This window comes from Glycomyces amatae, assembly GCF_020991375.1.
In the GTDB taxonomy this organism is placed as follows: domain Bacteria; phylum Actinomycetota; class Actinomycetes; order Mycobacteriales; family Micromonosporaceae; genus Glycomyces; species Glycomyces amatae.
Window position 1 is genome coordinate 1 of record NZ_JAJLQZ010000007.1, and the last position, 56,071, is coordinate 56,071.

At 71.7% G+C, this 56,071-nt stretch carries 51 protein-coding genes (1 of these 51 cut by a window edge); 26 read left to right on the forward strand and 25 right to left on the reverse strand.

The features are described from left to right. Positions 1 to 330: 330 nt before the first annotated feature. The 7 genes from LO763_RS12655 (at position 331) to LO763_RS12685 (ending at position 9,505) form a co-directional block, all read left to right on the forward strand. On the forward strand, positions 331 to 1,920 hold the full coding sequence (locus LO763_RS12655; protein WP_230602593.1) for an ABC-F family ATP-binding cassette domain-containing protein: 1,590 nt from the start codon (positions 331 to 333) through the stop codon (positions 1,918 to 1,920). Positions 1,921 to 2,044: 124 nt separating this feature from the next. Then, on the forward strand, positions 2,045 to 2,560 hold the full coding sequence (locus tag LO763_RS12660) for a hypothetical protein (protein WP_230602596.1): 516 nt from the start codon (positions 2,045 to 2,047) through the stop codon (positions 2,558 to 2,560). Between the two features lie 202 nt (positions 2,561 to 2,762). Beyond that, entirely contained in the window at positions 2,763 to 6,764 is a 4,002-nt protein-coding gene (hrpA, locus tag LO763_RS12665) for an ATP-dependent RNA helicase HrpA (protein ID WP_230602598.1), read from the forward strand. A 200-nt stretch (positions 6,765 to 6,964) separates the two neighbouring features. Beyond that, positions 6,965 to 7,942 (forward strand): ATP-binding cassette domain-containing protein, encoded by a 978-nt coding sequence (locus tag LO763_RS12670; protein WP_230602600.1) that lies wholly within the window; start codon positions 6,965 to 6,967, stop codon positions 7,940 to 7,942. After that, positions 7,939 to 8,739: an ABC transporter permease gene (locus tag LO763_RS12675; protein WP_230602602.1), complete on the forward strand. Its 801-nt coding sequence runs from the start codon at positions 7,939 to 7,941 to the stop codon at positions 8,737 to 8,739. The genes LO763_RS12670 and LO763_RS12675 overlap by 4 nt, the downstream gene beginning before the upstream one ends. Before the next feature lie 143 nt (positions 8,740 to 8,882). Then, positions 8,883 to 9,068 carry a hypothetical protein gene (locus tag LO763_RS12680; RefSeq protein ID WP_230602604.1) on the forward strand — a complete coding sequence of 62 codons (186 nt, stop codon included), beginning with the start codon at positions 8,883 to 8,885 and terminating at the stop codon, positions 9,066 to 9,068. A 5-nt stretch (positions 9,069 to 9,073) separates the two neighbouring features. Next, the gene (locus LO763_RS12685; RefSeq protein ID WP_230602606.1) at positions 9,074 to 9,505 is read left to right on the forward strand and encodes a TA system VapC family ribonuclease toxin; all 432 of its coding nucleotides are present in this window, start codon (positions 9,074 to 9,076) and stop codon (positions 9,503 to 9,505) included. Positions 9,506 to 9,534: 29 nt separating this feature from the next. On the opposite strand, the gene LO763_RS12690 is transcribed toward LO763_RS12685, so the two are convergent. Both LO763_RS12690 and LO763_RS12695 read right to left on the reverse strand, forming a co-directional pair. Beyond that, complete coding sequence (locus LO763_RS12690; protein WP_230602608.1) at positions 9,535 to 10,170, reverse strand: NAD(P)-dependent oxidoreductase; 636 nt, start codon at positions 10,168 to 10,170, stop codon at positions 9,535 to 9,537. A gap of 83 nt (positions 10,171 to 10,253) precedes the next feature. Continuing rightward, on the reverse strand, positions 10,254 to 11,162 hold the full coding sequence (locus LO763_RS12695; protein WP_230602610.1) for an EamA family transporter: 909 nt from the start codon (positions 11,160 to 11,162) through the stop codon (positions 10,254 to 10,256). Between the two features lie 132 nt (positions 11,163 to 11,294). On the opposite strand from LO763_RS12695, the gene LO763_RS12700 reads away from it, so the two are divergent. Then, positions 11,295 to 11,798 carry a MarR family winged helix-turn-helix transcriptional regulator gene (locus LO763_RS12700; protein WP_230602612.1) on the forward strand — a complete coding sequence of 168 codons (504 nt, stop codon included), beginning with the start codon at positions 11,295 to 11,297 and terminating at the stop codon, positions 11,796 to 11,798. Between the two features lie 10 nt (positions 11,799 to 11,808). Here the strand turns inward: LO763_RS12700 and LO763_RS12705 are convergent, their stop codons facing one another. After that, positions 11,809 to 12,717, reverse strand: a complete 909-nt coding sequence (locus tag LO763_RS12705; protein WP_230602613.1) for an MBL fold metallo-hydrolase — start codon at positions 12,715 to 12,717, stop codon at positions 11,809 to 11,811. A 321-nt stretch (positions 12,718 to 13,038) separates the two neighbouring features. Between LO763_RS12705 and LO763_RS12710 the strand changes: the two genes are divergently transcribed. Beyond that, positions 13,039 to 14,136: a substrate-binding domain-containing protein gene (locus tag LO763_RS12710; protein ID WP_230602614.1), complete on the forward strand. Its 1,098-nt coding sequence runs from the start codon at positions 13,039 to 13,041 to the stop codon at positions 14,134 to 14,136. Between the two features lie 243 nt (positions 14,137 to 14,379). Further along, on the forward strand, positions 14,380 to 15,474 hold the full coding sequence (locus LO763_RS12715) for an LAVTG motif-containing sortase-dependent surface protein (RefSeq protein WP_230602616.1): 1,095 nt from the start codon (positions 14,380 to 14,382) through the stop codon (positions 15,472 to 15,474). Between the two features lie 77 nt (positions 15,475 to 15,551). On the opposite strand, the gene LO763_RS12720 is transcribed toward LO763_RS12715, so the two are convergent. The 3 genes from LO763_RS12720 to glnA all read right to left on the reverse strand — a co-directional run bounded on the left by LO763_RS12720 (position 15,552) and on the right by glnA (position 18,222). Continuing rightward, entirely contained in the window at positions 15,552 to 15,860 is a 309-nt protein-coding gene (locus LO763_RS12720; RefSeq protein WP_230602618.1) for an AzlD domain-containing protein, read from the reverse strand. Beyond that, the gene (locus tag LO763_RS12725; RefSeq protein ID WP_230602620.1) at positions 15,857 to 16,555 is read right to left on the reverse strand and encodes an AzlC family ABC transporter permease; all 699 of its coding nucleotides are present in this window, start codon (positions 16,553 to 16,555) and stop codon (positions 15,857 to 15,859) included. Before LO763_RS12725 ends, LO763_RS12720 begins: the two co-directional genes overlap by 4 nt. Before the next feature lie 242 nt (positions 16,556 to 16,797). Next, complete coding sequence (gene glnA / locus LO763_RS12730) at positions 16,798 to 18,222, reverse strand: type I glutamate--ammonia ligase (protein ID WP_230602622.1); 1,425 nt, start codon at positions 18,220 to 18,222, stop codon at positions 16,798 to 16,800. A gap of 308 nt (positions 18,223 to 18,530) precedes the next feature. Here glnA and LO763_RS12735 point away from each other — a divergent pair, with 308 nt between their 5' ends. Then, the gene (locus tag LO763_RS12735; protein ID WP_230602624.1) at positions 18,531 to 18,962 is read left to right on the forward strand and encodes an RDD family protein; all 432 of its coding nucleotides are present in this window, start codon (positions 18,531 to 18,533) and stop codon (positions 18,960 to 18,962) included. A gap of 26 nt (positions 18,963 to 18,988) precedes the next feature. On the opposite strand, the gene LO763_RS12740 is transcribed toward LO763_RS12735, so the two are convergent. Beyond that, entirely contained in the window at positions 18,989 to 20,428 is a 1,440-nt protein-coding gene (locus LO763_RS12740; RefSeq protein WP_230602626.1) for an NYN domain-containing protein, read from the reverse strand. 128 nt (positions 20,429 to 20,556) lie between these two features. Between LO763_RS12740 and LO763_RS12745 the strand changes: the two genes are divergently transcribed. Further along, positions 20,557 to 21,693: a glycosyltransferase family 4 protein gene (locus tag LO763_RS12745; RefSeq protein WP_230602628.1), complete on the forward strand. Its 1,137-nt coding sequence runs from the start codon at positions 20,557 to 20,559 to the stop codon at positions 21,691 to 21,693. A gap of 191 nt (positions 21,694 to 21,884) precedes the next feature. Here the strand turns inward: LO763_RS12745 and LO763_RS12750 are convergent, their stop codons facing one another. Genes LO763_RS12750 through LO763_RS12760 form a run of 3 tightly spaced genes read right to left on the reverse strand, consistent with a single transcriptional unit; the run spans position 21,885 to position 26,138 of the window. Continuing rightward, positions 21,885 to 22,556: a response regulator transcription factor gene (locus tag LO763_RS12750; protein ID WP_230602630.1), complete on the reverse strand. Its 672-nt coding sequence runs from the start codon at positions 22,554 to 22,556 to the stop codon at positions 21,885 to 21,887. A 12-nt stretch (positions 22,557 to 22,568) separates the two neighbouring features. Beyond that, positions 22,569 to 24,335 (reverse strand): sensor histidine kinase, encoded by a 1,767-nt coding sequence (locus LO763_RS12755; RefSeq protein ID WP_230602632.1) that lies wholly within the window; start codon positions 24,333 to 24,335, stop codon positions 22,569 to 22,571. A gap of 9 nt (positions 24,336 to 24,344) precedes the next feature. Further along, complete coding sequence (locus tag LO763_RS12760; protein WP_230602633.1) at positions 24,345 to 26,138, reverse strand: AMP-dependent synthetase/ligase; 1,794 nt, start codon at positions 26,136 to 26,138, stop codon at positions 24,345 to 24,347. Positions 26,139 to 26,468: 330 nt separating this feature from the next. Between LO763_RS12760 and LO763_RS12765 the strand changes: the two genes are divergently transcribed. Further along, positions 26,469 to 27,428, forward strand: coding sequence for an ROK family glucokinase (locus LO763_RS12765; RefSeq protein WP_230602635.1), 960 nt, complete (start codon positions 26,469 to 26,471; stop codon positions 27,426 to 27,428). A gap of 81 nt (positions 27,429 to 27,509) precedes the next feature. Here LO763_RS12765 and LO763_RS12770 read toward each other — a convergent pair whose 3' ends face one another. The 4 genes from LO763_RS12770 to LO763_RS12785 all read right to left on the reverse strand — a co-directional run bounded on the left by LO763_RS12770 (position 27,510) and on the right by LO763_RS12785 (position 33,351). Beyond that, positions 27,510 to 28,661, reverse strand: coding sequence for a right-handed parallel beta-helix repeat-containing protein (locus LO763_RS12770; protein WP_230602637.1), 1,152 nt, complete (start codon positions 28,659 to 28,661; stop codon positions 27,510 to 27,512). Positions 28,662 to 28,859: 198 nt separating this feature from the next. Further along, a complete protein-coding gene (locus LO763_RS12775) occupies positions 28,860 to 30,425 on the reverse strand; it encodes an RICIN domain-containing protein (RefSeq protein WP_230602639.1) in 1,566 nt (521 codons plus the stop codon). Positions 30,426 to 30,715: 290 nt separating this feature from the next. Then, entirely contained in the window at positions 30,716 to 31,960 is a 1,245-nt protein-coding gene (locus LO763_RS12780; protein ID WP_230602641.1) for an ornithine cyclodeaminase, nickel-pincer nucleotide-dependent, read from the reverse strand. Between the two features lie 92 nt (positions 31,961 to 32,052). Beyond that, a complete protein-coding gene (locus LO763_RS12785) occupies positions 32,053 to 33,351 on the reverse strand; it encodes an MFS transporter (protein ID WP_230602643.1) in 1,299 nt (432 codons plus the stop codon). 442 nt (positions 33,352 to 33,793) lie between these two features. Here LO763_RS12785 and bioA point away from each other — a divergent pair, with 442 nt between their 5' ends. The 3 genes from bioA to bioD are packed head-to-tail and all read left to right on the forward strand — an operon-like array spanning position 33,794 to position 36,926. Next, entirely contained in the window at positions 33,794 to 35,116 is a 1,323-nt protein-coding gene (gene bioA, locus LO763_RS12790) for an adenosylmethionine--8-amino-7-oxononanoate transaminase (RefSeq protein ID WP_230602645.1), read from the forward strand. Next, positions 35,113 to 36,264 carry an aminotransferase class I/II-fold pyridoxal phosphate-dependent enzyme gene (locus LO763_RS12795; protein ID WP_230602647.1) on the forward strand — a complete coding sequence of 384 codons (1,152 nt, stop codon included), beginning with the start codon at positions 35,113 to 35,115 and terminating at the stop codon, positions 36,262 to 36,264. The genes bioA and LO763_RS12795 overlap by 4 nt, the downstream gene beginning before the upstream one ends. After that, on the forward strand, positions 36,261 to 36,926 hold the full coding sequence (gene bioD / locus LO763_RS12800) for a dethiobiotin synthase (protein ID WP_230602649.1): 666 nt from the start codon (positions 36,261 to 36,263) through the stop codon (positions 36,924 to 36,926). The genes LO763_RS12795 and bioD overlap by 4 nt, the downstream gene beginning before the upstream one ends. Before the next feature lie 793 nt (positions 36,927 to 37,719). On the opposite strand, the gene LO763_RS12805 is transcribed toward bioD, so the two are convergent. After that, complete coding sequence (locus LO763_RS12805; protein WP_230602651.1) at positions 37,720 to 38,841, reverse strand: cytochrome P450; 1,122 nt, start codon at positions 38,839 to 38,841, stop codon at positions 37,720 to 37,722. A 172-nt stretch (positions 38,842 to 39,013) separates the two neighbouring features. On the opposite strand from LO763_RS12805, the gene LO763_RS12810 reads away from it, so the two are divergent. Then, positions 39,014 to 40,369: a flavin-containing monooxygenase gene (locus tag LO763_RS12810; protein ID WP_230602653.1), complete on the forward strand. Its 1,356-nt coding sequence runs from the start codon at positions 39,014 to 39,016 to the stop codon at positions 40,367 to 40,369. Next, positions 40,366 to 40,995: an alpha/beta fold hydrolase gene (locus tag LO763_RS12815; protein ID WP_230602654.1), complete on the forward strand. Its 630-nt coding sequence runs from the start codon at positions 40,366 to 40,368 to the stop codon at positions 40,993 to 40,995. The genes LO763_RS12810 and LO763_RS12815 overlap by 4 nt, the downstream gene beginning before the upstream one ends. 236 nt (positions 40,996 to 41,231) lie before the next feature. On the opposite strand, the gene LO763_RS12820 is transcribed toward LO763_RS12815, so the two are convergent. Together LO763_RS12820 and LO763_RS12825 are read right to left on the reverse strand one after the other, a co-directional pair. Next, on the reverse strand, positions 41,232 to 41,744 hold the full coding sequence (locus tag LO763_RS12820) for a hypothetical protein (protein ID WP_230602656.1): 513 nt from the start codon (positions 41,742 to 41,744) through the stop codon (positions 41,232 to 41,234). Then, on the reverse strand, positions 41,737 to 42,507 hold the full coding sequence (locus LO763_RS12825; protein ID WP_230602658.1) for an alpha/beta hydrolase: 771 nt from the start codon (positions 42,505 to 42,507) through the stop codon (positions 41,737 to 41,739). The genes LO763_RS12820 and LO763_RS12825 overlap by 8 nt, the downstream gene beginning before the upstream one ends. Positions 42,508 to 42,694: 187 nt before the next feature. Between LO763_RS12825 and LO763_RS12830 the strand changes: the two genes are divergently transcribed. Next, on the forward strand, positions 42,695 to 43,375 hold the full coding sequence (locus LO763_RS12830) for a lysophospholipid acyltransferase family protein (protein WP_230602660.1): 681 nt from the start codon (positions 42,695 to 42,697) through the stop codon (positions 43,373 to 43,375). Positions 43,376 to 43,554: 179 nt separating this feature from the next. Here LO763_RS12830 and LO763_RS12835 read toward each other — a convergent pair whose 3' ends face one another. Further along, positions 43,555 to 44,244, reverse strand: a complete 690-nt coding sequence (locus LO763_RS12835; protein ID WP_369431979.1) for a Crp/Fnr family transcriptional regulator — start codon at positions 44,242 to 44,244, stop codon at positions 43,555 to 43,557. Between the two features lie 328 nt (positions 44,245 to 44,572). Between LO763_RS12835 and LO763_RS29825 the strand changes: the two genes are divergently transcribed. From LO763_RS29825 to LO763_RS12850, 3 genes are all read left to right on the forward strand, one after another. After that, positions 44,573 to 45,121: a polyadenylate-specific 3'-exoribonuclease AS gene (locus tag LO763_RS29825; protein ID WP_230602664.1), complete on the forward strand. Its 549-nt coding sequence runs from the start codon at positions 44,573 to 44,575 to the stop codon at positions 45,119 to 45,121. A gap of 122 nt (positions 45,122 to 45,243) precedes the next feature. After that, on the forward strand, positions 45,244 to 46,269 hold the full coding sequence (locus tag LO763_RS12845; protein ID WP_230602666.1) for a 6-phosphofructokinase: 1,026 nt from the start codon (positions 45,244 to 45,246) through the stop codon (positions 46,267 to 46,269). Positions 46,270 to 46,566: 297 nt separating this feature from the next. Continuing rightward, positions 46,567 to 47,088: a hypothetical protein gene (locus LO763_RS12850; protein ID WP_230602668.1), complete on the forward strand. Its 522-nt coding sequence runs from the start codon at positions 46,567 to 46,569 to the stop codon at positions 47,086 to 47,088. Positions 47,089 to 47,487: 399 nt separating this feature from the next. On the opposite strand, the gene LO763_RS12855 is transcribed toward LO763_RS12850, so the two are convergent. After that, positions 47,488 to 48,336 carry a bifunctional 5,10-methylenetetrahydrofolate dehydrogenase/5,10-methenyltetrahydrofolate cyclohydrolase gene (locus LO763_RS12855; RefSeq protein ID WP_230602670.1) on the reverse strand — a complete coding sequence of 283 codons (849 nt, stop codon included), beginning with the start codon at positions 48,334 to 48,336 and terminating at the stop codon, positions 47,488 to 47,490. Further along, the gene (locus tag LO763_RS12860) at positions 48,333 to 48,956 is read right to left on the reverse strand and encodes a cyclodeaminase/cyclohydrolase family protein (protein WP_230602671.1); all 624 of its coding nucleotides are present in this window, start codon (positions 48,954 to 48,956) and stop codon (positions 48,333 to 48,335) included. The genes LO763_RS12855 and LO763_RS12860 overlap by 4 nt, the downstream gene beginning before the upstream one ends. A 215-nt stretch (positions 48,957 to 49,171) precedes the next feature. Here LO763_RS12860 and LO763_RS12865 point away from each other — a divergent pair, with 215 nt between their 5' ends. Continuing rightward, the gene (locus tag LO763_RS12865) at positions 49,172 to 50,554 is read left to right on the forward strand and encodes a class II 3-deoxy-7-phosphoheptulonate synthase (RefSeq protein WP_369431980.1); all 1,383 of its coding nucleotides are present in this window, start codon (positions 49,172 to 49,174) and stop codon (positions 50,552 to 50,554) included. 53 nt (positions 50,555 to 50,607) lie between these two features. After that, positions 50,608 to 51,627, forward strand: a complete 1,020-nt coding sequence (locus LO763_RS12870; protein WP_230602674.1) for an LLM class flavin-dependent oxidoreductase — start codon at positions 50,608 to 50,610, stop codon at positions 51,625 to 51,627. Here the strand turns inward: LO763_RS12870 and LO763_RS12875 are convergent. From LO763_RS12875 to LO763_RS12890, 4 genes are all read right to left on the reverse strand, one after another. Then, positions 51,587 to 52,150 (reverse strand): hypothetical protein, encoded by a 564-nt coding sequence (locus LO763_RS12875; protein WP_230602676.1) that lies wholly within the window; start codon positions 52,148 to 52,150, stop codon positions 51,587 to 51,589. The two genes, LO763_RS12870 and LO763_RS12875, sit on opposite strands and share 41 nt — an antisense overlap. A gap of 129 nt (positions 52,151 to 52,279) precedes the next feature. Then, positions 52,280 to 52,780 (reverse strand): hypothetical protein, encoded by a 501-nt coding sequence (locus tag LO763_RS12880; protein ID WP_230602678.1) that lies wholly within the window; start codon positions 52,778 to 52,780, stop codon positions 52,280 to 52,282. Between the two features lie 128 nt (positions 52,781 to 52,908). Next, positions 52,909 to 53,790, reverse strand: coding sequence for a TIGR01777 family oxidoreductase (locus tag LO763_RS12885; protein WP_230602680.1), 882 nt, complete (start codon positions 53,788 to 53,790; stop codon positions 52,909 to 52,911). Positions 53,791 to 53,799: 9 nt separating this feature from the next. Continuing rightward, positions 53,800 to 54,288 (reverse strand): RrF2 family transcriptional regulator, encoded by a 489-nt coding sequence (locus LO763_RS12890; RefSeq protein ID WP_230602682.1) that lies wholly within the window; start codon positions 54,286 to 54,288, stop codon positions 53,800 to 53,802. A 164-nt stretch (positions 54,289 to 54,452) separates the two neighbouring features. On the opposite strand from LO763_RS12890, the gene LO763_RS12895 reads away from it, so the two are divergent. Continuing rightward, positions 54,453 to 54,944, forward strand: coding sequence for a cupin domain-containing protein (locus LO763_RS12895; protein WP_230602684.1), 492 nt, complete (start codon positions 54,453 to 54,455; stop codon positions 54,942 to 54,944). 45 nt (positions 54,945 to 54,989) lie between these two features. Here the strand turns inward: LO763_RS12895 and LO763_RS12900 are convergent, their stop codons facing one another. Further along, on the reverse strand, positions 54,990 to 55,898 hold the full coding sequence (locus LO763_RS12900) for an acyltransferase domain-containing protein (protein ID WP_230602686.1): 909 nt from the start codon (positions 55,896 to 55,898) through the stop codon (positions 54,990 to 54,992). A gap of 66 nt (positions 55,899 to 55,964) precedes the next feature. Here LO763_RS12900 and LO763_RS12905 point away from each other — a divergent pair, with 66 nt between their 5' ends. Beyond that, a protein-coding gene (locus LO763_RS12905) for a hypothetical protein (RefSeq protein ID WP_230602688.1) crosses the window boundary here: on the forward strand, positions 55,965 to 56,071 show its beginning. The gene runs 238 nt beyond the window's last position; the window shows 107 of its 345 coding nt (coding positions 1-107); it begins with the start codon at positions 55,965 to 55,967; its stop codon lies off the right edge, out of view.

Genomic DNA, 56,071 nt, shown 5'->3' on the forward strand with positions numbered 1-56,071 from the left:
GCCCTAGCCCCACCCGAGACCGCATCGATCCGCGGCGACGCCATCGCGCCGCGGCCGGGCCGCCCCACTCCCCGCGGGGCGGCCCGTGTCGCCCATCTCCCTTGACACGCCGACACGGGCGCGGCTACCGTTGTCCCCGTCCTTGTCCCCGAGGTTAGGCACTCACTTGAAGCTCTAGGTCGCAGACATCGCGCCGCCACGTCTCTGCGCACGTGGACGGTGTGTCTTCGATCAAGAGTGCCTCCTTCCGGGAAGGGCCTCTCCTTCCGCCGCTCCGGCGCGATGTCTCTCATTTCGATCCCGTTCCGCATCGAACCTGAGAGAGGTCTCATGACCACCTACATCAACGTCCAGCGGCTGCGCTTCGCCTGGCCCGACGGCGACCGGGTCTTCGACGGCGTCGACGCCGTCTTCTCCGACGGCCGCACCGCCCTCGTCGGGGACAACGGCACCGGCAAGTCCACCCTCCTGCGGCTCGTCGCGGGACTGCTGAAACCCGAGTCGGGCTCCATCACCGCGTCCGGCCTCATCGCGTACCTGCCGCAGGAGCTGCCGCTGCGCCTGGGCGACACCGTGGCCGACCTCCTCGGCATCGCCGCGCAGCGCCGCGCGCTGGCCGCCATCGAGTCCGGCGACGCCGACGAGGCCCACTTCGGCGTCATCGGCGACGACTGGGACTTCCTCGACCGCTCCCGCCTCGCCCTCGACGAGCTCGGCCTCGACCACGTGGGCTTCGACCGCACGGTCGGCACGCTCTCGGGCGGCGAGTCGATGCTCGTCGGCCTGGCCGGGAAGCTCGTGAGCCGCCCCGACGTGCTGCTGCTCGACGAGCCGTCGAACAACCTCGACGCCTCGGCCCGGACGCGCCTGTACCAGGCGATCCGGCGGTTCAACGGCACCCTCGTGGTCGTCAGCCACGACCGGGCCCTCCTGGAGCACGTCGACGCCGTCGCCGAGCTCTACAAGGGCCGCATCCGCATGTTCGACGGCAACTACAGCGCCTACGAGAAGGTCCTCGCCGCCGAGCAGGAGGCCGCGGCCCGCGCGGTCCGCGACGCCAGGCAGGACCTCACCCGACAGAAGAAGGAGCTGGTCGCCACCCGCATCCAGAACGACAAGGGCTCGGCCGCCTGGAAGCGCGAGCGCGACCGGGGCGGCACCCCGAGGATCCTCCTCAACGGCAAGAAGAACGCCGGCGAGGTCTCGTCCGCGAAGATCCTCGGCGAGAAGCTCGAGGACGTGGCCGAGGCCCGCGAGCGCCTCGACGCCGCCGAGGAGTCCCTGCGCGACGACGGCGCGATCAACGTGGACCTGCCCGAGACGAACGTCTCGACCCACCGCGAGATCGCCGTCCTCAAGGGGTTCAACGTGAACGGCCTCTACGGCGAGGGCCTGGGCCTGCACCTGCGCGGCCCCGAGCGGGTCGCGGTCACCGGGGACAACGGTGCGGGCAAGACCACGCTCCTGCGCGCGATCGCCCGCGAGTCCCGCGTCCCGCACGGGTTCCTCACGCAGCGGCTCGAACTGCTCGACGAGGACGCCAGCGTGCTCGACAACGTGCGCGCCAAGGCGCCCGACGCCGACGAGTCGCTCCTGCGGACCCGCCTGGCCCGCTTCGGGATGCGCGGCGACGCGGTCTTCCAGGCGGTCGGGACGCTCTCGGGCGGCCAGCGGCTGCGGGCCGCCCTCGCCGCGGTGCTCTCGGCGCAGCCGGCGCCGCAGCTGCTCCTGCTGGACGAGCCGACGAACAACCTCGACATGTCCTCGACCCGCCAGCTCCAGCAGGCGCTCGGGGCGTTCGAGGGCGCGCTGGTGGTCGTCAGCCACGACGAGGCGTTCCTCGACGGGCTGGGGCTGACGCGGCGGGTCGCGCTCGAACGCGGGGAGGGGATCGCCGCGGACGTCCCGGTCGACCGCTGACGCCCGCGCCCGCCGGGCGACACGCGGGCGGCGGTCCCCGCCGCGGGGCCCGGCCGGGCCGATACTGGACCGGCCAGGCCCCGCACCGTCCTGTGAACCAGCACCGTCCCGTGAAGGAGCCCCGATGCCGCCGATCCGAGCCGCCGCCGCAGCAGCGGCCGCCGTCCTGACCGCGGCCCTGGCCGGGTGCGGCGGCGACGCCGAGGACGACGCCGGCACCGACGCCGACGAGTCCTGGACCGCCGCGCTGCACGTCACCGCGCCGTGGGCCGGAGACCACCCGGACGGGCACGGGACCGCCGATCTCACCTCGGCCGACGGCACCTCGCTCCAGCTCGCGGTGGGCGGCCTCGGCGAGGAGGTCGAGTACACGGCCCACGTGCACGAGGGGACGTGCGACGAGGACCCGCCCGGCGGCGGCCACTGGCTCGCCGACCCCGCGGGCGAGGACGCCCCCGGCAACATCATCGAGCTGGTGCTCACGACCTCGGCGACCGGCACCGGCGAGACCACCGTCTCGAGCGATCTCACCCCGGACGACCGGGCCCGGAGCGTCGTGGTCCACGCCCCCGACGCGGTCGTGGAGGCCGAGAACCTGGACTCCGACCGGGTCCTGTGCGGGGACCTCGACGCGGACTGACCGCACCGGGCGCGGCACCCGCGGGCGACCGGTCCTCGCGTCCTGTTCGACTCCGCGGGAGTCGGACCCCGCGGGCACCATTGGAACCGGGGGTCCCCGGGTGTCCGATTCGCGAAGACACTCCCAGTTCACCCGGGTCGGGTCACGACGGCGCTTAATGCCTGGCGCGCGGCCGGGCCCTCCGCGTATCCTTCACACCGTCATGCCCAGCAGCGTCTCCAACTCCCGCACCAGTCTGCACGAGCGCGTCTTCGCGCTGCGCACGGCCGATCAGCGCGCCCTCCGGCGGCGCCTCCGCGAGGCCCGCGACCTCGAGGGGCCGGCCCGCACCGAGGCGTTCGCGAAGCTCGAGGCCGAGGTCGAGCGCAAGGAGGCCGCCCTCGCGGCCCGCGCCGCCGCCGTCCCGAAGATCGTCTACCCCGAAGAGCTGCCCGTCTCGCAGCGCAAGGACGACATCCTCGAGGCGATCCGGGACCACCAGGTCGTGATCATCGCCGGCGAGACCGGCTCGGGCAAGACCACGCAGATCCCCAAGATCTGCCTCGAACTCGGCCGCGGCGTGCGCGGCATGATCGGCCACACCCAGCCGCGGCGCATCGCCGCCCGCGCGGTGGCCGAGCGCATCGCCGAGGAGCTCGGCTCCCCCCTCGGGGAGGCCGTCGGCTGGAAGGTCCGCTTCACCGACCAGGTCTCCGACTCCAGCTTCATCAAGCTGATGACCGACGGCATCCTGCTCACCGAGATCCAGCACGACCGGCTCCTGAGCGCCTACGACACGATCATCATCGACGAGGCCCACGAGCGCAGCCTCAACATCGACTTCATCCTCGGGTGCCTGCGCCAGATCCTCCCCAAGCGCCCGGACCTCAAGGTCATCGTCACCTCCGCGACCATCGACCCCGAGCGCTTCGCGGCACACTTCGCCGGAGGCGAAACAAATAAGCAGAGCGCCGGAGGCGAAACAAATAAGCAGGGCGCCGGAGGCGGAGCGAACAAGCAGAGCACCGGAGACGGAACCAACCGGCAGGGCGGCACCGCCGAGACGCCGGCGCCGATCCTCGAGGTCTCCGGCCGCACCTACCCCGTCGAGGTCCGCTACCGGCCCCTGCGCGACGAGGAGGGCGAGCGGGACCGCGACCAGATCGACGGCATCCTCGACGCCGTCGACGAGCTCTCCCGCGAGGGCGACGGCGACATCCTCGTCTTCCTCTCCGGCGAGCAGGAGATCCGCGACACCGCCGACGCCCTCGAGAAGGCGAGGCTCCGCCACACCGAGGTCCTGCCGCTCTTCGCGCGCCTGTCCGCGCAGGAGCAGCACCGCGTCTTCTCCTCCCACACCGGCCGCCGGATCATCCTGTCCACCAACGTCGCCGAGACCTCCCTGACGGTGCCGGGCATCCGCTACGTCGTCGACGCCGGGTACGCGCGCATCTCCCGCTACTCGGCCCGCACGAAGGTCCAGCGCCTCCCCATCGAGGCGATCAGCCAGGCCAGCGCCAACCAGCGCGCCGGGCGCTGCGGCCGCGTCGCCGACGGCATCTGCATCCGCCTCTACTCCGAGGACGACTTCAACGCCCGGCCCGAGTTCACCGACGCCGAGATCCTGCGCACCAACCTCGCCAGCGTCATCCTCCAGATGACCGCCGCGAAGCTCGGCCGCGTCGAGACGTTCCCGTTCGTCGACGCCCCCGACGCGCGCAACATCAAGGACGGCATGGACCTCCTGGTGGAGCTCGGCGCCCTCGAGGACCTCCGCGGCGGCGAGCGGCGCCTGACCAAGGCCGGGCGCGACATCGCGAGGCTCCCGATCGACCCTCGCCTGGCCCGGATGATCCTCCAGGCCCGCGACGAGGGCTGCGTCCGCTCGGTCGCGGTCATCACCGCCGCGATGTCCATCCAGGACCCGAAGGAGCGCCCGGCGGACAAGCGGGCCCAGGCCGACCAGTCCCACGCCCGCTTCAACGACCCCGACTCCGACTTCTCGGCGTACCTGAACCTGTGGCGCTACCTCGAGGACGAGCGGCGCGCCCGCTCCTCGAGCGCGTTCCGGCGCATGTGCAAGCAGGAGTACCTGCACTACCTGCGCATCCGCGAGTGGCAGGACCTGGTGCGCCAGATCCTCAGCGTCCTCAAGAGCCTGAAGATCCCCGTCGAGCCGCCCGAGGCCACCGCCGACCCCCGGCGCGTCCACACCGCGCTCCTCGCCGGGCTCCTCTCGCACATCGGCGTCAAGGAGGCCGACACCCGCGAGTACCTGGGCGGGCGCAACGCCAAGTTCGCGATCTTCCCGGGCTCGGGCCTGGCCAAGAAGCAGCCGCGCTGGGTCGTCGCGGGCGAGCTCGTGGAGACCAGCCGCCTGTGGGGGCGCATCTGCGCCAAGATCGAACCCGAGTGGGTCGAGCCGCTCGCCGAGCACCTCCTCAAGCGCTCCTACTCCGAACCGCACTGGTCGAAGAAGGCCGGGGCGGTGCTCGCGTTCGAGCGCGTCACGCTCTACGGCGTCCCGATCGTGGCCCGCCGCAAGGTCAACTTCGGACGCATCGACGTCCCCCACAGCCGTGAGCTGTTCATCCGCCACGCCCTCGTCCAGGGCGAGTGGGAGACCCACCACAAGTTCCTGTCGCGCAACCTCGCCAAGATCGGCGAGGTCGAGGAGCTGGAGAACCGGGTGCGCCGCCGGGGCCTGCTCGCCGACGAGCAGACCCTCTTCGACTTCTACGACGAGCGGCTCCCCGCCGACATCGTCTCGGGTCGCCACTTCGACTCCTGGTGGAAGAAGGAGCGCGACAAGTCCCTCCTGGACTTCGACGAGGCCCTGCTCCTGGGCGACCGCGCCGACGGCCTCGCCGCCGACGCCTACCCCGAGGTGTGGACCTCCGAAGGCGCCGACCTCGAGCTCGACTACGAGTTCGAGCCCGGCTCGGCCCGCGACGGCGTCACGGTCGCCGTCCCGCTCCCGGCGCTCCAGCAGCTCGACCAGGACGCCTTCACCTGGCAGGTCCCCGGACTGCGCGCCGAGTTCGCCGAAGCGCTCATCAAGAGCCTGCCCAAGACCCTGCGCCGCAGCTTCGTGCCCGCCCCCGACTTCGCCAGGGCCGCCGTCGCGCGCATGGCGCCCGTCGCCGGGCGCCCCATGATGGCCGCGCTCGCCGACACGCTCAAGTCCATGACGAACGTGCACGTCCCCGAGGACGCCTTCGACCTCACCAAGATCCCCGGCCACCTCCTCGTCACCTTCCAGGTGAAGGACGAGGACGGCGCGGTGGTCGCCGAGGGCAAGGAGCTCGGGGCGCTCCAGCGCCAGCTCGCCCCCAAGACGCAGGAGGCCGCCGCCGAGGCGTTCGAGCTCGAGCGCACCGGCCTGAAGACCTGGGACTTCGACGCGCTCCCCAAGCTCCACGAGACCCCGCGCAAGGGCTACACCGCCAAGGCCTACCCCGCCCTGGTCGACGAGGGCGGGTCCGTGGGGGTCAAGGCCTTCCCCGATCCGGGCTCGCAGGCCGCGAACATGTGGGCCGGGACCCGCAGGCTCCTGCGCCTGAACACCCCCGACCCGCACTTGAAAGAGGCGCTGACCCGCAACGAGCAGCTGGCGCTCGCGACCGGGCCGTACCCGAACGTCGACGCGCTGCTGGCCGACTGCGTCCGGACCGTGCTCGACAAGGTCCTCATCGAGGGCGGCGGCCCCGCCTGGGACCGCGAGGGCTTCGAGAAGCTGCTGGGGCGCGCCCGGCCCGAGGTCGCGGGGGAGTCGGCCGCCGTGGCGCGCAAGGCCGCCGCGGTCCTGACCGCGGCGCGGGAGGCCTCCCGCCTCCTCGAGGGCAAGTTCGACTTCGCGATGCTCGCGGCCATGAGCGACATGCGCCGCCAGCTCGAAGGGCTCGTCGGCGCCGAGGGCTTCGTCGGCGCGACCGGCTGGTGGCGCCTGGACGACCTGCACCGCTACGTCAAGGCCATCGCCTACCGGGCGTCGCGCGTCGCCGCCGACGTCGCGGGCGACAAGGGCCGGATGGACGTCGTCCAGTCCCTGGAGGCCGAGCGGGACTCGCTCGCGCGCACCCGCCCGGCCGCGCTGCGCTCCGGCGAGGGCCGCGAGGTCCGCTGGATGCTCGAGGAGCTGCGCGTCAGCCTCTTCGCCCAGCAGCTGGGGACCCGCTACCAGGTGAGCGAGAAGCGCATCAGGAAGCTCCTCCAGTCCCTCTGAGGGCCGTCCGCCCGCAATTCGATCGCGGATGTCGGACCCGGGGTGCATGATCATGGTCCGGACTGCGCCCGGCGCAGTAGACCGCAAAGCCTCCATCGAGGTGATGTCTTTCAGGCATCAATATGACATCATGATCTGAGGCACCCTCGTGCCCGGAAACCAGAACCCTTTTGAACGGCACCGCTCCAAAGGAGGACGACGTGTCGACCGACAACGCCATCGAGATCGAGGGCCTGACCAAACGCTTCGGCGACCTGGTCGCCGTCGACCGCATCGATCTGACCGCCCGCGCCGGCACCGTGCTCGGCGTCCTCGGCCCCAACGGGGCCGGCAAGACCACCATGGTGCGCATGCTCGCCACCCTCTCCCGGCCCACGGCCGGCACCGCCCGCGTCGGCGGGTACGACATCGTGCGCGACGCGCCCGAGGTCCGGTCCCTCATCGGCCTCACCGGCCAGTTCGCGGGGATCGACGAGCTGCTCACCGGCGAGGAGAACCTGCGCTTCATCGGGCGCCTGCTCGGGATGCCCACCCGGGACGCCAAGGCGCGCGCCCGCGAGCTCCTCGCGCAGTTCAACCTCTCCGACGCCGCCGACAAGGCCGCCAAGGCCTACTCCGGCGGCATGCGCCGCCGCCTCGACCTGGCCGCGAGCCTCGTCGGGCGCCCGCGGATCCTCTTCCTCGACGAGCCGACCACCGGCCTCGACCCCAGGGCCCGCGGTGAGCTCTGGGAACTCGTGCGCGGCCTCGTCGCCGACGGCACCACCGTGCTGCTGACCACGCAGTACCTCGAGGAGGCCGACCAGCTCGCCCACGAGATCGTGGTCATCGACCAGGGCAGGACCATCGCCACCGGCACGCCTACCCAGCTCAAGTCCAAGATCGGCGGCCAGACCCTGCGCATCCAGCCCGAGGACCACGGCCAGCTCGACGGACTGCGGGCCCTCGTCGCCGAGCGCTTCCCCGACCTCGACCCGATCGTCGAGGCCGGCGCGATCACCGTCGGCGTCAACGACGACGGCATCATGCCGACCCTCGCGGCCGACCTGCGCGACCGCGGCATCGCGCTGACCGAGTTCCACCTCGGACTCTCCAGCCTGGACGAGGTCTTCCTGACCTTGACCGGGCACCGCACCGAAGCCGACGACGAGGCCCAGCCCGAGGAGGCCGCGAAATGACCGCCGTGATCGAGAGGCCGGTCCTGGGCCGGCCGGGCCCGGCCGACACCGTCCGCCAGACCCTCTCCATGGCCTGGCGCCAGATGGTCCGCATCAAGCACAACCCGTTCGAGCTGGTCGACCTGTCCCTGAGCCCGGTCATGTTCCTGCTGCTGTTCGTCTACGTCTTCGGCGGGCAGATGGCCGGGACCACCGACCAGTACCTCCAGTACGTCCTCGGCGGGCTCATCGCCCAGAACGCGATCTTCCTGACCATGTACACCGGCACCGGCATCAACGCCGACCTGCGCAAGGGCGTGTACGACCGGTTCCGCTCGCTGCCGATCGCGCGCTCGGCGCCCCTGGCCGGGAAGATCTTCGCGGACCTGTTCAAGCAGGTCTGGTCGATCGCGATCATGCTGGGCCTGGGCATCCTCATGGGCTTCGAGCTGCGCAGCTGGGCGGGGGCGCTCATGGCGACCCTGGCGATCGTGGCCTTCGCCCTGGCGATCTCGTGGGTGTCGGTGCTCATGGGGGTGCTGGCCGACTCCGAGGAGAAGGTCCAGATCTACTCCTTCGTGATCATCATGCCGCTGACGTTCACGTCGAGCGCGTTCGTCGACATCAGCACGATGCCGGGCTTCATGGAGGCCTGGGCCAAGGTCAACCCGGTGACGCACCTGGCCGACGCCATGCGGGGCCTCTTGTCGTTCGGGCCGATAGCCGAACCGCTGCTGTGGACCTTCGCCTGGGCCGTGGGCATCTTCGCGGTGACGGCCCCCCTGGCGATGCGCGCCTACCGGCGAAAGATGGTCTGACCCAGGCGTGTCATACCGGCTCATGTTCCTCGAAGTCGTAGCATCAAAGCATCAATTCGTGTAAGGATTGATGCATGAGAACTACGGTGACTATCGAAGACAGCATCGCGGTCCGCATCGAAGGGCTGCGAGCGGAGCGGCACATGACTTTCAAAGAAGCGATCAATGAGATCCTGAGCCTCGGTCTGGACGCCTGGGACAATCCCGGCGTCCAGACCGAGCAGAAGCGCACCTGGACCACTCCGAGGGACCTCGGAGGACAGGTGTTGCCATATCAGGCCAGCACGGCCGAGATGCTCGCTCTCGCAGAGGGTGAGGACTACAAGTAGTGTTCTTGATCGATGTCAACGTGCTCGTGTACGCGGTGGATTCGAACCAGCCGAGGCACGAGGCAGCGAAGGGCTGGCTCGACGAGCAGTTGAACGGTCGGGGCAGGACCATCGGCCTGCCTTGGGAGACACTGGTGGGATTCATGCGGATCCTGACCAATCCGAGAATCTTCCGAACTCCGCTCACTGCGGAGCAAGCGTGGGATCAGGTCGACCAGTGGTTGTCGAGCCCCGCATCGTGGGTGCCGGTCCCCGGACCCGGCCATCGGAACATCCTGGACCGGATCATGCGAGCAGAGCGGCCGACGGCGAAACTGATTCCCGACGCGCACCTCGTGGCGCTGGCAATCGAGTATGGATTGACTGTTGCCAGCGCCGACACTGATTTCGGAGGTTTCGCTGATGTCCGATGGATCGATCCGACGCGCACGAGATGAGCCCACGGCGCCGACGTTCCGATGGGGGCTCAGGCCGCTGCCGCAGTGAACCTGGTTCGGCGGTGCTTCGGGTGTTCGAGTTCGTCGAGCACCGCTATCGCCAGGTCCTCCATGGAGATCCGCGCCGTGCCGTCCTCGGCCACCAGGAGCTCGTCCTTACCCAGGCGGTACCTCCCGGTCCGTTCGCCCGGCTCCAGCACCGCGGGCGGACTCAGGTAGGTCCAGTCCGCCTCGGCCTCCGCTTCGCACAGCCGGTGCTGCGCCGCGCTCGCCTCGGCGACCGCCCGCCACTCCTCGGCTATGTACCGCGGGTCCTCCAGCACCGTCCGGCCGCTGTCCGGGACCCGCAGCGTCGCAGCCCCTCCGACGATCAGGAGCCGCACACCGCTCGCCGCCGCTCCCTTGAGGAGCGCTCCGGTCGCTTCGACCTGCTCCTGTTCGCGCCCGGTCGGCGCCCGGACCGCGCTCACCGCCGCGTCGTGGCCCGCGCTGAGGCGGGCGACCTGATCCGGATCGGCGGCGTCGCCGATGACGACCGCGAGGCCTTGGGGGAGTTCGGAGTCCGGTCGCCGCACCACGGCCGTGACCTCGTGGCCCCGGGCCAGTGCCTCGGCGGCGGTCCGTGATCCGACACCGCCTCCGGCTCCGAAGATGATGACGCGCATGGGTTTCCTCTCTGGTCGCGGCGACCGCCTGAGCATCGGCGGCCGCCGGGGTTCGGCGGCCCGGCCTCGCGCCGGGCCGGAGGTCAGACTCGGGCGAGCCGCGGCCGGGGACCGGCGGTCGGGGGCACCGGGGTCTTCGGCCTCGCCTGGAGCTGCGCGGTCACCGTCGCCGCCAGCGCGACGGCGAAGCCCGCGGTCTGCCAGATCGTGAACGTCTCGCCCAGGACGAGCCAGCCCACGGTCGCCGCCGTCAGCGGCGAGAGCAGTCCCAGGAAGCTCAGCGGCACCACCGAGAGCCGCCCGATGCCCCGGAACCACAGCCAGTAGCCCAGCGCGGTGTTGACCAGGCCGAGGTACGCGTAGCCGAGCAGGTTGTCCGCGGTGAGCGCGGGGATCGCGCCCTCGGTCGCGAACGCGAGGGGGACGAGCAGCAGCCCGCCCGCCGTCAGCTGCCAGCCCGCGAGGGCCGCCGGGCCCGCGCCCTCGGGCATCCCCCACCGCTTGGTCAGCACGACCGCGACCGCCATCGAGACCGCGCCGCCGACGCCCGCGAGCGCGCCGATCAGGTCGAGTTCGGCCTCGGCGGTGAGCACGACCAGCGCGACGCCGCCGACGCCCGCCAGTCCCAGCAGCCAGGTGCGCAGGCGCACCCGCTGGTGCAGGATCAGCAGCGTCGCCCCCGCCGTCGCGAGCGGTCCGACCGCCGCCGCGACCGCCGCGACGCCCCCGGGGAGCCGGTAGGTCGCGATGAACAGCAGCGCGAAGAACGCCGCGATGTTCAGCGTGCCGATCACCGCCGACTTCCACCACCACGCCCCCTTCGGGAGCCTTCGCGACAGGAGGATCAGCAGGAGGCCCGCGGGCAGCGCCCGGAGCATCGCGGTCAGGAACGGCCGGTCCGCCGGGAGGAACTCAGTGGTCACGATGTAGGTCGTGCCCCACATGACCGGGGCCAGGGCCGTCAGGAGGAGGTCTTTGGTGCTGCGGTTCATCGTCGCTCCTTGAAGTATCTTGATGTAAAGTAGCTTACTCACAAGCTAGTTTTAGTCAAGATACTTGGACTTGAGTTGGATCACGCCGAGGTACTTCCTCGCGGGAAGGGCCGGTGGGCCAGAATGACACCCATGACCGACGACGCCGTGGACCGCATCATCGCGCAGTGGCACCGCGAGATGCCCGACCTCGAGCTCGACTCCATGGCGCTCTACGGGCGCATCCACCGCATCTCGCGCAAGCTCGGCGCCCGGCTCCACCGCCTGCGCGCTCAGCAGGGCCTGGGGCGCAACGAGTTCGACGTGCTCGCCGCGATCCGCCGCTCGGGCGAACCGTTCACCTTGTCGCCCAAAGAGATCGGCGCGACCCTCATGCTCAGTTCGGGCGGTCTGACCGGACGGCTCGACAAGCTCGAGGCCGCCGGCTTCGTCGAGCGGCTGCCCGATCCCGCCGACCGCCGCGGCCTGAAGGTGCGCATGACCGCCCGCGGCCGCGAGGTCATCGAGGAGGCCGTGCGCACCGGCATCGACCTCCAGGACGAGTCGCTGTCGGTCCTCACCGCCCGGGAGCGCGAGCAGCTCGGCGCGCTCCTGCGCAAGCTCCACCTCGGCTTCGAGGACGAGCCCTTCGACTGACCGCCGGGCCTCAGTGCTGCGTCAGGTCGACGCTGTAGTCGAAGACGTCGTAGACGACGACCGGAGGCGGCGGCCCGGGGGACGCGGCGGGCGCCGGCGCCGGCTCGGGCGGGGGAGGGGCCAGCTCCCGGCAGCGCGCGAGCGCCGCCGCCGTGGCCTCGGCCCCGAACGGGCCGTGCGCCAGCGCCTCCTCCTCGGTCACGAACCCCTGCGCGACCTCCCGGCACAGCCGGGCCGTCTCGGCGAGGTCCCCCGCCTGGCCCCGCGCCCACCAGTAGTCGGCCGGGTCGCCGTGGCCGGGCACCACGACCGGCGGCCGCCAGCTCAGCAGGTACTCGACCGCCTGCGGCCACTCGTAGGGGTACGCGGATCCGTACGAGGGCGGCGCGCCGTTCTCGAGCAGGTCCCCGGCGAAGAGCACGCCCGCGTCCGGGACCTCCACCACCATGTCGTTGTCGCCGTGCGCGAGCCCGACCTGGCGCAGGACCACCGTCCGCCCGCCCAGGTTCAGGCCGACCGCGCCGCTGACGCGGCAGTTCGGCGGCACCAGCCGGGAGGCGCCGATGCGGCGGGCCTCCTCCTCGCGGCCGTCCTGCCGGTACTTCGCCGCCCAGCGCTTGCGCTGCCCGTCGCCGGACGCCACGTAGTGCGCGCCGTCGGCGACCGCCCAGACCGCCGACTCCCCGAACGCGGAGGTGCCGAACCAGTGGTCGAAGTGGTCGTGCGTGTAGGCCACCTGCCACGGCAGGTCGGTCAGCTCCCGGACCGCGGTGGCGAACGCGTAGCCCGCCTCGGCCGTGATCCCGGTGTCGATCACCAGGCAGCACTCGTCGCCGACGACCAGCCCGAGGGTCTGGTCCAGCTCCTCCAGGCGCCGCGCCCAGACCCTGTCAGCCACTTCGATCCAGCGGTCATTCATGCCGCAATGGTAGGCGACGGCCGCGCGGTCCGTTTTCCCGCGACGCTGCGTCACGGCCCGGCGGCGAGGCCCGTCGCTCCGGGAGGGGCCGCCGGAAAGCGCGATTCCCCCACGTTCTACCTTCGGCCTTGTATCGGTCCGTGCGCCGCTCACGCGGCCGCGGATCGCATCGACGGGCGAGTCGTAATAAGGCTATGATCCTGATTCGCCCCCATGTCAGGACACGGTTGGATCACGGAATGGGCGACTTATCGCTTTTCCGGGCTCGTGTAGGTTTCGGGTTGATGTGAACCCCTCTTGTGTACGAAGGAGTACCTCCCAATGCACCTCAGTCGCCGCGGCCTGCTGTTCGGATCGGCAGGCGCCGCCGCCGTCTCACTGGCCGGATGCGGTGCGGGCGAGGAAACGGCCCAGCTCACCGGCTTCACCGGCATCGCCATGCCCACCGACACCTCCGAGCGCTGGGTGATCGAGGGCAAGTCCCTGGAGGACAACCTCAAGAAGCTCGGCTACGACGTCATCCACCAGAACGCCAAGGACGACATCGACACCCAGATCAAGCAGATCCAGTCGATGGTCGACGAGGGCGTCGAGTTCCTCATCATCGCCGCCATCGACAACAAGTCCCTCGGCGCGGTCCTGGCGGAGGCGAAGAACCAGGGCGTCACGGTCATCTCCTACGACCGGCTCATCCTCGAGACCCCCGACGTCGACTACTACGCCTCGTTCGACAACTACCAGGTCGGCGTCCTCCAGGCCACCCACATCATCGACCGCCTCCAGCTCAACGAGCAGTCGGGCCCGTTCAACATCGAGCTGTTCTCGGGCGACCCCGGCGACAACAACTCGCAGTACTTCTTCATGGGAGGCCTCGACACCCTCGAGAGCTACATCTACGAGGGCAAGCTCGTGATCCTCTCCGGCGAGACCGAGCAGTCGCCGACCTCCACCAAGGCCTGGAGCGGCGACGTCGCGTTCGAGCGCATGGAGGGGCTGCTCAAAGACTTCTACGAGGACGAGGACCTCCACGCGGTGCTCTCGCCCTACGACGGCATCAGCCGCGGCGTGGTCGAGGCGCTCGTCGACAACGGCTACGAGCCGGGCGAGGACGACTTCCCGATCGTGACGGGCCAGGACGCCGAGGCGCAGTCGCTGAAGGCGATCAAGGAGGGCACCGGCCAGACCGAGACGGTCTTCAAGGACACCCGGCAGCTCGCCTCCACCGTCACCGAGATGGTCGAGGCGATCGTCAACGGCGGGGACCCGGAGATCAACGACCGCGGCACCTACGACAACGGCTTCAAGTTCGTGCCCTCGCTGCTGCTCGAGCCGGTCGACGTCACCGCCGAGAACTACCAGGAGGTCGTCGTCGACAGCGGCTACCTCACCGAGGACCAGATCGACGCGGGCCAGGCTTAAGGGTCCGATCACGCAGAGCGACGACGGCCGGGCCTCACCCGGTCGTTTCGCGGCTTTCGCGGCATAAGTCAGACCTCTTGCGCCCCAACTCTTTACAGCGGTCCCGTTACATGATTGTTATGCGACCCTTCGTCGCGTTGCGGCGTGTCTTCTTTGGTACGGTGCCGAGGCCGGTCAGTGCTCACACCCCTGGCCGAGCGGCTCCGAATCCCCCCAATGCAATGTCATTCACTTAGGAGAACCATGAACCGTACCCTCAAGCGGGTGCTGGGCGTGACCGGTAGCGTCATGCTCGGCGTCGCCGGAGCGGTCACCTTCGCCTCCGCCGCCCAGGCCCACCACCCGCAGATCGACGGCGTCGCCGAGTGCACCGATGACGGCGGCTGGACCGTGACCTGGAACGTCTACGACTGGAGCGGCAACACCGACAAGATCGGTGAGATCACCCAGATCGACGGCAGCCTCGACGCCGGCGGCCAGATCGTGGAGGGCGCCACCCTGTCGGACACCGCGCTCGTCGGCACCCAGACCCTCACCGCTGACCAGACCTCGGCCGCGATCACGGTCCACGCCGAGTGGACCAAGAACGGCAAGGTCAAGGCGACGGGCGAGACCGACGGGTATGTGACCATCCCCGCGGGCGGCTGCGAGTCCGAGACGCCCGTCGAGCCGGAGCCCGAGCCCAACTTCTCGGTCTGGAGCGACTGCTTCGGCGTGAGCGTCGTGGCGGCGAACCTGAACGAAGAGGCCCTCTCCGAGTTCACCATCACCCCGAGCGCCGGCGACGAGATCGTCGTCACCCCCGCCTTCGGCGAGGAGTATGCGGCGTACTTCCCGGTCGAGGACGCCGAGGCCGGTCTGAGCGTCGACATCGCCATCGACGGCGAGGTCGTGCAGACCTACGACTGGGCCCCGGACGGCACCTGCGAGTGGGGCTTCATCTACGACACCTGTGACGGCCTCGAGTTCGAGCTGACCATCCCCGAGGACGGCGAAGAGACCACCTTCACCTTCACGCCCAGCAACAGCGACGAGCCGATCGTCGTGGTCGTCGTCCCGGGCACCACGGAGACCGTGACCATTCCCGCCGTGGACAACGAGGAGTTCAGCGTCCACTACCTCATCGAGACGCCCAAGGACGCCTACGAGGGCGAGACCCCGTGGATCCCCTGCGACGAGGAGTCCCCGGCCCCGAGCGAGACCCCGTCCGCTCAGCCGCAGCTGCCCACCACCGGTAGCTCGCTGACGATCATGATCAGCTCGGCCGCCGCGCTGATCCTGGCCGCCGGCATCATCTTCATGGTCATGCGCCGCCGCCGCGCCGCGCAGGACTGGTAGACCGCATCCCCTTGAGGGACACGGTCTCCTGAAGTAAGGAGGGGCCGCACCGTTCGGTGCGGCCCCTTCCTCGTGCCTCAAGCGATCCCGGCGAGCCGCAGCAGCGCGGTCGTTCCGGCCGCCGCGATCACGACGACGAGGATCGGGGCCCGGCGCCAGGCCAGGACTCCGCCGACGAGGACACCCGCGGGGAGCGCCCAGCCCGCGAAGCCCCCGTCCACGACGAACGCCCCGGTCACCACCAAGGCCGCGAGGACCACCATGGCCCCGCGCTTCATCATCGTCTCGGTCCGCTCGGACACCTTGATCCGGCCCCGCACCGCGGGCCCGGCGAACCGCACCAGGTAGACGCCCACCGCCAGGGCCAGCACCGCCGCCATGGTCATGCCCCGGCCTCCTTCTTCTTCCCGCCTCGCGGCCAGGCCGCGAGGAGCCCGACGAGCGCCAGGAGCACCGGCAGGCCCGTGGGCAGGAACGGCGCGGTCGCCACGGCGATCGCCGATCCGGCGATGACCGCCAGCAGCGTGTCGCGGTCCTTCAGGCTCGGCAGCACCAGGGCGAGCAGCAGCGCCGGGAACGCGGCGTCGAGGCCGAGCGCGTCCGGGTCGGCGATGTAGGCGCCGGCGAGCACGCCGACCACCGTCCCGGTGTTCCACGCGATGAACATGATGACGCTGGTGATCCAGAACGCGGCCTTGGCCCGGCGCCGGTCCTTCCCCGCCGCGAGGGCGAACGCGGTGGACTGGTCGATGAGCATGTGGGTGCCCAGCAGCCGCGTCCACCACTTGTCCCAGTACAGGTCGCCCACGGCCAGGCCGTAGGGGATGTGGCGCAGGTGGACGAGGACGCCGGCGACGAGCCCGGCGACGATCCCGCCGCCGGCCGTCACGACCGCGAGCATCGCGAACTGCGAGGTGGCCGCGAACGTCAGGACCGACATGGCCACCGGGATCCACCACGGCAGCCCGGCGGCCGTGGCGAGCGCCCCGAACGAGGCGCCCACGATGGCGATGCCGACCGCCATGGCGGCCGCGTCGCGGTACAGGTCCCGGTCGCGCTCGGGAGGGAAGGGGAAAGGCACGCGGCGAGTATGACTCTCGTCCCCGCGCGGCCCCGCACGCGAGACGGGGCGCGACCGGTGCGTCACACCGGTCGCGCCCCGTCTCAGGCGCATGAGCCGTCGCGCCGCCCGGGCGGCGCTTCGGGCGCTACTCGCTACACCTCGTAGGCAGCGCCCTGTGGTACCACTCGTTACACCTCGTAGGCGGTGCCTTCTGGTACTACTCGTTACACCTCGTAGGCGGTGCCTTCTGGTACTACTCGTTACACTTCGTAGTACAGGTCGAACTCGTGCGGGGTCGGGCGCAGGCGGATCGGGTCGATCTCGTTCTCGCGCTTGTACTGGATCCAGGTCTCGATCAGGTCCGGGGTGAACACGCCGCCCTCGGTGAGGAAGTCGTGGTCGGCCTCGAGGTTGTCGAGCACGCGGTCCAGCGAGCCGGGGACCTGCTGGATGTCGCCGTACTCCTCCGGGCCCAGCTCGTACAGGTCCTTGTCGACCGGCGCCGGCGGCTCGATCTTGTTCCTGACGCCGTCCAGGCCCGCCATGAGCATGGCCGAGAACGCCAGGTACGGGTTGCTCGACGGGTCAGGCACGCGGAACTCGACGCGCTTGGCCTTCGCGTTCGAACCGGTGACCGGGATGCGGGTGCACGCGGAGCGGTTGCGCTGCGAGTAGACCAGGTTCACCGGCGCCTCGAAGCCCGGCACCAGGCGGCGGTAGGAGTTCACCGACGGGTTGGTGAACGCCAGCAGGCTCGGGGCGTGCTTGAGCAGGCCGCCGATGTAGTGGCGGGCGGTGTCCGAGAGGCCGGCGTACCCGGTCTCGTCGTAGAACAGCGGCTCGCCGTTCGCCCACAGCGACTGGTGGGTGTGCATGCCCGAGCCGTTGTCGCCGAACAGCGGCTTGGGCATGAACGTCACCGTCTTGCCGGCCTGGGTGGCGGTGTTCTTGATGATGTACTTGAACTTCTGGACGTCGTCGCCGGAGTGCAGCAGCGTCGAGAAGCGGTAGTTGATCTCGGACTGGCCCGCGGTGCCGACCTCGTGGTGGGCGCGCTCGATGGTCAGGCCGCCCTCGATCAGGTTGGTCACCATCCGGTCGCGCAGGTCCGCGAAGTGGTCGACCGGCCCGACCGGGAAGTACCCGCCCTTGGTGCGCGGCTTGTAGCCGAGGTTGGCGCCGTTCTCCTCGGCACCGGTGTTCCAGGCGCCCTCGACCGAGTCGATCTTGTAGAAGGCCTGGTTGGCGGTCTGGTCGAAGCGGATCGAGTCGAAGATGTAGAACTCGGCCTCGGCGCCGAAGTAGGCGGTGTCGGCGATGCCGGACCCGGCCAGGTACTGCTCGGCCTTCTTCGCGATGTTGCGGGGGTCGCGGCTGTAGGCCTCGCGGGTGAAGGGGTCGTGGATGAAGAAGTTCAGGGCGAGCGTCTTCTGCTCCCGGAAGGGGTCGATGAACGCGGTCGCCACGTCGGGCAGCAGCAGCATGTCCGACTCGTGGATCTGCTGGAAGCCGCGGATCGAGGAGCCGTCGAAGGCGAGGCCCTCTTCGAGGAGGTCGTTGTCGAAGGCCTCGGCCGGGATGTTGAAGTGCTGCATGACGCCGGGGAGGTCGCAGAAGCGGACGTCGATGAACTTCACGTCGTTGTCGCGGACGTAGCCGAGGAGCTCTTCAGGGCTGGAGAACACGAAGGTATTCCTCTCGGTAGGTGAGTTGCCGGGAGGACCGTGGCGCGGTCCCCTGGCGGCTAGCTCGTGCCGGCTCGCGAGCGGCGCCGAGTCGCCGGTTCGGACGCGCGCGCTGCGCCGGTAGTGCCGACCTCGCTGTCGACGCCAAAGCCATATAGCCGAAACGCTAACCGCGATCAATTGCCCCATCGTAAATCAAATGTTTCGTACGTGTTACTTGCGATGTTCAGATCGTGTCCTCTTTGACCGAAACCACTGCTCAGGGCGGTGCACTCGGGGCGATTCGGGCCGAGTCGTAGACTCGCGCCATGACGAGCCAACGCGGTGCGAACACCTCCGAAACCCCCGGCACAGGACAGGACCTCGCCCCGCTCAGCGGGCGGTTCGTCGCGGTGCTCATCGACTGGATCGCCTGCCTGGTCCTCTCCTACCTCATCGACTGGGCCACCGGCGTCCGCATCGAACTGGCCGACGTCAACCAGGTCCCGGCTGGCCTGTTCCTGCTCTACTACGCCTTCAGCCTCGCCGTCGGCACCCAGACCCTCGGCATGGCGCTCATGCGGATCGCGTGCGTCTCGGCCTCCGACGGCGGACGGCTCCCCCTGTGGCGGTCCATCCTGCGGGCGCTCCTGCTCTCCCTGGTGCTCCCGGCCCTGACCGCCCTGTTCCACCCCTACCACCGGGGCCTGCACGACCTGGCCGCCGACTCGGTCATGCTCCGCACCGGCAGCGGCCGCTGAGGCCCGCCGCGACCGGCGGCTCCACGTCAGCTCCGCTGCAACCAGCGGACGAGCAGCGGCGACGGCACCGGATAGGCCCCCTCGCGGCGCACCCGCATCGCGACCTCCTGGTCGGAGGAGACCACCACGACGGGCCGGCCCTCGGGCTCGACCCGCGCCAGCTCGACCACGACGTCGTCCGCGATCTGGCCCTTGGCGCTGAACAGCACCCGCACCCCCCGGGCCGAGGGCTTCGCGCCGAAGATCGGGTCGGCGCCGTCGAACACCACCGTGATCTCCGCGTTCGTCTGCGCCGCGACCGCCCCCAGGCCCTGCACGAGCCGGTTGCGCTGCTGCTCCAGCGTCAGCGTCTCGCCCCACGCCGAGATGGTCACGTTGTAGCCGTCGACGATCAGGTGCGGGTTCGGCAGCGCCAGCAGGTGGTCGAGGCGCTGCGGATCGGTCTGGTCCAGGCCCCGCGACCCCTCCACGGACCGCTCCTGCGGGTCGTCGCAGTACTCGTCGGCGACGTAGTCCGCCGGGCGGTCGGCGGCCGGCTCCAGGCCCAGCTCGCGCCGCAGCCCGGTCGCGGTGCCCGACAGGGTGTCCAGCAGCAGCCACAGCCGGGCCGAGGTCAGTCGCTCGTGCTCGCGCTCGGCCTTGCGGGCCCGCTCCAGCGAGGACCGCAGCGACGCCGCCTCCGCCTCCAGGCGGCGGCGCTCGGAGCGCCGCTCCGCGTCGAGGTGCTTGAGCCGCCCCCGCTCGGCGGCGAGGTCCCCGGCGGTCTTCTGCGCCCGCTCCTCGGCCTCCTTGAGGTCGCGGCGGGCCCGGCGCAGCTCCTCCTGGAGGACCGCGGCGGCCCCGCGCTGGTCGGTCAGGGCCGAGCGCAGCTTGGCGTTCTCCTTCTCCAGCGCCGCCGCCCGCTTCGCGGCCGCCTCGTCGGGCGCCTCCGCCGGAGGCGGCTCCGGCGCCTCCTTGACGGCCGTGGACGCGGTCGCGATGAGCTCGCGCCACCCCTCGGGCCGCAGCAGGTACGCCAGGGCCGCGACCTCGGCGGCGTCGGCCATCGGCGAGACCTCCCCGCCGGACGCGATCGCGGCGACCAGCGGCGAATCGGTCGAGGCCAGCACCTCGGCCAGGCCCTCCCGGAACCCGCCGTCGGCCGACAGCGCGGCCGCGAGCTCGCCCTTGGCGAGCTTGGCGCGCTTGGCCGGACTGAACTTCAGGAAGCGGCGCAGCCGCGCCGGGACCCTCCCCGGCGCCAGCCCCGGCATGGCGACCGCGGCGATCTCGACGGCCCTGCGCCGCACCGGCTCGGCCAGGAACACCGCCGTGCCCGCGTCGGCCGCGTCCCGTTCGGCGGGGTCCCCCTCGCCCGCCTCTCCCGCGCCGGAGCCGTCGCCGCAGGCGGCCTCGGCCGCCGGGTCGGCACCCGCTCGGGCCGCCGGTCCCGGGGCCTCGTCGCCGCTCGCCTGGCCGCTCAACATAGGCACCAGTGTGCCATCGCCGTCACAGCGCGCCGGGGCCGACCGGCGCCCTTCACCGGCCCGTCGTCCCGGATCGCCGCACGAGGCCCGGGAGCGTGTCAGACTGGTGCGGTCATGAAGGGGGCATGATGAGCCGGACGTTGCTGGTCACCAACGATTTCCCGCCCCGCCGCGGCGGCATCCAGACCTTCGTGCACGGCATGGCCCTGCGCCTGCCCTCCGACGACCTCGTCGTGTACACCTCCACGTCCCCCGGCTGGGCCGAGTTCGACGCCGCCCAGCCCTTCACCGTCGTCCGCGACCGCACCGCGATGCTGCTGCCCACCCCCAGGGTCGCCCGCGCCGTCACCGACCTCGCGCGCGAGCACCGCTGCGACCGGGTCTGGTTCGGCGCCGCCGCCCCGCTCGGACTCCTGGCCGCGGGCCTCAAGCGCGACACCGGGATCGAGCGGGCCATCGCCCTGACGCACGGCCACGAGGTCGGATGGGCCGCGATGCCGGGCACGCGGGCCCTGCTCGGCCGCATCGCGGCGTCGCTCGACGTCATGACCTACCTCGGCGACTACACCCACCGGCGCATCGCCCCCGTCGCCGGGCACCTGACGCGGCTGGAGCAGCTCACGTTCGGGATCGACGCCGAGACCTTCCACCCCGGCGTGGACGGCTCCCCGGTGCGCCGCCGCCACGGACTCGAGGGCCTGCCGGTCATCGTGTGCGTCTCGCGGCTGGTGCCGCGCAAGGGCCAGGACATGCTCATCGCGGCGCTCCCGCAGGTGCGCCGGCGCCTCGGGAGGGACGTGCGGCTGCTTGTCGTCGGGCAGGGCCCCTACGGGCACCGGCTGCGCGCCATGGCCCGCGAGCACGGCGTCGCCGACGCCGTGGTCTTCACCGGCGGCGTGCCCGAGCACGAGCTGGCCGCGCACTTCGCGGCCGGCGACGTCTTCGCGATGCCCTGCCGCACGCGGCGGCGCGGCCTCGACGTCGAAGGGCTCGGGGCGGTGTTCCTCGAGGCGGCGGCCTCCGGGCTGCCGGTGATCGCGGGGGACTCGGGCGGCGCGCCGGACACGGTGCTGCACGGCCGGTCCGGCTGGGTCGTCGACGGCCGCGACACCGCGGAGATCGCCCGCCGGCTCGTGCAGGTGCTCGGCGACCCGCCGCTGGCCCGGAGGCTGGGGGCGGCGAGCCGCGAGTGGGCCCTGAGCGAGTGGACCTGGGAGCGCCAGGCCGGGCGCCTCGAGGGGATGCTCTACGGCGAGACGGTCTGAGCGGCCGCGCCCGGCGGCGGCCGGGCGCGAGGGGCCTCCCGCGCCCGCCCGCCGCCTGCTCCTCACCGAAAGGGACCACCCTCTCACGAGGGTGCGACGATTCGGCGTTTCGGCAGGTCGCAGGGCGGGGCGGCGTCCTCGGGTTCGGGCGCGGTCGTGCCGGCGGGCCGCGGGGCCGGTGCTCCCGGGGGTCAGAACTTCGGCTGGTCGGGGGCTTCCAGGAGGCCGAGCTTCAGGGCGGTCATGAGGGCCTGTGCGCGGTTGCCCGCGCCGAGCTTCTCGTACAGCTTCGAGATGTGCGTCTTCGCCGTCGACTCCGAGACGTACAGCTGCTTCGCGATCCCCGCGACCGACAGGCCGTCGGCGAGGAGCTTCAGCACCTGCGACTCGCGGGGGGACAGCTGCGGCCCGGTCGGGGTCAGGCGCCGCTGCATCGCCTCGGCCAGGTCCGCGGCGCTGAACGCCGTCGGGTTCGCGGCCGCGTGGCGCGCCGCCGACACGACGTCGTTGGCGGGGGCCGACTTCGGCACGAACGCCGAGGCGCCCGCGTCGAGCGCCCCGAACAGCTGGTCGTCTCCGGCGTACATGGTGAGCACCACGATCCCCATGTTCGGGTGCGCCTTGCGGAGCTTGCGGGTCGCGTCGAGCCCCGACCCGTCGGGCAGGCGCAGGTCCATGATCACCACGCTGGGCATGAGCGAGGAGGCCTGCCGGAGGGCGTCGGCGGCGGTGTCGGCCTCGCCCACCACCTCGAACTCGGGGTCGCGGTCGAAGGCATGCCGGAGACCCTTGCGGATCAGGTCGTGGTCGTCGACGATCAGGACCGTGGTCTGACCGGTCGTCTCCAGCGCGTCAGCGTTCATGCGTGTCTCTCCTCATTGGCTTCCGCGGCCACCACCGCGGTCGGGCCGTCGGGCCGGCTGTTCAGTTCTGGCAGTGCGGTCGGCGGCCGCCCAGGCCGCGGACCCCGGGCGCGGGGCCTCGGTCCGCGGGGTGGGCCGCGCACCCGCGTTGAGCACGACCGCCACCGTCGTCCCGTGCGGCTGGTGCGGGCGGATCTCCAGGGAACCGCGGATCCGCTCGGCCCGCTCGCTCATGATCGCCAGTCCGTAGCGCCCCTCGGCCGCCTCGCCGGAGAGCCCCTGGCCGTCGTCGGTCACCTCGATCCGCGTGTAAGGCGGGTCCACCTCGCACGTCACCCACAGGTTCTCGGCCCGCGCGTGCTTGCGGGCGTTCGTGATCGCCTCCTGCGCGATCCGCAGCAGCTCGGCCTCGGTGCTCGCGGGGAGCCGCGCACCGCCCTCGTCGAGCGACAGGTGCACCCGCAGGCCCGCGGAGGCGCCCACAGTACGAGCATAGTCCGCGATCGCGGAGGCCAGGCCTCCCTGACGGTCGACGTTCGAGCGCAGCTCGAACAGGGAGAACCGCAGCTCGGTCACCAACCGGGTCACCTCGCTGCGCAGGTCCTCCAGCTCGCCCCTGGCCTCCCCGGCCTCGGGCGGCATGATCGCCATGGCGTTGTCGATGCCGTAGCCGAGCATCGCCAGCTCCTGGGCGATGCCGTCGTGGATCTCGCGGGCCAGGCGCTGGCGCTCCTCGGTGGTCGCCATGGACCGCACGTCCTCGAACAGGAGCGCGGTCTCCAGCCGCAGGGCCGCGCCCTTGGTGCGGTCCTCGGCGGCGCTGACGGTCTCGGGGCCGAACGCGGCGGGGTCGTCGGACTCGATCGCGACGAGCCCGACGGTGCGGCCCTCGGCGACCAGCGGGATGACCAGGGACGCGACCGGCCCCTGCGTCGAGCGCGAGAGCGGGACCTGCCCGGACTGCGGCTTCTGCCCGGCCCAGGCGTCGGCCAGGAGCGAGTTGAGCTGCGGGGAGGTCTCCCAGTCGACGCGCTGGTCGGCGTGCTGGGCGAGCACGACCAGGCGGCGGCCGGAGGCGGCCGAGAGGACGGCGGCGCGGGCGACGCCGGGGACGCGGGCGGCGGCGTCGACGATCTCGGTCGCGATCCCGCCGGGGTCGAGCGTGGAGCCGGGGAGCTGCCGGGCGACCACGCGCAACTGGGTGAGCAGGGCCGCGGCCTCGGCGTACGGCAGCTGCGAGTGGTGCATGTCGGAGGAGCGCGAGCGGCGCAGCCACCAGGCGCCGACGGCCGAGGCGAGGCCGAAGGCGATCGCGACGGCCACGGTCGTGACGTAGGTGTCGCGGTCGAAGGGCGCGATCCGCGGGACCTGGACGACGAGCCCGACGGCCGCGACCGCGACGAGCACGGGCGGCCCCCAGGTCCGCAGGCGGGCGTAGCGGCCCTCCTCGCCGGAGGGCTGCGCGGCCGCGTCGAACGCGGCGGTCGCGAACGGCGCGATCAGGTAGGGGAGCATCCAGGCCGGGAGCCCGCCGGTGGCGAGCGTCCCGAGCACGACGACGACGACCTCGGCGAGCCGCCCGGCGGGGGCCAGGAGGCGGTGGCGGGGGAGGACCACGCCCGGGAGCGCGGCCAGGGCGAGGATGCCGCACCAGGTGGCGGCGTCGGCGAGCCCCGTCGAGGCCCACCAGCCGAAGCCGGCGACGAGCGCGAACAGCACGCCCCGCAGCGCGACGGCGGGCAGTCGCCACTGGCGTTCGAGCACCGCCTCCTCGCCCATGGAACCTCGCTAACCTTTTGCGTCGTACAGCGCGTTGATCTCGCTTGAGTATTTTTCCATGACAACGTGCCGTTTGACCTTGACCGAGGGAGTGATTTCCCCGGCTCCCTCGGACAGTTCGACCGGAATGACCCGGAAACGCTTGATCTGCTCCGCTTTCGACACCGTCGCGTTCGCCTCGTCGACCTTCGCCTGGAGCTCGGCGAGGAGCTCGGGGTCGTCGGTGAGGTCGGCGATCGCGGTCTTGGGGTCCTTGCCGCGGCGCGAGAGCCAGTCGGGGAGCATCTCGCCGTCGACCGAGATGAGCGCCCCGATGTAGGGGCGGCCCTCGCCGACGACCATCGCGTAGGCGATGAGCGGGTGGGCGTCCATGATCTTCTCCATCGGCGCCGGGGCGACGTTCTTGCCCCCGGCGGTGACGATGATGTCCTTCTTGCGGCCGGTGATGGTCACGTAGCCGTCGTCGTCGATCTCGGCGATGTCCCCGGTGGAGAACCAGCCGTCGGCGTCGAGCACCTCGGCGGTGGCGGCGTCGTTGTTCCAGTAGCCGCCGAAGACCTGGAGGCCCTTGGCCTCGAGCTCGCCGTCCTCGGCGACGCGCAGGGCCGTGCCCGGGATCGGGCGCCCGATCGAGCCGACCTTGATGGCGGTCTCGACGTTGAGCGAGAGCACCGGCGAGGTCTCGGTGAGGCCGTACCCCTCGAAGATGGTGATGCCCGCGCCGCGGAAGAAGTGGCCCAGCTCGGGGCCGAGCGCCGCGCCGCCGGAGACCGCGGTCGAGCACTCGCCGCCCACCGCCGTCCGGATCTTGGAGTAGACGAGCACGTCCCACAGCTTGTGCCGCAGCTTCAGCATGAGCGAGGGCCCGCCGGGCTTGTCGAGCGCGCGGCTGTACTCCTTCGCCGTCACCGAGGCCTTCTCGAACAGGTGGCCCTTGCCGCCGTCGACGGCCTTCTGGTACGCCCCGGCGTACACCTTCTCGAACACGCGCGGGATCGCCAGCAGCGTCGTCGGCTTGACCACCGGCATGACCGCGGTCAGCCGGGTGCGGTCGGCGTGGGCGATGGTCGTGCGCGACTCCATCCCGGCGAGCTGGAGGATGCGGGCCAGGACGTGCGCCAGCGACAGGAACAGCAGCATCCGGGCGCCGTCGTAGAGGACCCCGGGCACCTCGGGGACGATGTTGCGGATGTCCGCCAGGAGGTTCCGGTGGGTCAGCATGCAGCCCTTGGGGCGCCCGGTGGTGCCGGAGGTGTAGACGATGGTCGCCAGGTCGTCGGCCCGGCGGGAGGCGCGCCGCTCCTCGATGTCGACCTCGAAGTCCGCGCCGAGCGCGTTCAGGGCCCCGACGCCGCCGCCGTCGATGGACCACACGTCCTTGACGCCGGTGCCCAGGTCCTCGATCATGTTCGCGAGCTCGGGGGTCTCGGCGATCGCGGCCACCGCGCCGGAGTCCTCGAGGATCCACTTGGTCTGGTCGGCGGAGGAGGTCTCGTAGATCGGGACCGTGACCGCGCCGGCGGCCCAGATCGCGTAGTCGAGCAGGGTCCACTCGTAGCGCGTGGCCGACATCAGGGCCACCCGGTCGCCGGGCTGCACGCCCGCGGCGGCCAGGCCCTTCGCCGCGGCGACCACCTCGCCGCGGAACGCCGGGGCCGTGACGTCCTGCCAGGTCGCCCCGTCGTCGTAGGAGCGCATGTAGAGAATGGAGGCGGGGTGGTTGTCGGCCGCGTCCCACAGCGCGGTGAGGGTGTTGTCTTCGTCGGGCACAGTCACCACGGGGGGGACGGCGAACTCGCGCATGGAAATGCTCCGTTCATGACGCCATGTTCACGGCTTTGTAAAGTGGCTCACCATCAGGTTACCGGCGGGTCAACTTCTGTGGGAAGAGGGACTGTGAGACGGACCATGATGCTAACGGCAGCCTAGCGGAGCAGGGGTCTCTATGGCCATCGGCGTCGGCGCGCTCCTGCGATCGGGCCCGATCGGCACCGGTTCCCGGTGATACCTTCGCCAAGGGGGATGGAACAGCCGATTTCCTCGGGAATTAATCGTGCCGTAAAGTCTGTCGGTGGCCCGCAGCGTCGCGTGGCAGCCAACGCCTCAATTCCGTGAACCGCTGGAGGGACAGCAGTGAGTCTGACTATCGGGGTCGACATCGGGGGCACCAAAGTCGGCGGCGGACTCGTCGACGAGAACGGCAACGTCCTCGCCACGACCCGGCGCCCCACTCCGGCGGACGACACGACCGGCGTCATCCAGGCGGTCAAGGAAGTCGTCGAAGAGCTGCGCGAAGGCCGCGAGATCGAGGCCGTCGGCATCGGCGCGGCCGGCTGGATCTCCTCGGACCGCTCCACGGTCATGCTGGCCCCCAACCTGTCCTGGAAGGACGAGCCCCTCCGCGACAAGGTCGCCGCCGTCATCGACCTCCCCGTCGTGGTCGAGAACGACGCGAACGTCGCCATCTGGGGGGAGCACCGCTTCGGCGCCGCCAAGCAGCACCGCTCCTCGGTGCTCTACACGATCGGCACCGGCGTCGGCGGCGGCATCGTCGTCAAGGACAACCTGCTGCGCGGCACCCACGGCGTCGCCGCCGAGATCGGCCACATCCGCTCGGTCATGCCCGACGGGCGCCGATGCGGCTGCGGGCGCACCGGCTGCCTCGAGCAGTACGCCTCCGGCCGGGCCCTGACCCGCGCCGCCCGCGACGGCGCGGCCGAGACCCCCGAGAAGGCCCCCGTCCTCCTCAAGCTCGCCGGCGGCGACCCCGAGTCCATCAGCGGCCGCCAGGTCACCGAGGCCGCCCGCCAGGGCGACGAGGTCGCGCTGGCCGCCTTCGACGCCATCGGCTACTACCTCGGCAACTCCGCCGCGGACATGGTCAACCTCATCGACCCCGGCGTCATCCTCATCGCCGGCGGCGTCGTGGACGCGGGCGACCTCCTGCTCGACCCGATCCGCCGCCACTACAAGGAGGCCCTGGGCAACCGGGCCAAGGTCCCGGTGGCCGAGGTCCGCGCCGCCGAGCTCGGCTCCAAGGCCGGCGTCATCGGCGCGGCCGACCTCGCCCGCCACCGCGAGATCGTCCCCTAAGGCACGTGCAGCGGAAGGGCCGGAGCGTTCCGCTCCGGCCCTTCCGCCTTCCACGGCCGACCGCCGCTCACGCGCGCGGCGTCAGCACACGTTCACCGAGGCGTTGCCGGTGATCTCCCAGTTGACGTTGTCGCCGCACGGCGACTCCCGCACGGAGGTGTTGTTCACCTCCAGGTGGATCCACACGTCCCGCGTGTTGGGGAACTCCGAGCGGGCCGCGACGCGGACCTCGCCGCCGCCGTTGACCGAGCCGTCCCGGATCGAGACGTTGTAGCAGTTCTCGATGAGGATCGCGTTGTTGCCGTTGTTCGCCAGGTCGACGTTCTCGATGACCACGCCGCCGGACTGGGAGACGCAGAAGACGCCGCGGCCGCCGCCGCGGGAGATCACGTTGTCCACCCAGATGTTGGTGTCGTAGCCGCCGTCGGACTCCTGGCCGTTGTTGTTGGCCATGCGGAAGGTCGCGTAGCCCGTCCCGGCGCCGACGTTCTCGCCGTCGACGGTGCCGACCCACCCGTCCGTCGAGTTCTGGATGAGCAGGCCCGACTCGCCGACGTCGCGGGCGGTGACCCGCCCGATGTCGAACCCGTCGATGTTCCAGGTCTCGACGGCGTGGCTGCCGGCGCCTTCGACGTAGATGTCGTCCATCGTGACGTCGGTGCTGCCGGGCAGGTCGCGCTCGAACCGGATGCCGAGGCCGCCGGTGAGGTACATGTTGACGTCGCCGAGGTGCAGGCCGTGGACGTCGGCGAACCGCATCCCGAAGTAGGGGGCGCCCCGCATGTTCATGTACGGGATCGACACGTCGGTCGCGCCGATCGCCTGGATCGCGCCCTTGCCGCCGACGTAGCCGACGTCCATGGTGCCGCAGACCTCGAACGCGGTGTGGCTGGGCAGGTCGATGGCGTTGTCGCCGATCCAGGCGCTGGCCATGACCGAGACCTTCTCCTGGCTGGTGCGGTTCGGGTCGAGCGCGCCGATCGCCTCCCAGATCGCGGTGATGTAGTACTCGCCCTGGTAGACGGTCTGCCCGTGGTAGGTGGCGGTGAAGCCGGAGGACTGGCTGCCGGTCACGACCGCGTCGCCCCCGCCGCACGCCTGCGCCGGTGCCGGGGCGGTGTCGGCGTTCTCGGCCCCGGCCTGGGGGAGTGCGACGGCCGCGACGGCTCCGGCCAGGAGCGCGGCCGCCGTGGCGATTGCGAGGCGGATCCTCCGCCTGGGTGTGAGGGTCATGCTGTGCTCTCCTCGGGAGTAGTGGCGATGAAACGATTCAAATTACATATCGACATAAATCGATATCTTGGATCGTAGATCATGCCCGATGTTTTGGAAAGCGCTACCCCCGGACAAATCATGGTTTTCCCAGCGGTTCGGACGGCGCCGGCCGCGCGACCCGGCGGGGACCGGCGCGCCGGTCCCCGCCGGGCGGGTTCAGCAGACGTTCACGGACGCGTTGCCCGAGATCCGCCAGGTGGAGTTGTCGGCGCACGGCGATTCGCGCACCGAGGTGTTGTTGACGGTGAGGGTGATGTTCGTGTCCCGCGTGTTGGCGAACTCCGAGCGCGCCGCGATGCGCACCTCGCCGCCGCCGTTGACGGTGCCGCTCTGGATCGTGACGTTGTAGCAGTTCTCGATGAGGATCGCGTTGTTGCCGTTGCTCGCCAGGTCCACGTTGCGGATGTTCACGCCGCCGGACTCCGAGACGCAGAAGACGCCGCGGCCGCCGCCGCGCGAGATGACGGTGTCGACGTACACGTTGGTGTTGTACGAGCCGTTCGACAGCCTGCCGTTCCGGTTGGCCATGCGGAAGGTCGCGTACCCGGTCCCGGCGCCGACGTTCTCGCCGTCGACGACGCCGATGTCGGCGTTGGTGGTGTTCTGGATGAGCAGCCCGGACTCGCCGACGTTGCGGGCGGTGACCCGGCCGACGTCGAGGCCGTTGATGTTCCACGTCTCCACGGCGTGGCTGGCGGCGCCCTCCACGTAGATGTCGTCCATCGTGACGTTGGTGCTGCCGGGCTGGTCGCGCTCGAACCGGATGCCCATGCCGCCGCTCAGGTCCATGTCGATGTCCCCGAGGTGGAGGTTGCTGTTGCCGTAGAACCGCATCGCGAAGTAGGCCGAGCCGGTCAGGTTCAGGTGCGGGATCGACACGTTGGAGGTGTTCAGCGACTCGATCGCGCCGCGGCCGCTGCGCCATCCGATGTCGATGGTGCCGCAGCCCTCGAAGGTCTTGCCGCTGCCGATCGAGATGGTGTTGGCCCCGATCGAACCCGAGGCCATGACGGCGACGCGCTGGCCGCTGGAGATGGAGTCCACGGCGGTCTGGACCGCGGCGCGGTAGTCGGATCCGGAGTAGACGGTGCTGGAGCCGTTGGTCGCGGTGTAGTTGCCGCTCGATCCGGTCACCTTGGCGTTCGGTGTCCCGGAGCCGCAGTCGCCCGTGCCGGGGTCGCTGCCGCCGCCGACTTCGACCAGCCGGAACTGCTGGTTGACGCCGCCGGTGGCGTCGTACTGGGAGATGCGGCCCCCGGCGGCGGTGGACCACTCCCACACGTCCATGGCCTTGCCGGAGAAGCGGTTGACGAAGGTGGCGTAGCCGCCGCTCTCCTGCACCTGCCACTGCTGGTTGGTGCCGTTGAGGTCGGTCCACTGGGCGATGGTCGCCCCGTTCTCGGCGTTCCACTCGTAGGTCTCGAGCACGAGGTTCGAGTGCCGGGCCTGGATGCGGTAGTAGCCGCCTCCGGCGTCGATGAACCGGAACTGCTGGTTGGCGGTGCCGGTGTCGTTCCACTGGATGAGCTCGGCGCCCGGCTCGGTGGAGACGTCGAGGACGTCGAGGGCGAGGCCGGAGTGGCGGCTGATGATCTTGTACCAGGTGCCGGTCTCCACCGCGCCGGCGTGGGGGACCGCGAAGAACGCGATCGCGGCGCCGGTGAGGGCGGCGGTGAGTGCGGTGAGGAGGAGGACGAGTCTGCGTTTGAGCGCTCGGGTCATGGCGTGATTCCCTATTCATTGAGGGATTGAAATGAATCGATTTAATGGGATCTTAGTGGACGACCGAGGTTTTGGAAAGCGCTGCGCCGGGCGGATCGGGCGCCGCTCGAGGGCGCGGGGCTGCGCCGGACCGGGGTGCCGGGGGCCGGGGCCCGCGCGGGGGACGCCGGGAGTTAGTTTACCGTCCAAATATATGTGTCCATCGCAGTGATGTCAATCAATGCGTTGAACGCCGGCCCGGCACGCCGAAGGGCGGCCGGGCCGCCCCGACCGCCCCCGCGTCCGGATCGCTAGTCGCGCTTGTAGCCCACGACGAGCTCCCCGGCGAGCTGCTCGCAGAACAGCCCGATGTCGGTGATGACCCCGGTGGCCTGGGCCGAGCCCCGGTCGGCCAGCTTGGTCACCGTCGCGGGGTTGATGTCGACGCTCACCAGCGGCACCTTCGCCGGCAGGATGTTGCCGGTCGCGATCGAGTGCAGCATCGTCGCGACCATGATCGCGAACCCCACCCCCGGCAGCGCCGCCCGCATCGCCCGCTGGCCCTCGATGACGTCCGTGTGCACGTCCGGCAGCGGCCCGTCGTCGCGCACCGACCCCACCAGCACGAACTCCTTGCCGTTCTTGACCATCGCGTGCATGATCCCGCCCTTGAGGACGCCCTGCCCGACCGCCTCGGCGATCGAGCCGCACGCGCGGATCTTGTTGATGGCCCGGATGTGGTGCTCGTGGCCGTGCGGCACGCCGTGCCCCTTGTCGAGGTCGACCCCGAGCGACGTGCCGAAGAGGTTCGACTCGATGTCGTGCGCCGCCAGGGCGTTCCCCGCGAAGATCACGTCCGCGTAGCCCTCGTTGATGAGCGCCTCCAGGGCCTTCCCCGCGCCCGTGTGGACGATGGCCGGCCCCCCGACCCACAGGATCTTCTCGCCGCGGGCCTTGACCTCCCGCATCTTCTCGGCGATCTGCCGCACCTGGAGCGCCTGCGGCCGCTCCGAGGACACCCCCGAGTTCATGAACTCGAAGTTCGACGACTCGGGGTCGGTCCGCTCGGGCTCGGGCAGCGGCAGGACCCGCACGCCCTCGCCGCCGCAGACGACCAGCTGCCCGGCCTTCACGTCCGACACCGGCAGCGTGCGGGCCGCGGCCCGGTCCTCGGCGACGATGATCCCGCAGTCCATCTCGGAGTTCTCGACGTCCATCCAGCTCCCGTTGAGGCGGATCTGGGTGTCGAAGTTCGTGGTGGAGTAGAAGTCCTCGGGGAAGACCCCGTCCCGCGGCGCCGGCTTGAGGGTGGCGACCCCCGGCTCGAGCGGGTTGGCCCCGTGCGTCTGGAGCCGCATGACGATGCGCTCCACCAGCTCGGCCGTCTCCGCCGAGACCGTCAACTGCACGTACGACTCGTCCGTGTGGTGGCGCCCCACATCGAACCGGTCGATCGTGTACGACCCCGAGTACTCCAGGACATCGTCCATGACCCGGGCGAAGATCCCCTGGTCGATGAGGTGTCCGCGCATCTCGACGGTCTTTGCGTGTTCCACGTTGGTGCTCCTGTTGCTTCCCGGGCTCGACGGTCGCCAGGGCGAGCCTAGCCCGCACGGGCCCGCCGCGGCACTCCGCCTGCGGCCCCGGCTCAGGCCCCGACCGGGGGAGCGGCCGCGGTCTTGGCCGCCGCGACCTCCTCGGCCGTGGGCCAGTTGCGGGTCACCAGGTACTGGAAGCCGAAGCCGAGCACGCCCCAGGCGCCCACCACGTACGGCACCGGCACCCCGAACTCGACCACGAGCCCGATCCCCGCGATCGCGACCCCCTGCGACAACTGGAGCCCCGAGTTCGCCGCCGAGACGACGCGGCCCCGCCAGCCCTCGGGGATGCACTGCGCGAGCGTGGCGTTCATGGGCGCCATGATCATCGTCGCGACGCCCGCGGCCGCGGCGATCGCCAGCACCCCCGCCAGCGGCGGGTCCAGGAGCGCGGCGGCCAGCGCCGCCGGGGCCAGGAACGCCAGCGGCCGGATGAGCCGGTCGCGCACCGAAGGCCGCACGAACCGCGTGAACAGCAGCGTCGCGACCACCGCGGCCGCGGCGTCCACGGCCATGATCGCCCCCTGCGTCCGGGAGTCGCCGCCCGCGTGCGCGGCCCACAGCACCGCGACGCCCTCGGGGACGGCGGTGAGCGCGAACAGGCCCCAGATGCCGAGGGAGACCGTGCGCAGGACCTTGCTGTCCCGCAGCATCCGCAGCCCGTCGGCGGTCTCGGCCAGGACATGGCGGCGCTCCTCGCGCCGGTTCACGCTCGGCCGGTGCCGGACCAGGCCCGAGATCGCGACCGCGCTGACGACGAACAGGGCCGCGTTGACCGCCAGGGCCGTGTGCGGATCGATCGCCGCGAGCAGGCCCCCCGCGAGGTAGCCGATGATCTGGGCGGTGGCGGCGGCGCTGAAGGTGAGCGCGATGGCGACCGAGAGCCGGTCGCCGGTGAGGATCTGGGCGAGGGTGGCGACGCGGGCGGCGTGGTAGGCGGGTTGGACGGCGGCGACGCCGAAGACGATCGCGATCATCGCCGGGACCGGCAGGCCCGGCACCAGCAGCAGGGCGACGAGCGCGGCGCGCAGCAGGTCGCACACGATCATGACGCTCCGGTACGCGTACCGGTCCACAATGGCGCCCAGGACCTGGGCCAGGCCCAGGTAGGGCGCGAAGCTGATGGCGAAGGAGGCCGCGGCGAGCGCCGAGGAGCCCGTCCGGTCCCAGACGAGGTAGGTGACCGCCACCCGGTTGAGCATCGCCCCGGCGTTCGAGAGGCAGAACGCCCCGAGGAAGGCCGCGGCCTCCCGGTCGCCGAAGACCTCGGAGAAGCTCGGCTTGCGATCCTCTTGCGGCGCCTCGTCGGCGGCACCGGCCGCCGCCGGTTGAGGGTTCTGGTTCGACACGGGGCCTTCCTTGCCAAGTGGGCGCCACTCCCGGCCCACGGGCATCCGACGCGGGCACCGGGTGCCGGCTCCGCGCACGTCGACCCGCATTCCGGACGCACCGCCGGGGGAGCGATGCCTGAAGGGGCGGTAAGTGACAATCCTCCGCGATTGCCGCAAGTGTCACCAGTCTGCCGCTGACGCAGAAGGTTGTCAAGCATCCCACTGTGTTCAAAGTGCAAAAACCCGGACGGAGGCGGTGGGTCCGGCCCGACCGCACCAAACGGTGCGGCGGCTGCACGAGCCCAGACTATGCCCCCGCCCCGCGGCACCGGCGGCGGCCTCGGATCGATAACGGTGACCGCCCAGTACCGTCCACACTGTCCCAGGGCGGTGCCCGCCGCCACCGGACTGACGATATCCTCCAAGAGTTCTTATAGGAAACCTCTAAGGAGTCGTGCGAATGACCACCAGCGCCGAATGGATCGCCCGCGACGCCGCCGCCGTATGGCACCCGTTCACCCAGCACGCCACCTGGACCGGCGACGACCCCGTCGTCGTCGACCGCGCCGAAGGCCCCTGGCTCATCGACGTCGACGGCCGCCGCCTCCTCGACGGCGTCTCCTCACTGTGGACCACCACCCTCGGCCACGGCCACCCCGACATCAACGCCGCCATCACCGCCCAACTCGCCCGCCTCGACCACTCCACCTTCCTCGGCACCACCCACACCCCCGGCATCGAACTCTCCGAAGCGCTCCTCGACCTCGCCCCCACCGGCCGCGGACCCGCACTCACCAAGGTCTTCTACGCCGGCGACGGCTCCTCCGCCGTCGAAGCCGCACTCAAGATCGCCTACCAGCACTCCACCCAGACCGGCCGCTCCCGCCCCAAATTCGTGCGCCTCGAACACGCCTACCACGGCGACACCCTCGGCGCCGTCGCCGTCGGCGGCCACCGCCTCTTCCACGACGCCTACAAACCCCTCCTGCTCGACACCATCGGCGTCGCCTCACCCGGCGACCGCGCCAACGGCAGGCACCGCGGCGCCGTCGCCCTCGCCGAACTCCAGGCCGCCATGCGCCGCGACGGCGACCAGGTGTGCGCCATCATCGTCGAACCGATGATGCAGGGCGCCGCCGGCATGCTCGACCACGACGCCGAATACCTCACCGCCGCACGCGAACTCGCCGACGCCCACGGCGCCCTCCTCATCTTCGACGAAGTCGCCACCGGCTTCGGCCGCACCGGGAGGATGTGGGCCGCCGAGCACGCCGGCGTCGTCCCCGACCTCCTCACCTGCGGCAAGGGCATCACCGGCGGCTACCTCCCGCTCTCGGCCGTCCTCGCCGCCGAACACGTCTACGACGCCTTCCTCGCCAGACCCGGCGACACCGAACCGCGCACGTTCTTCCACGGCCACACCTACACCGCCAACCCCCTGTGCTGCGCCGCCGCCCTCGCCAACCTCCGCGTCATGGCCGAGCAGGACGTCGTCGGCCAGGCCGCGCGCCTCGGCGACCGGCTCGGGAAACTCCTCGAACCCCTCGCTACCGAACCCGGCGTCGTCGAGATCCGCCGCCTCGGCACCATGACCGGCGTCGAAGTCGCCCCCGCGGGCGAACGCACCGGCTTCGCCGTCTGCCAGGCCGCCCGCGAACGCGGCGTATGGCTGCGCCCCCTGGGCGACACCGTGATCCTCATGCCCCCGCTCACCCTCGGCGACGACGAGACCGACCTCCTCGTGAACGCCCTCGCCGAAGCGATCGACGAGGTCCTGGCATGACCAACCCCACCGCACCAGCGGCCCCCGACCTCTGGAACCGCCTCACCCGCAAGGCCGAACTGCGCGCCCGAGCCGGCCTCACCCGCACCGCCCGCCCCCGCACCGCCGCCGTCGACCTCGCCGGCAACGACTACCTCGGCCTCTCACGCCACCCCGACGTCCTCGCCGCCGCCGCCACCGCGCTCGCCGAACACGGCCTCGGCGCCGCCGGCTCCCGCCTCGTCCGCGGCACCACCGACGTCCACGAAGCCTTCGAGACCGAGTTCGCCGCCCACACCGGCGCCGAGACCGCCGTCCTCTACTCCTCGGGCTACCTCGCCAACCTCGGCGCCGTCACCGCCCTCCCCGGCCCGGTCCTGCTCGACGCCCACGCCCACGCCTCCCTCCACGACGCCGCCCGCCTCGCCGGACACCGACCGGCCACCTTCGCGCACAACGACCTCGACGACCTCGAACGCCAACTCCGGACCCTCCGGCCGGGCCTCGTCGCCGTCGAGTCCGTCTACTCCGTCCTCGGCGACGCCGCCCCCCTCCGCGAGATCCACGCCCGCACCAGCGCCCACGGCGCCCTCCTCCTCGTCGACGAAGCCCACGCCATCGGCACCACCGGCCCCCGCGGCGCCGGCGGCGTCGCCGCCGCCGGACTCGCCGCCGACCCCGGCATCGTCATCACCGCCACCCTCTCCAAAGCCCTCGGCGCCGCCGGCGGCGCCATCGCCGGACCCGCCGCCCTCCGCCGCCACCTCCACGACACCGGCCGCACCTTCATCTTCGACACCGCCCCGCCCCCCGCCGTCATCGCCGGCGCCCGCACCGCCCTCGCCATCGCCCGCGAATCCGACACGGCCCGAACCGAACTGGCCCGCCGCGCCGCCCTCGCCGCCACCGCCCTCGACATGCCTGCCCCCGCCCCCGCCGCCGGCGTCCTCTCCCCGCCCGCCGGCGACGCCCGCGCCGCCACCGCCTGGGCCGAACGCTGCGCCGCGCACGGCGTCGCCGTCGGCTGCTTCCGCCCCCCGTCCACACCCGACCACCGCTCGCGCCTGCGCCTCACGGTCAACACCGGCGTCCCCGCCGACGACTTCGCCCGCGCACTCGACATCGTCGCCGCGACCCGCACCGCCCCGGCCGCTACGGTGGCGCCATGATCGCCTTCGAAGGCCCGGTCCTGGTGACCGGCACCGACACCGGCGTCGGCAAGACCGTCGTCACCGCCGCCCTGGCGGCCTTCCTCATGCGCCAAGGCCGCAGCGTCGAAGTCGTCAAGCTCGCCCAGACCGGCGATGACGACGACGCCGCCGAGGTCACCCGCCTCTCCGGCGCCCCCGCCAGAGCCCTCGCCGCCTACCCCGACCCCCTGGCGCCCTTCAGCGCCGCGCGCCGCAGCGGCCTGCCCCTGCTCGCACTCGCCGACGTCGCCGAGACGATCCTGGATGCCAAAGCCGAAGTCGTGCTCCTCGAAGGCGCCGGCGGCCTTCTCGTCCAACTGGGCCAAGGCGGCTGGACCGCCCGCGACCTCGCCGTCGAACTCGGCTGCCCCGCCGTCGTGGTCGCCCGCGCCGGCCTCGGCACCCTCAACCACACCGCGCTGACCCTGGAGGCCCTGTCGCGCCGCGGCGTGGACGCCGCCGTCGTCCTCGGCGCCTGGCCCTACCGGCCGGGCCTGGCCGAGCACGAGAACCTCAAGGACCTGCCCGGCCCGCGCCTGGGCTGGATCCCCGACGGCGCCGCCGCGCTCCCGCCCGAGGTCTTCCGCCTCAGCGCTGCCGAGTGGTTCGACCTCGAGGGCCGCATCGACGACCCCGAGTGACCGCAGCCGCCCGCACACGCCCGCGACCGGTGGTGGACGGTCTCCGCTACATTGGCACCGATCTGGTCCAATAGGGCCAAATCAGTGCGATGCGGGCGCCCCTACCCCCGGCGCTCGCATCGCCGGGTCTCGAGCCCGCGAGGGCTCGATCGACACTGCGCATTGCAGCGCCCGGCCCGCACGGGCTTGGGCGGCGCTCGCATCGCCAGGCTTCGGCCCGCGGGCTTGAGTCGCAGGCTCGGCCGTTGCGCCGCAACGACCTCTGTGCGGATGCCGGGCCGGCTGCCCGGCATCCGCACAGGCCGAGAGGACGCGCCGCTGCAGGTGCCGCGCGGGGAGCTCCCCGCGCGATCTTTCGGTGGTTCCATGGATCCCACACGCCACCCACCTGCAACGTAAGCCTCATCAGTGGGTTTTTGAATCAATGGTGACTCGGTCATCGCGGCACCCGCAAGGAGAACTTTCGCCCTGTGGATAACTTCCGGCATAGTGGACTTCTCATCGGCCGATGCGTTGCGGGTGAAGCTGCTGCAAGTCATGGATCAACCGTGTCACGCACCGTTGGAAACCGGCAACAACAAGTTACCGGCCTGTGGATAACCGGTGTTTATGCAGCTCATATTGCTCGACCGGCCACCGGCTGCAGCGCGGCCGCGAAGCGTGCCGCCACCTGCGGGAGGAACAGGTCCATGTCCCGGCCGATCCCGGCCGCCTCGCCTGGCGGGGCCGGCGGCCCGCCGGTGGGGACCCCGGGGTTTCGCGCCTTCTCGCAGCCCCGCAGCCGGTTTCGGTCTCAGCGGAAGCGCACCAGCAGCGGGCTCGGCATCCTGAACGACAGGTTCGGGTCGCTCACCGGCGCCGCGACCACCTCGCAGCGGGGGAGCAGCGGCGCCAACTCGGCCACCACCACCTCCGCCTCCAACCGCGACAGCTGGCTGCCCAGGCACCGGTGCGCACCCGCCCCGAACGCCAGGTGCCGCCGCGACCCGCGCTGACCGGGCACCATCCGCATCGGACACTCGGCGACCCCCTCGTCCGCGCCCGCCGCGGCCAACCACACCAGGACCGAGTCGCCCGCCGCCACCGGCACCCCGCCGATTTCGGTGTCCCGCAACGCGACCCGCCGCCACGACGTGATCGGCGGCAGCAGCCGCAACCCCTCCTCCACCACCGCGCCCGGCTCGGCCCGCAGGAGCTCCGGCTCCTCCACGAGCCGATGCAGCAGCAGCGTCAAGAACTGCGAGGTCGTCTCCTGGCCCGCCACCAGCAGGAAGAACAGCGCCGCCGTGGCCGCGTCCTCCCCGTGCGCCTCCAAGAGCTCCCGCCGCACCCCGGTCGCCTCGCGGGTCCAACCGCGCAGCAGCGCATGGAACGGACCCACGATCCGCGCCAGCTCCAGCTGCCGCTCCGGGCCCGGGTCACCCCAGAACAGTTCCAATGCGGCCCTTGAGAACCGCTTGACCTCCGCCGTCGCCGCCACATCCAGTTCGAGGAGCCGCGCCAGCGCCGCGAGGGGGATCTCCGAGGCCACCGCCGCGTCCAGGTCCACCACCTCGCCCGCCCGCAGCCGCCACGCGACCCCGGCGGCGCTCCGGCGGGCGAGCCCGCCCAGCCACGGCCGCAGGGCCTCCACCTTCGCGGGCGCGAACACCTCCCCGAACCGCTCCCGCATCCGCCCGTGCGAGGCCGTGTCGTTGTTGGCGAGCGTCGCGGGGAGCCGGAACCGGTGCCGCGTCAGCTCCCGCAGCGCCGCAGCGGGGATCGGGACGACCGCGTCGAGGGCGTTCGCGGCCGAGAACCGCTCCCGGTCGGCCAGCACCTGCCGGGCGATTCGGTGCGAAGCGACCACCACCTGGCCTTCCCGCCGGAAGACCGGGGCCTCGGGGCGGGGATGTTTCCACAGCTCGAAGAGCACGGGCGCAGCCTACCTCCCCCGAAAGTACGAGGCCCGCTCACGGTAATCTGCTCTCAGTCTTTCGGCGCCTCCGGGCCCACGCACGCACGCGAGTCCATCCCGCCTGCGCGGCGGCCCGCCGCGGAGGCGCCGTCCGGCACCAGAGCGAACGCCCACTGAAGGAGACCGTCCCTTGCAGGAGTACTCCTCCCAAGCCGCCTACGACCGCGGCGAGGCCGTCTGCGTGATCGGCGCCGGAGCGTCCGGCCTCATCGCGGTCAAGAACCTCCGCGAGAACGGCTTCGAAGTGGACTGCTACGAGCGCGACACCGTGCTCGGCGGCCTGTGGAACCCCCAGAACCAGCACAGCCCCCTCTACCCCAACACCCACCTGGTCACCTCCCGGTCCCAGACCGAGATCCCCGACTTCCCCATGCCCGACGACTGGCCCGACTACCCGTCCGCGACCCAGATGCTCACCTACCTGACCTCGTACGCCAAGCACTTCGGCCTGTCCGAGCACATCTGGTACGGCTCGGAGATCGCCGCCGTCGAACCGGTTGAGGGCTCCCGCTTCGAGGTGATCGTCAAACCCGCCGCCGGGAACGCCGCCCGCCGCCTGCGCTACGCCGCCGTCATCATCGCCACCGGCCACCACTGGGCCCCGAACCTGCCCTCCTACCCCGGACAGGACCAGTACCGCGGCACGGTCCTGCACTCCTCGCAGCTCAAGGACGCCTCCCGCCTGCGCGGCAAGCACGTCCTGGTCGTCGGCGGCGGCAACTCAGGGGTGGACCTCGCCTGCGAGGCGGCCGTGAACGCCGCCGGCTGCGTCCACTCCGTGCGCCGCGACACCTGGCACCTGCCGAAGTACCTCGGCGGCGAGCCCGCCGACTACGCCCTCAACCGGCTCGGCGCCCGCCCGAAGTTCCTGCGCCGCTTCCTGACCGACCGGCTCCTCAACGGCCCGGCGAGGCTCGCCGCGCGCATGGGCATCGAGGTGCCCGGCCGCGGCCCCGGCGGCGAGGAGCCCGTCCGCAACGGCCGCTACCTCGAGCATGTGGGCGACGGATCGATCCGGCGCCGCGGCGAGGTCGCCCGCTTCGACGGCTACGACGTGGCCTTCGCCGACGGCACCGAGATGCGCCCCGACCTGGTCGTCTTCGCCACCGGGTACCGCCCCCAGATCACCTGCGTGGCCGCGCCCCTGCTCGGGGTCGAGGGCACCGGGGGGACGCCGCAGCTCATGGCGCGCATGTTCTCGCCCAAGTCGCAGACCCTCGCCGTCGCCGGGCTCGTCGAACCCGGCGTCGGCGTCCTGCCGATCGTCCACTGGCAGACGCACGCGATCGCCCGCTGGCTCCAGGTGCGCAAGAGCGACCCCGAGCGGGCCAAGAACTTCCGCGACCAGGTGCAGAGCGAGACGACCGGCCAGGCCGACGGCCCCGGCGCCGCCTCGCCGCGGCACCGGCTCGCCGTCGACGCCGAGGAGTACCTCGCCAGCCTGGCCCGCATCATCGACACCCTCGAACAGGAGCCCGCCAAATGAGCCTCGCCGCGTGGGTCCGCCGCGCCCGCACCCCAGCCCCGGCCCCCGTCGCTCGCGAAGTGGCCTTCCTCGAGCCCGCCGACCTCTTCGACCTCGAGATCAAGGACGACCCCGAGGCGAGCCCGGTGCTGTGCTGCACCGGCGACCCCGTCGGAGCCGCGGCCTTCAACGCCTTGTGGCTCAAGCGGATCGCCGCCTCAGGCCGGTACGCCGCGGCCGTGAGCGTGCGCGGCCAGGGCGGCACGCCCGCCGCCGCGGGCGGCGTGGAGGCCCGCGCCCACGACGTGGTCCAAGCGGCCGTCGCAGTGCCCCGCCAGACGGTCCTCATCGGACACCGCGAGGGCGCCTCGTGGGCGGCCCTGGCCGCCGGCCGCTACCCGGCGGCGGGCCTGGTGCTGGTGTCCCCGCGGCAGTTCCCGAAGCAGCCGCCGAAACCGGTCGGCGAACCCCCGGTGCTGCTGGTGGTCAGCGAGTCGGAGGCGCAGTCGAAGGAGGCCCAGGCGGTCACGGACGCCTACGGCGTCGCCCCGCTGACCTTCGCCGGCTCCCCGGACGACGTCTTCAAGGGCGCCGCGGCCGAAGGCCTCCTCGACGCGGTCCTCTCCTGGCTGGCCCCCAAGCAGTGACCGGCCCCGGCGCACGCTGAAAGCCTCACAGGGCGCTGGGGAAGGCCCCCGATCGCAAGGCTGCCACGGGGAACCTGAAGGGGAGCTGAAGCGACCGCGCGGCGACGGTGATGGCAGTGCACGCCGATAGTCCTGCGGGGCGTCAGGGAAGGGCCCCCGGTTTCGACGCTAGCGCCGGGAACCTGAAGGGGAGCTGAAGCAGCGCAGCGGATTCACCCGTTCGGGGGAGGCCCGCTTCAGACCACGGCGCCGTCGTCGGTGTCGTCCGCGTCCTTGTCCGGGCGCAGCAGGCTGATGAGCAGCCACACGCCGACGAGGAACCCCACGAACCCGACCAGCCGGCCCGGATTCGTGCCCAGCGGCGCGATCCCCGGGTTCACCACCAGCGCGACGCCCCCGATGACGAGCAGCACCCCGCCCACCGCCTGAAGGCTCGGCCACGGCACCGGCGGCGGCTCGGGCGGCTCGTAGTCGTCCTCGTCGTCATCGGGCAGCTCCGCGTCCCACAGCTCCAGGAGCGTCGGCTCCTCGTCCGGGTTCGACGGCGCGGCCGGCGTCGCCGCCACCGCCTCCGGCGGGGCCTCCTCGGCCGCCTCGTACGGCTTCACCAGGCCCGCACCGGGGTCGCCCAGACCCTTCACCAGCTCGTTGAAACGCCGGTCCACGTCCTCGGGCCGCAGCTCCCCGGCCCCCTCGCCCGGCACGTTCTCCGGTTCGCCGCCGCTCTCCTGCTCGCCGCGCTCAGTCATGGACGCCTCGGGTCTTGGCCGCCTGCCGCTCCATGAACGCCGCGCTCCCCGAGAAGATCGTCTCGGCGTCGTAGTCGAGCGTCGCCACATGGAAGCTGCGCGGCAGTACCGTCGCCTCGACGTCCTTGGACCGCACGCCCGCCCGCACCACCGCGCTGTTGCGCGGATTGACCACATGGTCCTCAGCGCTCGTGAAGATCCGCACCGGCACCGTCACCCGCGCCAGCTCCGACCGCGTCAGCTTCCACAGCCGCCGCAGCGACACGTACGCCGCCACCGGCGTCCGATCCGTCGTCCGCTCCCGCACGTCCGGCTTGTTCAGGTCCGAGCCGATCGCCGCCACGCTCGGCATCACGTACCGCAGCGCCGGCGCCAGGAACCCCTGCGGCTTCGAGTCGTAGATCGCCGGGTTCACCAGCACCAGCCCGGCCAGGTCGCCGCCGCGCTGCTCGGCCAGGCGCAGGCACAGCGACCCGCCCATCGACAGGCCGCCCGCGAACACCGGCCGGCCGAGCGCCAGCGCCTCGTCCAGGGCCTCCTCCAGCCGCGCGTACCACTGCTGCCAGGTCGCCTTCGCGAGCGTCTGCCAGGTGCCGCCGTGGCCGGGGAGCAGCGGCGCGATCACGTTGAAGCCCGCGTCGCGCAGGTGCTCGCCCCACGGGCGCATGCTCGCCGGATCCGAGGTGAACCCGTGGCACAGCACCATGGTCGCCTTCGCGTCGGGACCGAGGTCGAACGTGAACTCCTCGGCATCGATCGTCACGTCGCCTCCCGGATAGATGGTTGACGGGGCGCGGGACTCGCCAGCGGCGGCCCCCTTTCGCGCTGCGTGCCCATTCTCGCACGCGGCCGGCACCGCCCGCCACCGCGAGGGCCGCCCCCGCCGCCCCGCGGCGGCCGCCCCGCGCTCGCTGCGACCTGGATCGACCGGTGCCTATACGCTTGAGCGCGTGATCTACTGGGTGTTGAAGGCGACGTTGGGCTCGCTGCTGTGGGCCGTATGGCGCCCGCAGGTCGAAGGGCTCGAACACGTGCCCGAAGGGGGGCCGGCGATCCTCGCCTCCAACCACCTCGCCGTCACCGACTCCTTCTTCATGCCCCTGGTCGTCAAGCGCCGGGTCACGTTCATCGCGAAAGAGGAGTACTTCACCGGCACCGGCTTCAAAGGCTGGTTCGTGCGCACCTTCATGAACGCCGTCGGCGCCATCCCCGTCGACCGGGCCGGCGGCGACGCCGCCACCGCCTCGCTCGACACCGGCAAACGCGTCCTCGGCGAAGGCCGCCTCTTCGGGATCTACCCCGAGGGCACGCGCTCGCCCGACGGCCGCCTCTACCGCGGCAAGACCGGCGTCGCCCGCCTCGCCCTCCAGACCGGCTCCCCGGTCGTCCCGGTCGCCATGCTCAACACCGGTGAGCTCCAGCCCATCGGCAGGCGCATCCCCCGCATCGGCCGCGTCAAGATCAAGTTCGGGCCCCCGCTGGACTTCAACCGCTACCGCGGCCTCGTGGGCGACCGCTTCATCGAACGCGCCGTCACCGACGAGGTCATGGACGCCCTCCGGGCGCTGTCCGGACAGGACTACGTCGACGAGTACGCCGCCAAGGTCAAAGAACGCGGCCCCGGCAGCTGACGCCGCACCGGGCCCGCTCGGGCATCCGCACCGCCGGTTCGGAGCCGCGCACCGATTACCCGGCTTCGCCGCCGCGCTGTCGCTCCGGCTTCGCCGCGTACTGCTTACTCGGCTCCGCCACCGCGTTGTCCATTCGGCTCCGCCACTGTGCCGTCTATTCGGCTCCGCCACTGCGCTGTCTATTCGGCTCCGCCGAAGCCCGCCCGGCGCCTGAGCGCCGGCAGGTCCACCACCACGATCTTGCGGCCCTCCGTGCGCAGCCAGCCCCGGTTCGCGAAGATCCCGATGGCCTGGTTCACGCTCTGGCGCGACCCCCCGGCCATCTCCGCCAGCTGCGTCTGGTTCAACTCGATCGTCGTCATCGGCGAGGAGTGCTGCTCCGCCAAGCGCACGAGCGTCTTCGCCACCCGGCCCGGCAGGTCCAGGAACACGTGGTCCGAGGACTGCTCGGTCAGCCGCCGCACGATCATGCCCATCGACCGCAGCACCGCGTCGAGCATCTTCGGGTTCCCGTGCACCAGGTCCAGGAACGACGAGCGCGCCAGCGCCAGCGCCGAAGTGTCCTCGAGGGCCTCCGCACTGGCCGACCGGGGCGATCCGTCCAGGAGGGAGACCTCGCCGAGCACCTCGGGCGCGCGCGCGACGTGGAGCATGGCCCGCTCGCCGGTGGCGGCGGTGCGGAAGACGCTCACCGCCCCCGAGCGGATCATGATGAGCGACTCGCCCGGCTCGCCCTCGAAGAACAGCAGGTGCCCGCGCCGGTAGTGGCGCTGTACCGCCACCCCCGCGATCTGCCGCCGCGCCTGCGGGTCCAGGCCGGCGAACATGGCGACGCCTGTGAGCGGGTCCTCAGATGGGCTGACACCCATAGTTCTCCCCCTTCGGTGGGTCCCGGGTCCGCGGGTCCCCTCCGATGATCGCTGTCTTTTCCGTCGTTGTACAGAGCCCGGTGTTGGAAACTTCACGCTCAGTTGGGTCGTGTGTCCGGACGGTGCGGCTGCGGCTCGCCCGAGTGTACGATCGAGTCTACGTGCTTTCGCGTCTATTGTCCGGTATCACACCGCTCATGTGCAGATTGCGAGGTCAGATTCCGGCTGCCCGATCGTATGGCGTAGCGTCGACTCCAGTCCGGCGACATACGGGAGAGGGCCAAGAAAGGCCGAACAGACCGCCCGTGATCATACGAAAGGCCGATGCGTGGCGTACCGATACTTCTACGACTGCGAGTTCATCGAGGACGGCCGCACGATCGACCTGGTCTCGATCGCGGTCGTCGACGAACGCGGCCGCGAATACTACGCCGTGTCGACCGAGTTCGACCCCTCCCGGGCGATCGACTGGGTGCGGCGCAACGTCCTCGACAAGCTCCCCGCCCCGGCCAGCCCCCTGTGGAAGGACCGGGCGACCATCCGCGACGAGCTCTACGAGTTCCTCGTCGCCCCCGTGCGCAGGAAGACCGGGACGCACCCGGGGGAGCGGGTCGAGCTCTGGGCCTGGATCGGCGCCTACGACCACGTGGTCCTCGCGCAGCTGTGGGGCACCATGCCCGAGCTGCCGCGCGCCCTGCCTCGGATGACCAAGGACCTGCGCCAGCGCTGGGAGGACCTGGGCCGCCCCGACCTGCCGGTGACCCCCGACGCCGACATGCACGACGCCCTGACCGACGCGAAGCTCAACCTCGCCCGCTGGAAGGCCCTCGAGGCGGCCCGCGCCGACCGCCTGAGCGCGGCCGAGTCCCGCCACTGACGCCCCGCCGCCGCGGCCCGTCGAACCCCAGCTCGGCGGCCCCGGCCCCCGATATAGGCTGGGCGGTGTTTCGGCAATGAGGCCGCCCAGTTAACAGTCCTCACTCCAGGGAGTAAAGACACATGCGCATTGGCGTGCTCACCGGCGGCGGTGACTGCCCCGGTCTCAACGCGGTCATCCGTGCCGCGGTCCGCAAGGGCAGCAAGGAATACGGCCACGAGTTCGTGGGCTTCCGCTACGGGTGGAGGGGCCCCATCGAGGGCATCACCCAGCCCCTGGACTGGGACTCGGTCGAGAACATCCTCGACCAGGGCGGCACCATCCTCCACTCCTCGCGGACCAACCCCTACAAGATCGAGGGCGGCGTCGAGGCCATCAAGAAGAACATGGCCGACCTGGGCGTCGACGCGCTCATCGCCATCGGCGGCGAGGACACCCTGGGCGTCGCGACGAAGCTGACCGCCGACGGCGTCAACTGCGTCGGCGTGCCGAAGACGATCGACAACGATCTCTCCGGCACCGACTACACGTTCGGCTTCGACACCGCCGTGAACATCGCCACCGAGGCGATCGACCGGCTGTGGACGACCGCCGACTCGCACGACCGCTGCATCGTCGTGGAGATCATGGGCCGCCACGCCGGCTGGATGACCCTCCACGCGGGCATCGCCGGCGGCGCGAACGTCACCCTCATCCCCGAGGTCGCGTTCGACATCGAGAAGGTCGCGAACTTCGTCAAGGAGCGCAAGGACGCGGGCAAGGCCACGATCGTGGCCGTCTCCGAGGGCGCGCACGCCGCCGAGGGCATGGTCCTCAAGGACGGCGAGGTCGACGCGTTCGGGCACGTGAAGCTCGGCGGCGTCGGCGACTGGGTCGCCGCGCAGATCAAGGAGCGCGCCGAGATCGAGACCCGCGCGATCATCCTCGGGCACCTCCAGCGCGGCGGCACCCCGACCGCGTTCGACCGCGTGCTCGCCACCCGCCTGGGCCTGGAGGCCGCGAAGGCCGTCAACGAGGGCGACTTCGGCAAGATGATGGCGCTCCAGGGCACCAACGTCGTGCGCATCCCGATCCACGAGGGCACCGACGAGCTCAAGACCGTCCCCGTCGAGCGCTACGCCGACGCCGAGGTCTTCTTCGGGGTGTAGCGAAGGCCTGCCGCGGCCCGGCGGACCCGGACCGGCGGCGCCGCTCGGCGCACGCCGAAGGCCCGGTGCGCCGCCGGGAAAGGGCCCCCGGTCGCCAACGTAGCCGGGGAAACCTGAAGGCGAGCTGAAGCGGCGGCCGGTTCAGCGCACGGCGAACACTCGCTCGAGCGCTGGGAAAGGGCCCCCGGTTCTCCACGGTAGCGGGGGGAACCTGAAGGGGAGCTGAAGCGGCACCGGCCACAAAGCACTGATACCGCGCAACCACGGGCGCGCCCGGTCGTTAGACCTGGCGTGCCCGTGGCCTTCGCAGCGACCGACCCGTCCGAGACGATCGGCGAGATCCCGCACCTCGCCGACTTCACGTTCCACAAGACCCTGCCGGACATCGACTTCGACGGGGTCCCCGTGGCGGGCCTCGACGCCGACTTCTACCGGCGCCCGGTCGGCGACCGCCTGCTCAGCGTCGGCGTGTACCGCTTCGGCGGGGCCGAGACCCACCGCGCCTGGGGCTGGGTCGGCGAACCGCACTGCTCATGGCACGCCTACCGCGACCCCGCGACCGGCGCGTTCGACGGGCCCTTCCAAGGCTGCCCCGAACTGCGGCTCCTCCTCGACGGCACCCGCGCCCGCGGCTTCGAGCTCGGCTCGGGGAGCCTCGCCCGGCGGTACTCCACCCGGCGGCGCCTACTCGGCCAGGGCCGCCCGCTCGCGGGCGCGCTCCAGCCGGGTCGCCCGGCGGGTGTACCAGATCGCGGCCACGGTGATCGCGAGCCCGAAGAACAGCCCGCTGCCGGCGAACAGCGCCGAAGCGCCCGGTGAGAACCCGAGGATCGCCACCGGGATCTGCACGAAGCCGATCAGGGCCGCGAGGAGCCATTTGCTGCGCCCCCGGCCCCACAGCAGCGCCGTCCAGATGGGCGCGACCACGATGACCAGGACGGCGATGTCGAGCGCCCAGTGCAGCACCGGGTTCTGGACCCGGTCGTGCTGGAACGCCATCGCCGGGCTCGACACCGCGACGATCATGGCGGCGACGGTCGCCGTGAAGGCGAGACGACGTCTCATGCGTGACCTCCTTCAACGAGGGAAGTCCCAACGCTACGGGCGCCCGTCGCCACTGTCTGTCGGGTATCCGCCACTTGGTGGGTGTTTCCGCGGGTACGGGGCCCGGGCACGCGAAAGCCGACCGCCCGAAAGGGGCGGTCGGCCTCGGTCGTCCTAACCGCGGGTCCGCGACAGCTCCGCGGCCTCCACCGTGTGGCGCAGCAGCAGCGCCGTCGTCACCGGCCCCACGCCGCCCGGCACCGGGGTGAGCCTGCCGGCCACCGCGGACACCGCCGCGTAGTCCACGTCGCCCACCAGGCCGCCGTCCTCGGTCGGGTTGGTGCCCACGTCGATCACCGTGGCCCCGGGCTTCACGAAGTCCGCGCCGATCATGCCCGCACGGCCCACCGCCGCCACCAGCACGTCCGCCTCGCGGCACACCGCCGCCAGGTCCTTCGTGCGCGAATGGCACACGGTCACCGTCGCCGACTCGTTCAGCAGCAGCAGCGCCGCCGGCTTGCCCACCACCGTGGACCGCCCGACCACGACCGCCCGCGCGCCCTCCAGCACCAGGTCCTCGCGCTTGAGCAGCTCCAGCACCGCGGCGCTCGTCGCGGGCGCCCACGTCCGCCGCCCCTGTGCCAGGCGCCCCAGGCTCTCCGGGTTCGCCCCGTCGATGTCCTTGAACGGGCTGATGTACCAGCCCAGCTCCGCGAGGGTCACGCCCTCGGGCAGCGGGGTCTGGCAGATGATCCCGTGCACCGCCGGGTCCGCGGACAGCTCCTGGAGCCTCGCGGCGATCTCGTCCCTGCCGGGGGCCTTCAGGTGCTCGATCCGGCAGTCGACGCCCTCCTTCTCGGCGGCCTTCTTGATCGACCGCACGTACCAGGCGGTGCCCTCGTCGTCGGTGGGCACCACGACCGCCAGGGTCGGGACGACGTCCTCGCCGCGCAGCCGGTCCGCCTCCGCGGCGACCTCCGCGCGCAGTGCCTTCGCGACCGCGCGCCCGTCGATGTCGCTCATGCCCGAATCCTCTTCGCCACGGCCTGCATGATCGCCTCGGCCTGCACCTTCGACTGGAGCGCCTCGTTCAGGCTGCTCGCGAGCCGCTCGCGCTCGGCCGGGTCCTTGATGGAGACGAGGTTGATGTCCACGTTCAGCGCCGCCGACTCCAGGGCCGACTTCGCGGCCGAGGCCGCCACGGCCACGTCGGAGAGCACGTTCGGGTTCGACCCCTCCAGGATCCGGCCCGACAGCCGGATCACCCGCGCCGCGACGCCGGCCACCGCCAGCGGCACCGCCGCGGCCTCGACCAGGCCCGCCTGGATCGCGGCGGTCCGGGCCTCCTTCTCCTCGTCCGAGGACTTCGGCAGCTTGTAGGCCGCCACCACGCCCGAGAACGCCTCGGCGTCGTCCTCGGCGAGCTGGAGCGCCTCCAGCCGGAGGCGCTCGGCCTCGGCCAGGGCCTCCCGCATCACGGTCTCGTGGTCGGCGAACTTCGGTTTGCCGATGGTCAGGTTGCACACCATGGACACCAGGGCCGCGCCCATGGCCGCGTTCACGCCCGCCGCCGCCCCGCCGCCGGGCGCCGGGAGCTCGGAGGCCAGGTCGGTCAGCCAGTCTTCAATCGTCGTCTTGCGCACCCGGCCAGCCTAGACGCGGCCCGAAAGGTGGGATGTCCGCGACCGTCCCGGTGTGTCGCGCCGGGCCCGGCCCCGCCGCGGCGTGAGCGACGTGACCTCCGCCCGTGCGGCCCGTGGACCGCGCCGCCCCCGGCCGGTGCGCGTGCGGCGGCTCACCCCTTGAGACGGTGAAATCAGCGTGGTACCCGGCCTGCGCGTCCGCGTACGATATGCGCGTGAACCGCCAATGGCATGATCTGCGCAATCCCGGGCTCGTCCCCGCCGTCGCCGACGCCGAGGAGGCCCGGCAGCACGGGCTCGACGCCTGGCGGGACCTGCCCAGGGAGCAGGTCCCCCCGTGGCCCGACTACGCCGAGGTCGAGGACGTGGCCGGCGTGCTCGCCGCCGTCCCGCCGATCGTCGCCCCCTACGAGGTCGACCACCTGCGCGAGCGCCTCGCCGAGGTCTGCGAGGGCCGCGCGTTCCTCATGCAGGGCGGCGACTGCGCCGAGACGTTCATCGACAACACCGAGCACCACGTGCTCGCCAACATGCGCACGCTCCTCCAGATGGCGGTCGTGCTCACCTACGGCGCCTCGCTCCCGGTCGTCAAGGTCGGCCGCGTCGCGGGCCAGTACTCCAAGCCCCGCTCGGCCGCGCTCGACTCGCTCGGCCTCCCCGTCTACCGCGGCGACATGTTCAACTCGCTCGAGGCGACCGAGGAGGCCCGGGTCTGCGACCCGCAGCGGATGATCCGCGCCTACGCCAACTCGGCCGCGTCCATGAACATGCTCCGCGCCTACCTGCGCGGCGGCCTCGCCGACCTCATGGCCGTCCACGACTGGAACAAGGACTTCGTGCGCAACTCCCCGGCCGGGGAGCGCTACGAGGCCATCGGCCGCGAGATCGACCGCGCCGTGCGCTTCATGGCCGCCTGCGGCGTCGAGTCCGAGAACCTCCACACCGCGGAGGTCTTCGCCTCGCACGAGATGCTCGCCATCGAGTACGACCGGGCGCTCACCCGCATCTTCGACGGCAAGGCCTACGCCCTGTCCGGCCACATGGTGTGGAACGGCGAGCGCACCCGCCAGCTCGGCGGCGCCCACATCGACTTCCTCTCCCGGGTCGCGAACCCGGTCGGGTGCAAGATCGGCCCCACCGCCACGCCCGAGTGGGTCGTGGAGATGTGCCAGAAGCTCAACCCGGAGAACCTCCCCGGGAAGCTCGTGGTCATCACCCGCATGGGCCACAAGAACGTCCGCACCGTCCTGCCGCCGATCGTCGAGAAGGTCCAGGCCGCCGGGTGCAAGGTGGTGTGGCAGTGCGACCCGATGCACGGCAACACCTACGAGTCCGCCTCGGGCTACAAGACCCGCGCGTTCGACCAGGTCGTCGACGAGGTCCTCGGGTTCTTCGAGGTGCACCGCCAGATCGGGACCCACCCGGGCGGCATCCACATCGAGCTCACCGGCGAGGACGTCACCGAGTGCGTCGGCGGCGCCCAGGAGATCCGCGACGACCAACTCTCCGACCGGTACGAGACCGCCTGCGACCCGCGCCTGAACACGCAGCAGTCGCTCGAGCTCGCGTTCCTCGTCGCGGAGATGCTGCGCCACTAGGAAGTCGGAAACCGGACGGTTCCCAAATCCAAGTGAACCACTAGAGTATGTGCATGAGTGCACACGACGTGTTCCTGCTCGGCGGAGTGTTCCCCGGTGCCGCACCGGCGGAGGCGCTCCGCCGCGTCGTCTCCTACGCGCGGCGCGCCGAGGCCGCCGGCCTCGACGGCGCCTGGGTGGCCGAGCACCATTTCATCGACTACGGCGCCAACCCCTCCGCGACGCTCATGGCCGCCCACCTGCTGGCCGCCACGACCCGCATCCAGATCGGCACCGCCGTCGCGGTGCTCTCCAGCCGCCACCCCGTCGCCCTCGGCGAGGAGGCGGCCACCCTGGACGCCCTCGCGCCGGGCCGGTTCCGCCTCGGCGTCGGCCGCGGCGGCCCCTGGATCGACCTCGACGTCTTCGGCTCCGGCCTCGACCGCTACGAGCGCGGCTTCGAGGAGGGCCTGCGGCTGCTGTCCCGCTGGCTCTCCGGCGAGACCGAGGTCGGCCACACCGGCGAGTTCTTCGACGTCCTGCCCGTGCGCGTCATGCCGCCGGGCTCCGGCGCCCCGATCTGGGTGGCCGCCACCAGCCCCGACACGGCCCGCCTCGCGGGCCGGCTCGGGCTGCCGCTGCTGCTGGGCATGCACGCCCCCGACGAGGACCACATCGCGCTCCTGGACGCCTGGCGGCGGGAGGCCGAGGCGGGCGGCTTCGATCCCGGTGCGGCCGAGCACGTCTCGACGCACCTGGCGCAGGTCGCCGACGGCCCCGCGGCGGTCGGCCGGCTGCGCGCCTCCCTCACCGAGCTCCTCACCCGCGGCGTCGGCCAGTACGTGAGCCTCAAACCGGGGCGCGCGCAGCGCGACCACGCGGCCTATGTGGACTGGATGATCGAGCGCCACGCCGTGGGCGCCGCCGGGCACGTCGCCGAGCGGCTCGCCGCCTCCGCCGAGGCCACGGGCGTGGCCAGGCAGCTCTTGCTCGTCGAGGGGCTCGGCGACCCGGAGGCGGTGGGCGACAACATCGCCGCGCTCGGGGAGGCGCTCAGCGGTACGGCGTGTACGACGGCGGAGGCGGCGGCCTGAGGGGGTCGCGCCCCTGCTGCCGGAACCACTGGTTCGCCGAGCCGGTGAACAGGCACAGGAGCGTCACCAGCGGCATCGCCAGGCCCGCGAGGGTCCCGATGAGCCGGGAGCCGTCCACCGGCGCTCCGGCCTGCCCGCTCGCCTGGAACCCGGTGTAGAGGCCGAAGAAGCCGACCACGAAGGCCAGCAGCATGACCACGATGGTGGTCACCTGCGCCCAGCGGCGCCCCGCGCCGATCTTGACCGCGAGGACGCCGAAGAGGATGACGACGGCGACCGTGGCCCCGATGACGGCGGTGACGACCGCGGCGAGGTCCCCGACGCCCTGCGAGAAGTCCCGGCCGAACTCGAAGTCGCTGAAGTCGAGCGCCGAGGACCAGAACAGCGCCGTCAGGCCCCCGCCCGCGCCGCAGCAGATGAGGAACGAGAACTGGAGCCAGAGCATCACCTGGGCCGTGGTGACCGTGCCCGGTTTGCGGTGCAGCAGTTCGGGGGGCAGGGGAGTGGAAGGCGGTGTCAGCATGGGCGGTCCTCCAGGGCGGGGCCACCCAGTGTAGGGGAGCGCCGCTCGAGGAGCGGACCGCGGACCGCCGCCGTGCGGACGGCGCGTCGTCCGCGCCGCTGCTCGAAGGCGAGCGGATGCGGGCACCGGTCAGTCCTCCGGGCCCGCGGGTTCGGCCGGTGCCTTCAGGTACGGCTCGCACTCGCGGAACCAGCGCTCGGCCGGCCCCGAGTGGACGCAGATCCAGGCGATCGCCTGTGCCGCGACCGAAGGCGCCGCTGTGGCGAGCGTGTACCAGGCCATCGAGTCTCCGCCCATGGGGAAGACCGCGGCGGCGGTGAGGGCGGCGACGACTACGAGTCCGGCCGAGACCCACCACCGGCCGCGCCGATCGCCGTTGCCGAGCCGGCGCACGGTGACCGCCGCGTAAGCGATGCCGCCGACCAGCACTAGCAGCATGATCCCCCAGAACAGCATCTCCGCGCCGGCGAACACGGGCACGGTGGCGAGGGCCCCGACCAGGAACGCGGGCCACCACGCGACCAGCGGAGCGACGCCGCAGCAGAACAGGAGCACGGGCTGGAGGATGACCAGCGTCTGCGCGGCGGTGATCGCTCCTGGCCGGGACGGAGTGGTCGAGGGAACGGGCATCGCCGCACCTCCGGAGTCGCGAAGGAAAGTTGAACATGTTCAACAATAGCGGATCCGATCTCCCCGCAAAAGGACGCGAGACCGGCCCCGCGGGCGCGGGGCCGGTCTCGCGGGCGTTCGACGCTCGGTCAGCGCGGGGGGATCGCCGTCCGGATCGCCTCGAAGACCGTCTCGTCCCGGTACTCATAGCCCGACGCCCGGAGCGCGCCGTTGCGGATCTTCGCGCCCCGCAGCAGCTCCACGGCCGCCTCGCCCGCGACGATCTTCACCGCCCAGCCCGGGATGGGCCACGGCGCCGGACGGTGCACGGCCGCGCCCAGCGCCTTCGCGAACTCGCGGTTCGTCACCGGGTTCGGGCCGACCATGTTCACCGGGCCCGACGCGTCGCCCTCGATCGCGGCGACCGCGGCGCCCGTCCAGTCCCGCAGCGAGATCCACGGCACGTACTGCCGCCCGCTGCCGAACCGCCCGCCCAGGAAGCACTTCCAGGCCGGGACCAGCTTGTCCAGCAGGACGCTGCCGGGGCCCAGGACGTGCCCGGTGCGCAGCTTGACGACCCGTGCGCCCGCCTCCTCGGCCGGAGCGGTCGCCTGCTCCCACTTGAGGCAGAGCCGCCCCAGGAAGTCCGCCGCGGCCGGCGTCGACTCGTCGACCTCCACCTCGGCGCGGTCGCCGTACCAGCCCGCCGCCGACGCGTTCACCAGCACCGGCACCTTCGCCTCGGCCACGGCCGTGGCGATCACCCCCGTGGGGACGACGCGGCTGCTCAGGAGCTGCCGCTTGTACGCCGCGTTCCAGCGCCGCCCGGCGATCGAGGCGCCGCCGAGGTTCACCACGGCGTCCACCCCGTCGAGGATCTGCGGGTCCAATCCCTCTTTGTAAGGGTCCCATTGGATCTCGTTCTCCTCGTCGGGCCGGTGGCGGACCAGCCGGACGATGTCGTGGCCATCCAGGGCGTCCATGAGGGCGGTGCCGAGGTACCCGCTCGAACCGGCGATGACGATGCGCATGCCGACAGCCTATTGCCTTGGGCGGGCGTACCACTCCTGGACTTGTGTTCGCAGTCCCGGCGCCTGGAGCTCGGCGTTCGACTGGATCGCCGCGAGGGTCTGCGCCGCGAGGGCCCGCCGCCACTCGAGCTCGGCCCCGCGCATGGCCGCGTCGATCGCGCACGGGGCGCGGAAGGCCGAGGCGGGCAGGTCGGCCCACACGCCGTTCTGGCGGATCTCGGCGCACTGGAACGCCTCCGCGGGGCCCTCGATCGCGGCGAGCACGTCCATGAGCGTGATCTCCCCGAGCGGCCGGGCCAGGCGGAAGCCGCCCTTCTTGCCCGCCGTCGAGGTCAGGATGCCGGCCTTGACGAGCGGTTGGAGCTGCTTGTTGAGGTAGGCGGGCGGCAGCCCGTACCCGGCCGCGAGCCGGGCGGTCGAGACCGGCCCGTCCTCGCCCATCCAGTCCAGGAGCAGGCAGCAGTGCGCGGCCCATTCGACGCCTTCGCTGATCTTCACAACCTCGATGGTAGCCGTCCGGGTTCGGTTCCGGACCGCAGGCGTTATTCCCCTGTCCGGCATGGGGTTCGACACTTGAGCCGGGCATTGCGAATCCTTATTTGGATATGTAATATCTAGATATGAGTTCCGGCGAGGGCCGGAACCGAACAGGAGGAACCGCCATGAGCACCGCCCCGAGCGCCGTCGTCACCCGCGCCGCCACCGCCGAGACCCTCGCCCACGCGCAGCACTCGGTCATGACCCTGCTGGCCGACGCCTCCGCCACCGGCGGGGCCCTCTCGGTCACCCGCTCGACCTTCCCCGACGGCGGCGACGGCGCCCCGCCCCACTTCCACACCGGCGCCGCCGAATCGCTGTTCGTCATCGCCGGGCGGCTCCAGGTCCTCACCGGCGACGAGGTCGTCGTCCTGGAGGCCGGCGACCTCGTCTCGCTGCCCGCCGGGCTCCCGCACGCCTTCGGCGCCGCCCCCGGCGCCGACGCCGACGTCCTCGCGGTCTTCACCCCGGCCGCCGACCGCTTCGACTACTACCGGCTCCTCGAACGCGTGACCGCCGGCGAGGCCGACCCGGCCGAGATCCCCGCCTCCGGCGAGCGCTACGACAACCACTACGTCGCCAGCGAGGCCTGGCGCCGCGCCCGCGCGGGGGAGTGAACGACGGCGGCCGCCCCGGAGACCGGGGCGGCCGCCGCGCGCGTCTCAGAAGCCGAGCCTCGCCAGGTTCAGCCGCCCGAGCCGGTTGCGCCAGGGCACCTCGGCCCTGATCCCGGCCAGGACCGCCCGCTGGAGCGAGTTGTCCTCGGGCAGGTCCGCGACCTTCGCGTCCTCGGCGCGGGCGAAGACGAAGCGCCACAGGTCGGCCCGGTTGCCCGCCGGGCCCCCCGGCCCCTGGAGGTCGAACAGCGCCCCGAACCCGGGGATGTTCGACCGCTCCGGCAGCCAGTCCCGCAGCTGCGGGTCGAGCAGCCACGACTCGCACGTGAACACCAGGTCCTCGGGGCCCGCGTAGCGCTCGGGGAAGACCGTCGGGAAGAACTCCAGGGCCCACTCGACCGAGTCGCGCACGGCGTCGAGCGTCAGGGGCCCGCCCTCGCCGCGGATGTGCACGCCCACCGTCGGCTCCGGGCCCGGCCCCTCCACGCAGAACTGGAGCCTGCCGAGCTGGTACAGCGCGCCGCGCACATGGCCGGTGAACCAGTTCGCGACGTCGAGCCCGGCCCTGCCGTGCAGGCGCCGGTTGAGCCGCAGCTTCTCGCCCACGTCGGCCAGGACCCGCCGCGACAGGTCCTCGTCGACGCCCCTGCCCTCGTGGAACGCCAGCATGTCCGGGACCGCCGCGAGCAGCGGGTACAGGCCCAGCAGCGGGAAGGCCCCGGGCGGCTTCGGCCACGGCAGCCACTTGCGACCGCCCATGTCGGCGGCGATCGACTGGTACAGGCGGTCGGCCGCCTCGCGCGCGGGGCCGTCGAGCGCGGCGAGGGCCGCGGCGGCGTCCTCGGCGTCCTCGGGTTCGGCACCGCACCAGTCGAGCAGCAGTTCGCGGACGGCGGCGGCGTCGGGTTCGGGGTACGGCTTGACGGCGCCGGGCGGCGGCAGTTCCTGGGTCACCGACTTATGTCACCACGGACGGCCCCCGGGCGGCAACATCGGGTCGGTCACCCTAGTCTGGACCCCGTGCGACGGTTGCTGACACCCCCCTGGATCGTCCTCCACTGCTTCGCGGTGGCGCTGACGGTCGCCTTCGGGCTGCTCGGTTGGTGGCAGCTCTCGCGCGCCCAGGG

Bases quoted from the DNA above. Each gene is read 5' to 3' on its own strand.
- LO763_RS12655 (WP_230602593.1), top strand. From the start codon at position 331: ATGACCACCTACATCAACGTCCAGCGGCTGCGCTTCGCCTGGCCCGAC.
- LO763_RS12660 (WP_230602596.1), top strand. From the start codon at position 2,045: ATGCCGCCGATCCGAGCCGCCGCCGCAGCAGCGGCCGCCGTCCTGACC.
- hrpA (WP_230602598.1), top strand. From the start codon at position 2,763: ATGCCCAGCAGCGTCTCCAACTCCCGCACCAGTCTGCACGAGCGCGTC.
- LO763_RS12675 (WP_230602602.1), top strand. From the start codon at position 7,939: ATGACCGCCGTGATCGAGAGGCCGGTCCTGGGCCGGCCGGGCCCGGCC.
- LO763_RS12680 (WP_230602604.1), top strand. From the start codon at position 8,883: ATGACTTTCAAAGAAGCGATCAATGAGATCCTGAGCCTCGGTCTGGAC.
- LO763_RS12690 (WP_230602608.1), bottom strand. From the start codon at position 10,170: ATGCGCGTCATCATCTTCGGAGCCGGAGGCGGTGTCGGATCACGGACC.
- LO763_RS12695 (WP_230602610.1), bottom strand. From the start codon at position 11,162: ATGAACCGCAGCACCAAAGACCTCCTCCTGACGGCCCTGGCCCCGGTC.
- LO763_RS12700 (WP_230602612.1), top strand. From the start codon at position 11,295: ATGACCGACGACGCCGTGGACCGCATCATCGCGCAGTGGCACCGCGAG.
- LO763_RS12705 (WP_230602613.1), bottom strand. From the start codon at position 12,717: ATGAATGACCGCTGGATCGAAGTGGCTGACAGGGTCTGGGCGCGGCGC.
- LO763_RS12710 (WP_230602614.1), top strand. From the start codon at position 13,039: ATGCACCTCAGTCGCCGCGGCCTGCTGTTCGGATCGGCAGGCGCCGCC.
- LO763_RS12715 (WP_230602616.1), top strand. From the start codon at position 14,380: ATGAACCGTACCCTCAAGCGGGTGCTGGGCGTGACCGGTAGCGTCATG.
- LO763_RS12720 (WP_230602618.1), bottom strand. From the start codon at position 15,860: ATGACCATGGCGGCGGTGCTGGCCCTGGCGGTGGGCGTCTACCTGGTG.
- LO763_RS12735 (WP_230602624.1), top strand. From the start codon at position 18,531: ATGACGAGCCAACGCGGTGCGAACACCTCCGAAACCCCCGGCACAGGA.
- LO763_RS12740 (WP_230602626.1), bottom strand. From the start codon at position 20,428: ATGTTGAGCGGCCAGGCGAGCGGCGACGAGGCCCCGGGACCGGCGGCC.
- LO763_RS12745 (WP_230602628.1), top strand. From the start codon at position 20,557: ATGAGCCGGACGTTGCTGGTCACCAACGATTTCCCGCCCCGCCGCGGC.
- LO763_RS12750 (WP_230602630.1), bottom strand. From the start codon at position 22,556: ATGAACGCTGACGCGCTGGAGACGACCGGTCAGACCACGGTCCTGATC.
- LO763_RS12755 (WP_230602632.1), bottom strand. From the start codon at position 24,335: ATGGGCGAGGAGGCGGTGCTCGAACGCCAGTGGCGACTGCCCGCCGTC.
- LO763_RS12760 (WP_230602633.1), bottom strand. From the start codon at position 26,138: ATGCGCGAGTTCGCCGTCCCCCCCGTGGTGACTGTGCCCGACGAAGAC.
- LO763_RS12770 (WP_230602637.1), bottom strand. From the start codon at position 28,661: ATGACCCTCACACCCAGGCGGAGGATCCGCCTCGCAATCGCCACGGCG.
- LO763_RS12775 (WP_230602639.1), bottom strand. From the start codon at position 30,425: ATGACCCGAGCGCTCAAACGCAGACTCGTCCTCCTCCTCACCGCACTC.
- bioA (WP_230602645.1), top strand. From the start codon at position 33,794: ATGACCACCAGCGCCGAATGGATCGCCCGCGACGCCGCCGCCGTATGG.
- LO763_RS12795 (WP_230602647.1), top strand. From the start codon at position 35,113: ATGACCAACCCCACCGCACCAGCGGCCCCCGACCTCTGGAACCGCCTC.
- bioD (WP_230602649.1), top strand. From the start codon at position 36,261: ATGATCGCCTTCGAAGGCCCGGTCCTGGTGACCGGCACCGACACCGGC.
- LO763_RS12815 (WP_230602654.1), top strand. From the start codon at position 40,366: ATGAGCCTCGCCGCGTGGGTCCGCCGCGCCCGCACCCCAGCCCCGGCC.
- LO763_RS12820 (WP_230602656.1), bottom strand. From the start codon at position 41,744: ATGACTGAGCGCGGCGAGCAGGAGAGCGGCGGCGAACCGGAGAACGTG.
- LO763_RS12835 (WP_369431979.1), bottom strand. From the start codon at position 44,244: ATGGGTGTCAGCCCATCTGAGGACCCGCTCACAGGCGTCGCCATGTTC.
- LO763_RS12845 (WP_230602666.1), top strand. From the start codon at position 45,244: ATGCGCATTGGCGTGCTCACCGGCGGCGGTGACTGCCCCGGTCTCAAC.
- LO763_RS12855 (WP_230602670.1), bottom strand. From the start codon at position 48,336: ATGAGCGACATCGACGGGCGCGCGGTCGCGAAGGCACTGCGCGCGGAG.
- LO763_RS12870 (WP_230602674.1), top strand. From the start codon at position 50,608: ATGAGTGCACACGACGTGTTCCTGCTCGGCGGAGTGTTCCCCGGTGCC.
- LO763_RS12875 (WP_230602676.1), bottom strand. From the start codon at position 52,150: ATGCTGACACCGCCTTCCACTCCCCTGCCCCCCGAACTGCTGCACCGC.
- LO763_RS12880 (WP_230602678.1), bottom strand. From the start codon at position 52,780: ATGCCCGTTCCCTCGACCACTCCGTCCCGGCCAGGAGCGATCACCGCC.
- LO763_RS12885 (WP_230602680.1), bottom strand. From the start codon at position 53,790: ATGCGCATCGTCATCGCCGGTTCGAGCGGGTACCTCGGCACCGCCCTC.
- LO763_RS12895 (WP_230602684.1), top strand. From the start codon at position 54,453: ATGAGCACCGCCCCGAGCGCCGTCGTCACCCGCGCCGCCACCGCCGAG.